Below are 57,671 nucleotides of genomic sequence, written 5' to 3'. Positions count from 1 at the left end.
GTCCTCGAGATCGGCGATGAGGTGATACCCGTCGGCCCGCTCCTCGAAGCATTCGACGAAGTAGTCCCCCGTGTCACCGAAGAACTCACGCACGTGGGCCAGCGACGTGAACGGCTGCGGCCACGATTCGAAATGCCCGCGCCAGGTTTCGACGGTGCGGCCGCGCAGGTCCGGCGCGTAGTCCTCGACCACGACGGCACGCACCAGCTCCGGCCGGGTCGCGGCAAGCGTGAGCGCGTGCAGCCCGCCCATCGAGTGCCCGATCACGACGGCGGGTCCCGCGTCGAGCCGTTCGACGAGTTCGGCCACGTCGGCGGCGAAGTCCTCGGTGGCGGCGGGCAGCGAATGTGGGCTGCGGCCGTGACCGCGCGCGTCGAGGCCGACGACGTCACCGTAGGACGTGAGCCACTGCGCGACCCGCCACCATGTCGTCGCCCTGCCCATCAGCCCGTGCAGCAGCACGATCGGCTGTCCCGCGCCGCCGAACCGCACGGCACCATCACCCAACCGCATCTACGCTCTCCCTATGGCCATTCGCCGGGCCGGATCCTGCGTGCTCGCTCTCGTGTGCACCCTAACGGCGTGCACCTCCGGCGGGGGCGAGCCGCGGCCCACCTCATCCGAGCGCCTGCCCACCGCGTCGACGGGACACAGCCCCGGTGCGCTGCAGCAACGACCCGCCGAGCCGGGCGCACCCGGGATCGGCGACCCGTACTACCCGGAGGCGGGCAACGGCGGGTACGACGCGCTGGACTACGACGTGTCCGTGCGCTACGACCCCGACTCCGGGGTGCTCCACGGCGACACCACGCTGACCGCCCGCGCGACGAAACCGCTCAGCCGGTTCAGCCTGGACCTGCGCGGGATGACCGTCGAATCGGTGCACGTCGACGGCGCACGCGCCCGGTTCGACCGCGAGGACGCGCACGAACTGGTGATCACGCCCGCGCGTGCGAAGGCGGGAAACCAACGGTTCCGCGTTCGGGTGCAGTACCACGGCACACCAGGACGAACGACCAGCGGACTCGGCAACAACGGCTGGCACCGCACCCCGTCCGGCGGCGCGTTCGCGATGGGTGAGCCGCCGTCGGCGTCGTTCTGGTACCCGTCGAACGACCATCCGCGCGACAAGGCGACGTTCCGGCTCACCGCACGCGCGCCGGAGGGCTGGACGGCCGTGTCGATCGGCCGCGAGGAGCGGTCGGCCACCCGTGACGGCTGGACGACGTCGCGGTGGGTCGAGTCCGAGCCGGTCGCCGGGTATCTGACGACCGTCGCGATCGACCGATTCGACGTCACCCGCCGCACCCTCGGCGACGGGACACCGGTGTTGAACGCCTTCGCACCGGGCTCGGAGGATCTGCGACAGGACGCGCGGCGCACCGGCGAGGTGGTGCGGTTCCTCGAATCGCGGTTCGGCGACTACCCCGCAACCACCACGGGCGGCATCTACCTCGGCGCCGACACCGGGTACGCACTGGAAACACAGGGCAGGCCCACCTACGACGCCGACGCCAGCCTCTCGACGATCGTCCACGAGCTGGCCCACCAGTGGTACGGCAACGAGGTGTCCGTGTCGTCGTGGGCCGACATCTGCCTCAACGAGTGTCTCGCCAGCTATGCGCAATGGTTGTGGTTGGAGGGCAAGGAAGACGTCGACCTGGACGCCAGGTACCGCGACACGATCACCGCGACGACGCCGGAATTCTGGGCGCCACCGCTCTACGACATGGGAGCCGGCAACGAGTTCAGAGGCGTGTACGACAAGGGAATCCTGGCGATGCACGCGCTCCGCAGGCAGCTCGGCGAGAAGGCGTTCTGGACGGTGCTGCGGTCGTGGCCCGGCGAGCACCCGGAGGGCAACGCGTCGTGGCCGGAGTTCGAGCGGTTCGTCGAACGCACCTCCGGACAGCACCTCGACGGGTTCTTCACCGCATGGTTCCACCGCAGCGGCCTGCCCGACGAGCAGTATCTGTACCCGGGGACACTGTCGAACTGAGCCATCCTAGCCCGTACATTGTGGACAGATGATATCGGCGATTGCGGCCGGGCGGCGGGGAAACGCCGGCCGGGCGGCATGGGGAACGCGCGCGTGAGGGGACGGCGTGGCGTGAGGGGACGGCGCAGCGTGCGGCGACGGTGGGGCATGCGGCGACGGCGCAGCATGCGGCGACGGTGCGCCGACGCGGGCGACGTCACCGCGGACGACAAGTTCCGCGGACGGCACCTCACCCCGAGACGACCCGCCGACCGACCCGAGGCGGCCTTCGGGGACGAGACAGAGCACGGCCGCCGCGGCGTGCCCGAAGCCGCGACAACCGGCCGAGCCGCGGCTGCTGCGGCGGCACCCCAGTCGCCAGTACCCTCGGCACCATGGCTGTTGTGAAGATCAACGCGATCGAGGTCCCCGAAGGCGCAGGCGCCGAGCTGGAGAAGCGGTTCGCCGCACGGAAGGGTTCGGTCGACAACGCTCCCGGTTTCCTCGGTTTCGAGCTGCTGCGCCCCGTTTCGGGCGAGAACCGCTACTTCGTCTACACCAAGTGGGAGACGGAGGAGGACTACCAGGCCTGGGCCCAGGGCGGCGCGAAGGAAGCCCATGCTGGCGAGCAGCAGAAGCCCGTGGCCAGCGGCGCCAACCTGCTGGAGTTCGAGGTCGTGCTCGGATCGTCACCCGACTCCTCGGACGAGTGAGCGACGCGCTCGACCACGAAGACGAACTCGAACGCGCGGCGGAGCTGATCGGCTACGCCGACGCGTTGCTCATCTGTGCCGGCGCGGGCATGGGCGTGGATTCCGGCCTGCCCGATTTCCGCGGTGACGAGGGTTTCTGGCGCGCCTATCCGCCGTACGCACGACTGGGACTGAGTTTCGTCGAGGTCGCCGACCCGGTGCACTTCGCCGCTGATCCCGAACTCGCCTGGGGCTTCTACGGCCATCGGCTCGAGCTGTACCGGCGCACCACGCCCCATCCCGGGTTCGACATCCTCCGCCGCTGGGCCGCCGGGAAACCGGACGGCGCACGTGTCTTCACATCCAATGTGGATGGCCAATTCCAGAAGGCCGGCTTCGCCGGTGTCGCGGAGGTACACGGCTCGATCCATCATCTGCAGTGTCTGACCGGCTGTTCCGCCGGCATCTGGCCTGCCGACGACATGACCGTCACCGTCGACGAAGCGACCATGCGCGCCGAGGAACCGCTGCCGTCGTGTCCTGGCTGCGGTGCCCTCGCCCGGCCGAACATCCTCATGTTCGGCGACGCCGACTGGCTCGGGGAGCGTTCCCAACAACAGCTCGACGAGCTCCAGGCCTGGCGGCGCCGCACCGACAAGCTCGCCGTGGTCGAACTCGGCGCAGGGCTGGCCGTGCCGACCGTGCGCAGGCAGGCCGAGCTCGCCAGCGCGGCCGACGGCGGGTTGATCCGCATCAACCCGCGCGAACCCGAAGTCCGCCACGACCGCGGCATATCCCTATCCGTCGGCGCATTGGACGCGCTGCGGGCCATCGATGCACGGTTGAACAGCTGAGACGTCCCGTCCGCGCCGACCAAGGGAGACCGCGCCATGACCATCCTGGTCACCGGAGCCACCGGCAACATCGGCCGCAAGACCGTCGACCACCTGCTGAAACGCGGCGCCACGGACGTCAGGGCGCTCACCAACAACCCGACGAAGGCCGACCTGCCCGACCACGTCGAGGTGGCCGACGGCTACCTGCGCAGGCTCGAGACCCTCCCCGAAGCCTTCGAGGACGTCACCCGCATGTATCTGGCACCGACCCCCGAAACCGTCGAAGGGGTGCTGGAACTGGCCCGCGAGGCGGGCGTCGAGTACATCGTGGATCTGTCCGGCGAGCACGAATCCTGGTGGGGCACGGTCACCCGCGCGGTCGAGGACTCCGGTATCCCGTGGACGCACCTGTGGCCGGGCGATTTCATGGAGAACTCGCTGCTGTGGGTCGACCAGATCCGCCGGACCGGCGCGGTACACGAGCCGTATCCCGACGCCACCAGCGCGCCGATCGCCATGGACGACATTGCCGCCGTCGCCGCCACCGCGCTACTCGATCCGACGCCGGGCACGTCGCATCCACTCACCGGGCCCGAGGCGCTCACCCGCACCGAGCAGGTCGCCCACCTCGCCGCAGCGACGGGCAGCGACCTCCGGTTCGTCACGTCGTCACGCGAGGACACCCTCGCTCACCTGCAACCTTCGATGGGCGAGAACGCCGAGTTCTACGTCGACAACGTCCTCCCGCTGCTCGACGCCGAACCGACCCCGGCCAACGCCACGGTCGAAGCCGTCACCGGCACGCCGGCCACGACGTTCGCCGACTGGGCACGCGCCAACGCCGACGCCTTCCGCTGACCGTCCCGGCGCGGCGCCCCACAGAACGCGGCGGCGCGTCGGCGTGTCCCCGCGAGGAGTGACGGCCTGGGCGCTTGGTGGGCGCAACACCGCCCCTGGAAAGCCCCACACGGTCCCCAGCGGCCGCAACACGGGCCCCCGAGAACGCAACGCCTCCGGGAGTTACGACACGGGCTTCCGGAGGACGCGACACGACCCCCGGAAAGCGCAACGCGGTTCCCGAGAACGCAGTCGCGCAGCTACGCGGCCATGAGGTGTGTCGGCCGGGTGCGAAAGGCGGGAGCAACACGCGGGACTGAGTGCAGGACGCGTCTGGGTGCAGAACACGCGCGTCTGAGTGCAGAACACCCGCGTCTGAGTGCAGAACACGCGGATACGAAAACGGCGGGCACCGCCTACGCGGTGCCCGCCGTTTCTGCCTACTCGGCCGATTCGGTCTGCCTACTCGGCCAGTCCGGTCTGCCTACTCGGTGGTCGTCACTCCGACTCGGTCTCGCCGGAGCCCGAACCCGAGCCTTCCTCACCCGCGGCCATGCTGACCGGCGGCGCGTCCGGAACGTCGATCGGCTTCTGCTCGCCGCGGAAGGTGAACGTCGCCTGATCGTCCTTCTCGTCGCCGACTTCCCAGCCCTCGACGTCCACGATGATGATCTGGCCCGGCTCGACCTCGCCGAACAGGATCTTCTCGGACAGCTGGTCCTCGACCTCGCGCTGGATGGTCCTGCGGAGCGGACGGGCACCGAGCACCGGGTCGAAGCCGCGCTTGGCGAGCAGCGCCTTCGCACGGTCCGTGAGCTCGATGGCCATGTCCTTGCCCTTCAGGGCCTCCTCGACACGCGTGACCATGAAGTCGACCATCTCGATGATCTGGTCCCGCGTGAGCTGGTGGAAGACGATGATGTCGTCGATCCGGTTGAGGAACTCGGGCCGGAAGTGCTTCTTCATCTCCTCGTTGACGCGCTGCTTCATCTTCTCGTAGCGCGTCACCTCGTCGTTGCCCGACGAGAAGCCGAGGCTGACGGACTTCGAGATGTCCGACGTGCCCAGGTTGGAGGTGAAGATCAGCACCGTGTTCTTGAAGTCGACCGTGCGGCCCTGACCGTCGGTCAGGCGGCCGTCCTCCAGGACCTGCAACAGGGTGTTGTAGATCTCCTGGTGGGCCTTCTCGATCTCGTCGAACAGGACCACCGAGAACGGCTTGCGGCGCACCTTCTCGGTGAGCTGGCCGCCCTCCTCGTAGCCGACGTAGCCCGGAGGGGCACCGAACAGCCGCGAGGCGGTGTAGCGGTCGTGGAACTCGCCCATGTCGATCTGGATGAGCGCGTCGTCCTCACCGAACAGGAAGTTCGCCAGCGCCTTGGACAGCTCGGTCTTACCGACACCGGACGGGCCGGCGAAGATGAACGAACCGGACGGGCGCTTCGGGTCCTTCAGGCCGGCGCGGGTACGGCGGATCGCCTGCGACACGGCCTTGACCGCGTCCTCCTGGCCGATGATCCGCTTGTGCAGCTCGTCCTCCATGCGGAGCAGACGCGTCGTCTCCTCCTCGGTGAGCTTGAACACCGGGATGCCGGTCCAGTGGGCGAGGACCTCGGCGATCTGCTCGTCGTCGACCTCGGCGACGACGTCCAGGTCACCGTCCTTCCACTGCTTCTCGCGCTCGGACTTCTGCGACAGGAGCGTCTTCTCCTCGTCGCGCAGGGATGCGGCCCGCTCGAAGTCCTGGCCGTCGATGGCCGACTCCTTGTCCCGGCGCACGTCGGCGATCTTCTCGTCGAACTCGCGCAGGTCCGGCGGAGCGGTCATCCGGCGGATGCGCATCCGGGCGCCCGCCTCGTCGATCAGGTCGATCGCCTTGTCCGGCAGGTACCGGTCGTTGATGTAGCGGTCGGCCAGCGTGGCGGCGGCGACCAGCGCGGAGTCGGTGATCGACACGCGGTGGTGCGCCTCGTAGCGGTCGCGCAGGCCCTTGAGGATCTCGATCGTGTGCTCGAGCACCGGCTCGCCGACCTGGATCGGCTGGAAGCGGCGCTCCAGTGCGGCGTCCTTCTCGATGTACTTGCGGTACTCCTCGAGCGTCGTCGCACCGATGGTCTGCAGCTCGCCGCGGGCCAGCATCGGCTTGAGGATGCTCGCGGCGTCGATCGCGCCCTCGGCTGCACCCGCGCCGACGAGCGTGTGCAGCTCGTCGATGAACAGGATGATGTCGCCGCGGGTCTTGATCTCCTTGAGGACCTTCTTCAGGCGCTCTTCGAAGTCACCGCGGTACCGCGAGCCCGCGACCAGCGAGCCGAGGTCCAGCGTGTAGAGCTGCTTCTCCTTCAGCGTCTCGGGCACCTCGCCCTTGACGATGTTCTGCGCCAGGCCCTCGACGACGGCCGTCTTGCCGACACCGGGCTCGCCGATCAGCACCGGGTTGTTCTTGGTGCGGCGCGACAGCACCTGCATGACGCGCTCGATCTCGGAGTTCCGGCCGATCACCGGGTCGAGACCGCCGTCGCGCGCAGCCTGCGTCAGGTTGCGGCCGAACTGGTCGAGCACCAGCGACGAGGACGGGGTGCCCTCACCGCGGCCGCCGCCGGCCTCCTGCGGCTCCTTGCCCTGGTAGCCGGACAGGAGCTGCAGCACCTGCTGGCGCACGCGGTTGAGGTCCGCGCCGAGCTTGACCAGGACCTGGGCCGCGACGCCCTCACCCTCGCGGATGAGGCCGAGCAGGATGTGCTCCGTACCGATGTAGTTGTGGCCGAGCTGCAGCGCCTCGCGCAGCGACAGCTCCAGCACCTTCTTGGCACGCGGCGTGAAGGGGATGTGTCCGCTCGGGGCCTGCTGCCCCTGGCCGATGATCTCCTCGACCTGCTGACGGACGCCCTCCAGCGCGATACCCAACGACTCGAGCGCCTTGGCGGCGACACCTTCACCCTCGTGGATCAGACCCAGGAGGATGTGCTCGGTGCCGATGTAGTTGTGGTTGAGCATCCGGGCCTCTTCTTGGGCCAGGACGACCACCCGCCTCGCGCGGTCGGTGAACCTCTCGAACATTCCCACTCCCTCGACTGCTGCGCCGGCGGCCCGACCCATCGGTTCCTCGTGATGGGTTCGGCACCGTAAGACCACTCTAGTAGCCATGCGTGTCCGGTGGCCTACCACTCACATGAATCCGGCGGGTCCCGCGGCGGGCTCGCCGGATCCTGCCATTTCCGGGTTGTCGCTGGCTATGGCGCTGTTTCCGCTGGGTGCAACGAGTACGCGGCGGCCGCGATTCCCCTACCCCGGGCGTGTCCGCTTCCGGCGAACACGCCCGTGAGCCCGCGTCACGCGCCGTGTGCAGCCGGTTCGCGTTCCCACTGTTCCACCATCGTGTCACCCGCCTGGCGCAGTCCACCCTTGCGGTTAAGGTTAGGCTCCCCTTAAGTACTCCGGCGTCGGGGGGGGGCACCCGTCGTCGCGTCGTCACACCGTTGGAGCAAGCCGTGACCGTCGACCGATCCGTGCGTGACGCTGCACACAGCGTCGACGGCGAAGCGGCCGTCCGGGGCGGCACGGATGCCCACGCCGACACGGCCGTCCCGTCCCGTCCCGACAGGGCCGGCACGAGCAGGTCCGATACCGACGGGGCCGGCACCGCCCGCAGCACCCGGCCCGGTACGCCCGGGCTCGGCACCACTCGGATCGGCGACCGCGCCACCGACACCGCCCGCAGCACCGCCCTCGGCGCGTCGCTCGCCCGGATCGACGCGGCCCAGGACCGGTTCACGCTCACCGCCTCGGCCTCCGGCCCCGACTGGATCCGCTGCTCCGACCTACTCGACGACCCGCAGCACCTCACCGCCTGGTGGGCACGCACCACCCAGTGGCTGCAGGACACCTACGGCGAGGCGCCGGGCCGTACCGCACTGGCCTACGTCATGTCCTGGTACCTGCGCATCCCCGCGTACGCGGGGGCGGCCCTGCTGTTCCACGAACGCCGCGTGCCCTCACTGCGCCCCGACGACCTCGCCGTGCGCCTCGCCACCGACGGACGGCCGAGCCCCGAGGCGATCGCCGTACTCGGCAAGGGCTTCGCGTGCCTGCCGTTCGACCCGGCATGTGCCGACCCGCAGACGTCGGTCGCCGCCGACGAACGCGAACTCGCCGCCATACTGCGGGGCCGCTACACGGGCCACGCCGCCCGGTTCGTCCGCACCTACCGCCGCGCCGGCCGGATCGGCACACACACCCTGTGGTCGGCCGCCACGGACGCGCTCGACGACTGCCTCTGGTGGGCCGGGCGCGACTGCGGCGACGAGGGCGCCGGGGTCGCCGACGCCACGCTGGTGCTCGACGCCCCGTTCGCACCGCTGACGTCGCCGTCGACGCTCGGCACCGACGACGACAGCTGGGCGAGGCGGCGGCAGAGCTGCTGTTTCACCCACCTGCTCCCCGGCCGCGACGAGTGTGCCGGCTGCCCCCGGCTCCGCCGCCGCACCCCGGAACGGCAGCTCTGGGGCCGGAACCACGAGGCCCCGAACTGCGAGGACCGGCACCGCGGGGACTAGCGCACGGCCCACTCGCGCGGCCGTACCGGCGAGCGGCCCGGCTTCCCGTGCCGGTGCGCCACGCGGTTCGCCGGCAGGACCGCCAGGCCGAATCCTTCCCCGCCATTCCCAGTGCACCGTCCGTCACGGGCTCCGGCGCGGGGACCTTCACGTCCGAACCGAACGCCCCATCCGCCTGCCGCCCCATCCGCCCGCCAAATTCGGCACACGGCGCCGGGCGGGGACCCGCATCAGATTCCGACGAGGACCGCAGGCGAGTTCTCTCGCGGCCACAGGAACCGGAGGGGCGATCGCGTTGTCGTCCGTGCTCGGCCCATCGAACCGCGGCGGACGCGAAGCCGCCCACCGATACGCGATATCGCCTCCGCACCGGCAGATCCGTTCGCGGCGTAAGCGGGATCACAAACACGAAGGGCCTCCCGGCGACTACCGGGAGGCCCTTCGAAGGCTCGTTCGAACGCGGGCGGCGACGTGCGCGCCCGCGGAATGCCCACTCAGTTCTTGCGGTGGTAGGCGTCGACAACCTCGGACGGGATACGGCCGCGGTCGGAAACGTCGTAACCGTTCTTGCGCGCCCAGGCACGAATCGCCTGGTTCTGTTCACGGTCGACCGCAGCACTACGGCCTGCCTGCGGCTTCGACGCGGTGGCGCGGGTCGTGCGCTTGCGACCGCCCGCCCGGCGGGCGTGCTCGACGTACTGCGCGAGCGCGTCACGCAATTCCTCGGCGTTCTCCGCCGAGAGATCGATCTCGTACGTCACACCGTCCAGACCGAACTCGACGGTCTCTTCCGCCTCCGACCCGTCAAGGTCGTCGACGAGGGAGACGAGAACCTTCTGCGCCATCCTTGTTTTCCTCCTGTGAAACCTGCGATAGACCGATGAGACCGCCGATCCCCATCGGTGCCGGAAACCTCATGGAACCGTACAACCGAACCGGCTTGCCGATCCGGCCGGGCCAGCCGTCCCCATGAGGCAAAGTCGGGGAACTGCTGACAGTAATACCCCTGCGAACTCATAAAAGCAAATCAGGCGCCCGAGTTTTGTCGGGTTTCCCGATGGATGGGAGACGACTTCGCCTCGCCTCCCATCCAGACGGGTAGATCGAAACTATTCGGGCCGGACCAGCGGAAACAGGATGGTTTCCCGGATACCGAGGCCGGTGAGGGCCATGAGCAGCCGGTCCACTCCCATTCCGGCGCCGCCGGTAGGCGGCATTCCGTACTCGAGCGCCCGAAGGAAATCCTCGTCCAGCTGCATGGCCTCGGCGTCACCGCCTGCCGCCAGCTTGGACTGAGCCGTCAGCCGCTCCCTTTCGATGACCGGATCGACCAGTTCGGAGTAGCCGGTGGCCAGCTCGAATCCCCGCACATACAGGTCCCACTTTTCCGCGATCCCCGGCTTGGTCCGGTGCGCACGCGTGAGCGGCGAGGTTTCCTCGGGGAAGTCCCGCACGAATGTCGGCGCGTACAGATGGTCGCCGACGAGCTCTTCCCACAGTTCTTCAACCAGCTTGCCGTGGGTGAGCTTCGGATCGACCTCGATGCCACGCGCCTCGGCGACGGCGTGCAGTTTCTCGGCCGTCGTTTCCGGGGTGACTTCCTCATCGAGTGCTTCGGAGAGCGACTCGTACATTGTGATCGACGCCCACTCGCCGGAGAGGTCGTACTCCGTTCCGTCGTGGAGCGTGACGATCTGTGAACCGAATGCGGCGACCGCGGCTTCCTGGACGAGCTGTTTCGTCAGGTCGGCGATTGTGTCGTACGTCGCATACGCCTCGTAGTATTCGAGCATCGCGAACTCGGGGGAATGCGACGAGTCGCTGCCCTCATTCCGGAAGTTGCGGTTGATCTCGAAGACCTTCTCGATACCACCGACGACGCACCGCTTGAGATACAGCTCCGGGGCGATACGAAGGTAGAGGTCCATGTCGAAGGCGTTGGAATGGGTCGTGAACGGCCTGGCGGAAGCCCCGCCGTGCAACGTCTGCAACATCGGCGTCTCGACCTCGGTGAATCCGCGGCCGTGGAAAGAATCGCGTAGTGCACGAAGCACGTTCGCGCGCGTGCGCACGACCTCGCGGGCCCGCGGCCGCACGATCAGATCGGCGTAGCGCTGCCGGACCCTGGATTCCTCCGACATCTCCTTGTGCGCGACCGGCAGCGGGCGCATCGCCTTCGACGTGAGCTGCCACGAATCGGCCATGACCGACAGCTCGCCGCGCTTGGAGGTGATCACCTCACCGTGGACGAACACGTGGTCGCCGAGGTCGACATCGGATTTCCACGCCGACAGCGACTCCTCGCCGACGTTGGCCAGGCTCAGCATGGCCTGCAGCTCGGTACCGTCGCCCTCCCGCAACGTGGCGAAGCACAGCTTGCCGGTGTTGCGCATGAACATGACGCGGCCGGTGACGCCCACGACGTCACCGGTCTGCGTGTCCGCTGCCAGGTCGGGGTGAGCGGCACGCACCTGCGCGAGCGTGTGCGTGCGCGGCACCTCGACCGGATACGGCTCGGCACCGCCGGTGAGCAGGCGGTCGCGCTTGTCCCGGCGCACCCGCATCTGCTCCGGCAGGTCGTCGTCGCTCTGGGAGTGTTCCGGGATATCGCTCATGCGCACCAGCGTACGAATGGCCGAGGCGAGCTCGTGAACCGGCTCCTGCCATCGACCGAGCCGTCGCGCGGGTGCTAATTCCGCCGGGCGGCGCGGCCGGTACCGCGCTCCGGATTCCGTTCGTGGACGAGCCGGAGACCCAGCAGCGTGAGATCGGGCCGGTGTTCGGTGATGGTTTCCGATTCGCCCAGCACCAGCGGTGCGAGCCCGCCGGTTGCGATCACCTCGACGGGGCCGTCGCCGAGTTCTTTCGCGATCCTGCGGACGAGCCCGTCGACCTGACCTGCGAAACCGAACAGAATGCCGGATTGGAGGCATTCCACGGTCGTCTTCCCGATCACCGAACGCGGCGGTGTCAACTCCACCTTGCGCAACGCCGCCGCCCGGGAGGCGAGCGCGTCGACGGAGATCTCGATGCCCGGTGCGAACGCGCCGCCGAGGAACTCACCCTTCGCCGAAATCGCGTCGACGTTCGTGGACGTGCCGAAGTCGACGACGACACAGGCGGTCCCGCACAGGTGGTACGCGGCGAGCGTGTTGACGAGGCGGTCGGCACCGACCTCCTTCGGGTTGTCGACATGCAGCGGTACGCCGGTGCGCACGCCGGGCTCGACGACGACGGTGGGCACGTCGGCGTAGTAGCGGCCGAGCATCACCCGCAACTCTCGCAGCACGGCGGGCACGGTCGACAGGGCGCTGATCGCGGTGATGCTGTCGGCGTGCTCGCCGAGCAGTCCTCGCATGGTCAGCGCCAGTTCGTCGGCGGTGATCTGCGAGTCGGTGCGCATGCGCCAGTCACGCACCAGTTCGACGCGGGAACCCTCCTCGGGATACAGGCCGAGGGAGATGTTGGTGTTCCCGACGTCGATGGTGAGCAGCACGCGCGCCTCAGCCCTCCGCGTACAACAGGGCGTCGAGGCGGGCGGCGTCGGCGGTCTCGGCCACCGGGTACGCGGGCAGCTCACCCTCGATGAAAGCGTGCCCGGTGTCGTCGATCGGCAGCGCCCCGGAGACCAGGCCGGAGCCCTCCGGGGCGTGGCCCGCGTCGGCTCCGCGGTCGGCGATGCGGTTGTCGGCGTCGACGAAGATGACCCGCGGCCGGAACTTCCTGGCTTCGGCGTCGTCCATCTGGCCGTAGGCGATGAGGATGACGATGTCGCCGGGATGCACCAGGTGGGCGGCCGCGCCGTTGATGCCGAGCACCCCGCTGTCACGCTCGCCCGGGATGACGTAGGTCTCGAGCCGCGCGCCGTTCGTGACGTCCACAATGGCCACCATCTCGCCCGGCAGCAGGTCGGCGGCCTCCATCAAGGTCTCGTCCACCGTCACCGAACCCACGTAGTGCAGGTCGGCCTGTGTGACCGTGGCTCTGTGGATCTTCGACTTGAGCATGGTGCGGTGCATCTTCGACTCCCTTAATACCCCTGCTGAGACGGAGTTGTTCCCACTGGGGCGGCGTTCCGGCCTTCGCCTGCCACGTCGTCGCCCGCCGCGTCATCGCCTGCCACGTCGTCGTGGTCCGCCGCGTCCTGGTCGTCGCCCAGTCCGGCGGCGGCGGCACCGAGCGGCACCGGCGTGTTGTCGATCAGCCTGGTGCGGCCGACCCTGGCCGCGATCAACAACCTGGCCTCACCATCGACGGGTGCGGGCCCCAGATCGGTTCCCCTCAACTCCAAATATTCGATCTTGATTTCCGGGTGCGCCGCCAGTTCCCTGCGTGCGGCTTCCAGCACCGCCTCCGCGCCGTCGGCCCCTGCGTTCACGCCCATCCCCAAGGCGGTCGACAGGACGGCGGCGCTGCGGCGATCCTCTTCGGACAGATACGCGTTCCGCGACGACAGGGCCAGCCCGTCGTCGGACCGCACCGTCGGCACGCCGACGATGCGCGTCTCCAGGTTCAGATCCTCGACCATGCGCTTGACCAGCACGAGCTGCTGATAGTCCTTCTCCCCGAAGAACGCGTAGTGCGGGCGCGTGATGTTCAGCAGCTTGGCCACGACGGTGAGCATGCCGCCGAAATGCCCCGGCCGCATCTCGCCCTCGAGTTCGCCGCCGAGCGGACCGGGGTCGAGCGTCACCGTGACGCCCGATTCGCCGTACAGGTCCTCGACCTCGGGGACGAACGCGAGCTCGACGCCGAGTTCCCGCAGCGTCTCGAGGTCGTGTTCGAGCTCGCGCGGGTAGGCGTCGAAATCCTCGCCCTCGCCGAACTGCAGCGGGTTCACGAAGATCGACACCGCGACGATCGTGTTCGGCAGCCGCTTGGCCCTGCGGATCAGTTCGCGGTGCCCGGCGTGCAGCGCACCCATCGTGGGCACGAGCGCGACGTTGCGGCCGACCCCGCGGAGCGCAGCCGTCACCTGCGACGCCTCCGTGGGACGGCGGTAGACGTTGAGCTCGCCTCGCGTGAACTTGGGCGTGTGCTTCGGGAAGGTCATGGGAGGTTCTCTGCCTGTCACGATCGGTTGTCGAGGAGGTTTTCCAGTTCGGCTGCCGCGTCGTCGCCGAGCAGCCCGGCGAGTCTCGCCCGCGCGACGGTGCGGCGCGCCAGCGCGGCGTAGGTCGGTTCGACGTCCGGCGCCCGCTCCGCCAGCACCCGCAGGTGTGCGGTCACGGTGCCGGTGTCACCGCGTGCGACCGGCCCGGTCAGGGCGCGGCCGTGGTGGCGGAGCGAGTTGTCGAGCGAAGCCGACAGCAGCGGCGCGACGACCCGGTCCGGGTGATCGACGCCGGCGTCGGCGAGCAGGTCGACACAGTCGGCCACGACCGTGGCCAGGTGATTGGCGCCGTGGGCCAGTGCCGCGTGGTAGATCGGACGGGCGGCCTCGGGCACGCGGACGGGCTCGGCGCCCATCTCGACGGTCAGCGCCTCCCCGACGTGCCAGGCCGCGTCGTCACCCGACGTCGCGGTGATGCCGACACTCGCCGTGGTCAGCCGGTCCAGGTCCTCGGCGCGACCGGTGAAGGTCATGACCGGGTGCAGCGCCAGCGGCAGCGCACCCGCGTCGGAGGCGGCACGCAACGCACCGACACCGTGGGCACCCGACGTGTGGACGACGATCTGGCCGGAGCGCAGCGCACCGGCACCCGCCAGGCCCGCGGTCATCGACTCGAGGACGTCGTCGGGCAGCGCCAGCAGCACCAGATCGGCGCGGCGGGCGACCTCGTCGGGCGGCAGGATCTCGGCGTCCGGCAGCAGGCGTTCGGCGCGCAGCACGGACGCGTCCGACACCGCGCTGACCGCGGTCACGACATGTCCGGCGCGGGTCAGTGCCGCACCGAGAACACTGCCGACGCGTCCCGCCGACACGACGCCCACCGCGAGGCGGGCAGGCCGCGTCATCGCGCGCCCCTTCGGAGGCTCATGGCCGCAAAACTCCCAAAACTCGTTCCAGTCCCGACCTCGTCGCGGGTACCAGACGACGCCGCGAGCGTAGCGCCGATCCGGACGTCGTCACGCGCTCGGGTGACCAGCTTCACCCGCTGCCCGCGAGGCTCACGGCGTCGGCCCGCGCCTGCCTGGCCTCGGCGAGCAGGCCGTCGTGACGGGCGCGGTCGCCGTCGGTCGTCACACCCCTGCGCCGCAGGAACGCCAGCTCGGTCACGGCGGCCTGGTAGTCCCCGACGGCCCGCGCAGCCTCGGCACCCGATTCGCGGCGTGCCTGCCTCCGCCACTGCCTGCGGGCGGCCAGGTCCGACAACAGCTCGATCTCCGAAGGGGCGATCCAGCCGCGACGGGCCATCGCAGGCAGCGCCCCGGCCACGATCCGCTGCTCGCGGCGACGCTGCCACACCACGATCAGGCCGACCCCGATGAACAACGGAGCCATGATCAGGAAGTACACGTTGAGGAACGTCCGCGCCCCGCCGAACGTCGCCGCGGCGTTCCACAGCGCGTGCAGGCACACGGCACCGACATAGGCCGCCACGGGCAACGTGAACCGGGCGGCGCCGTAGTAGCGCTTCTGCACCGTGAGCGCCACACCGATACCGATGACCACGGAGAACAGCGGATGCGCGAACGGCGACATCACCCCGCGCAGCGTGAACGCCGCGAGCACGCCCGAGGACATGCCGCCACCGAAACCGGCCTCGTTGAACGCGCTGGCGAAGTAGTAGACGTTCTCGGTGAACGCGAACCCGGCCGCGCTGAAACCCGCGTACACGATGCCGTCGACCACGCCGTTGAACTCGCTCCGCCGGTGCAGCAGCACCGCGACGAGCGGTACGGCCTTGATCGCCTCCTCCACCAGCGGAGCGGAGATGACGGTCGCGATCCTGCTGCCGCCCTCGAAGCCGAGGAGGTAGTCGCCGACGCTCTTGGCGGTGTCGTTGACCAGCAGCGCCAGCAGCGTTGCCACGCACGCTCCCCACAGGAACGTCAGCAGCAGGTACTTGGCGGGTTCGGGTTCCCAGCGGTCGACCCACAGCAGCGCGGCCGTGACGATCGAGACCGGCACCACGGCGGCGATCACGCCGACGATCACGGGCAGCGCCCCCGCCTGGACGGTGACGAGCCCGAAGACGATCAGGCCGCAGATCGCGACCGCGACCATGCCGGTCACCGGCACCAGCACGGTGACCAGACGTGTCATGTTCCGCCGGGCGTGCCGCACGACGGTCGCCGCTCCGTTCACGCCGCGCAGGGTAGTAGCCGGCCCCGATGCCCGGGTGAGTGATACGGACCGGCGAGCGTCGGCGTCACGGGATGACAGCGCCCTCCGCGGCACCCGGCCGCGGAGATCGCGACCACGGTGCCCCGGAGGGCGCGGCGTGACGAAGCGGGGAGGTTCAGTCCTCGGCGCGACGGCGACGGCGCGGCGTCGTGTCGCCCGTGCCGTAGGCGGCGAGGAGTTCGCTCACCGAACGGCCGGAGGAGTGTGAACCGGTGGGCTCGCCGTCCTCGGGATCCGGAGCGCGGCGACGACCGCCGCCGGCCTCGGAGGCCTCCTCGGCCTGCGACTCGTCGTCCTCCGGCTCGGCACGCCGGCGGCGACCACCCGGCTTGCGCGCGAGATCGCGCACCTCGGGCGGCAGCGTCGGGTTGACGACGGAATCCTCGCCGGAGGCCTCGGTCGAGTCGGCCGCGCCGGCGGGCTGCTCGGGGTAAGACATGGGTGGAAGGGGTCCCTTCGCGATCGGTTGTTCCGCCTGAGCCACCTCGGGTGCCGGCTCGACGGCCTTCGGAGCGCCGGCGCGTGTGTCACGCGCCCCTCCGGAGTCTCTCTCGGGGATCTGAGCGTAAGCGGTCTGTGATCCGGGCTTGTCCATACCCTGACCAGCCGACGCCCCAGGTTGCGAGGCAGAACGCGCACGCGCACCCGCTTCACTCTCCTGAGTGAGGCCAACGTCACGTCGATTTTGACCCTCATTGCGGGATTCGTTCGGCCGTGAGGGTGACCCCGTGGATCGGTCCTGCTCGGCCGCAGGCGCCACGGGCTGCTGCGCCGTGGCGGCTGCCGCGTTCCGCTCCCGCTGGTCGGAACCACCGCGGCTGCCCTCGCGCGGTTCCTGACCGGTCCGGCTCGGCTGCCCTGCCGGCTGCTGCGACGAACGCGACTCGGCGGCACGCGGCGGAACCGGACGGGCGGGCGCCGGCGGCTGGGGCGACTTCACCCCAGGCTCCGGCGACTGCGACCGGCCAGGTGTCTGCGACCGGCCCGGCGCCTGCGGAGCGCCCGCGCGCTGTGCCGGACGGAAACGTTCCTTCGCCGTCGCGGCTTCGCGGGCACGCACGCGGCGCGTCGGGTCCTCGTCGGGCGAACCGGCCGGCGCGCCGCCTGCCCGGTCACCGGCACCGGACCCGCCGTCCGCGCGGCCGTCGGGCGCGGCCTCGGTGCGGTCGTCGTCGAGGGCGCCGTCGTCGAATTCCCCGTCGTCGTCGAACCCCCCGTCGTCGAACCCACGGTCGTCGAAGGCCGTCGACATGCCGGGGCCGGCCTGAGTGCGAGCGGCGTGAGATTCCGAAGGACCCCGCTGCGGCCGCCCGCCACCCTGCTGCGGTCGAGCCTGCCGCGTCGCCGCAGGCTGAGACTGTGCCAGCTGCCGAGACTGTGCCGGCTGCGGGGACTGTGCCGGCTGCTGGGACTGTGCCGACTGCGGGGACGGTGCCGTCGGCCTGGACGGTGCCGGGTGCGCCTTCCGCGCGGGCGGCGCCTGTTTCGCACCGGGGCGTTGCTGCGGCGGCACCGGAGGCGAACCCGCCTGCTGGCGCCGCTGGGGACCACGGGCCTTACGAGGAGCGCCACGCGGATCCGCGGCCGGTGCCGGAGCCGGAGCGCGGTCGGTGTCCGACTCGTCATCTACGTCGGCGCCGTCGTCGGTGTCGTCGGCGTCGTCGGCACCGGAGTCGTCGGCGTTGTCGTCGGCGCGGGCCGCCGGTGGTGCGAACCAGGCCGTCGACTGCGATGCCGGGTCGGAACGACCGGGCTGCCGCCGGGGGATCGCACCGTTCGCCGCGCCGGTTCCGTTGACCGCACCGTTGGGCGCGGCACCGTTGGGTCCCCCGGCGTCGGGTCCCCCGCCGTTGGGTCCCGCGCCGTTGGGTCCCCCGCCGTTGGGTCCCGCGCCGTTGGGCGCGGCCGCACCGGCTCCGCCTCCGTTCCGTGCCGCACCGTTCGCCGCAGCACCGTTCGCCGCAGCACCGTTCGACGTGGCACCGTTCGACGTGGGCGACGAGCCGTTGCCGCCACGTCCCGCCGTGCCGATGGCCTTGGCGATGGCGCCGGCGTCGCCGCTGTCGGCCTCGACGACGCGGCCGATGAACTCGGTGGGATTCTCGCCGCGGCCCGCGGTCAACCGGGGCTTCTCCGAGCTCTCGCTCGCGGTGACGAGCGGCCGGTCGTCACCGAACGAGCGCATGCGGGTCGACTGGGCGGTGAGTGCGATCCGCTCCCACATCACCTCGCCGCCGAAAAGAGACTGCAGGCTCTCCCGCAGCGACGAGACCTCCGCGCGCAACGCCTCGAGTTCGGCCCGTGACTCGTCCTCGACCCGCTCCCTGGTCTCGGCCTCCACTTCGAGTTCGAACTCGTGACGGGCGGCTACCTCACGCTCCAGTTCCAGTTCGTAGATCTCCTGGGCCTTCGACGCGGCCACCTCGGTTTCCGCCGCCTTCTTGCGGTACCGAGTCGCGAGGAACGTGCCGATGAGCGCCGCCCAGAGGGCGGCCAGGATGCCGAGCCGCAGCAGCCGCATGTCCTCGGCCAGGATCAGAGCGACGGTGGCGCCGAGCGCGAACAGCACGCCCACGGCCGGCCACAGTCGGCCGCCCGATCTGCGGCCGGGCTCGTCCTCACCCTCGCCAGTCATGCCGGATACCGTACCTTCCAGTTGTCCGATCGTGACCTCGTCGGTACTTCGAGCGGCGGGTTCTGATCGCTGGCCGGTCGGTTGTGATCACTCGTTGCGGTCGCCGGTATCCGGTGCGCGACAGCAGTGTTCGAGCCACAACGCGGCACCGATCAACGCCGCTGCACAGCCCGCCCCGACGACCGCGGCCGGCAGATCGTCGGCGGCCGCCGTGATGTCGCTCGCCTGCGGCGCGAGGAACGCCACACCCGCGAGCCAGGCACCGAGCATGAGGGCCCCGAGTAGCGACGACGCCTTCGCGAGCGCGACCGCACGGGCGATACCGAGCCCCGTGATGACACGTCCCTCGCGGATGCGGGCGCGCACCACGAACGCCAGCACCGTCTCGATCGCGGCCAGCACGAGCAACGTCGTACCCGCGAAAGTCGGCAGGCTCGGCAGTTGGCCGTACGCGAACTCGAAGAGCAGATACACCGCGACGAGCCCGATCAGCCCGGCGACGACCAGCTCGCGAGGGCGCGTGAAGTGCATGTCCCAACCGTACTGGGCACCCGCGACTCCACGACCCCACGTGCGTGTCCTGCACCCAGACGCGCGTGTCCTGCCTTCGGGCACGCGTGTCCTGCGTTCGGACGGGCGAGTTCTGCGTCCGTGTGTCCGTCCGGTCCGGCCCGTCTCCGCAATTGTCGGGCGTCGGTCCGGGATTTGTTGTTGACTCTCCACCGACTGGAGCCTCGAAGCTCGGATTCATGGAGGCGGAGATGACCCCATCGGGCAAGTTCACGATCGGCGAACTGGCACGGCGCACCGGCCTGCCGGTGAAGACGATCCGGTTCTACTCCGACGAAGGTCTCGTGCCTCCCAGCGACCGCACCGCGGCCGGTTACCGGCTCTACGACGTCACTGCACTGGCGCGGCTCGAACTCGTGCGCACGCTGCGCGAGCTCGGTCTGGGCCTCGCCGACATCGAACGGGTGCTCGCCGGTGCGTCGACGGTCGCGGAGCTGGCGAAGGCGCACGTGGCTGCGCTCGACGACCGGCTGCGCGAACTGCGCCACCGCAGGGCCGTGCTGCGGGCGGTCGCGAACCGTGAATCCGAGTTGAAAGAGGTGGAACTGATGAACAAGCTGGCATCGATGTCGGACGAGGAGCGCAAGCGGCTCGTCGACGAATTCTGGGACGAGGTCACCGCAGGCCTGGACGTGGACACGGAGTTCTACGCATGGATGCGGTCCGCCAAGCCCGAGCTGCCGGACGACCCGTCCCCGGAGCAGCTGGAGGCGTGGATCGAGTTCGCAGAGCTCGTGTCCGACGCCGAGTTCCGGGCCCTGATCCGGGGTATGGGTGAACAGCAGGCGCAGCGGCGCGAGGCGGGCCACAACATCGACGCGTTCTCGTGGGCGCAGAAGGACCGTTGGGACGACTGGCACGCACGGGCGCAGGGCTTCTCCGACGCCGGGGTGTCCCCGGCCGCAGCCGAGGGCAAGGAACTGGCCGACGAGATCGTGCGAGCCTCGCTCGGGGAGGGCGACACGTCCGCGTGGTTCGTCGGTGACGGCGTTCCCGAGCCGGTCGACGGCCCCGAGTACCGCACGTGGCTGGCCGGCCAGATCGACACGGGCGGGGACGCCAGGGCCGAGCGCTACTGGCAGCTCCTGGCGATCGTCAACGGCTGGCCGCCCATCCCCAGCCGGATCGCGGCGACGGAGTGGATCGTCTCGGCGGTTCGCGCGTCGGCTTAACCGGCCGACGCGACAGGCGCCCGCATGCTCGACCGTGAGGGGACAGGGCTTTCGACCGCCACCCCTCGCGGGCATGCCGGCGCGTGGCCGCGTTCGATGCCTCGAAGGTGCCCTTGAGGGCACCGCGGGTGGCTCAGAGCGACAGGTCCGTGCGCTTGCGTACGCCGTCGCGGTCGGCCGGGGGCAGGGCGGTGAGCAGGGCGTCAGCCCGTCCGACACCCGGCACCTCGGCGTCCGGGTGGATCTCGAGCCACGGGATGAGCACGGTCGCGCGCTCGGCCGTCCCCGGGTGCGGCAGTCGCAGCTCCGGGTCGGCCGAGCGCACGTCGTCGACCGAAACCACGTCGACGTCGAGCGTCCTCGGGCCCCACCGCTGTTCACGCACGCGCTCGGCCTCACGTTCGAGGGCTTGCCCGGCGCGCAGCCACGCCCAGTGGTCGCGCGCCGGGTCGGCCACGATGCACACCGCGTTGAGGAAGTCGGGCTGATCGGTCACGCCCCAGGGCGCGGTCTCGTACACGCTCGACACCGCGACGAGGCAGTCCCGCAGGCCGTCGACGGCCAGCCGCAGATACGCAAGCCGGTCGCCGAGGTTCGACCCCAGCGACAACACCGCCGTGCTCATCGGACGCCTCCCCGATGCCTCAAAGGCGCCCTCGGCGACGTCCAACTCCGGGAGGTACAGAGCCCACGGAAGATCCGGGGCTCCCGCCCGCCGGCCCGGCCACCACCCCGCACCGGCACGACGACGCGTGGCAGTGCCTGAGTGCCCGAAGGTGCCTTTGGGGGGACGCCACCCGCTGTCCTGCCTGGCGCGGCCGGGGTCAACGCTGCCTCCCGACGGTCACCGCGACGTCGGCGAACGTCAGCGGGATCGGCGCCGTCGGCTTGTGCACCGTCACCTCGACCGCCGACAAACGTTCGTCGGCCATCACCTCGTCGGCGATCCGGCCGGCGACGGCCTCGATGAGGTCGTAGGGCTCGCCGCCCACGATGTCGGCCGCCAACTGCGCCAGCTCGCCGTAATGCAGCGTTTCGGTCAGCTCGTCCGACGCCGCGGCTCGCGTGAGGTCGAGCCACGCCGTGATGTCGACGACGAACTCCTGGCCGTCGCGCTTCTCGTGGTCGAAAACGCCGTGCCTGCCGAACACCCGCAGGCCGGTCAGTGTGATGCGGTCGCGCACCTGCGCCGGCGTGTCCGGCCCGCTCACCGGCCGCCCTCGGCCCAGGCTGCGGCGACCTTCACCGCGTCCAACGACGCGCCGACGTCGTGCACCCGTACGCCCCACGCCCCGGCGGCCGCGGACAGTGCGGAGATCGACGCCGTGGCCACTTCCCTGCCCGACGCGGGCCGTGGTTCACCGTCGGCGTCGGCCAGCAGCGCGCCGAGGAATCGTTTCCGCGAGGCGCCCACCAACACGGGAAAGCCCATGTCGATGAACTCGTCGAGCCGGTGCAGCAGCGCCCAGTCGTGCTCCGCGCGCTTGGCGAAACCCAAGCCCGGGTCGAGCACGATCGCGTCGTCGGCCACACCGGCTGCCAGCGCCTCGTCGATCCGCGCGCGCAGCTCGTCCCGCACCTCGGCCACCACGTCGGTGTACTCGGCGAGCGCGTTCATGTCTTTGCTGTGACCGCGCCAGTGCATGATCACAAATGGGGCGCCGGTCTGCGCGGCGACCTTCGTCATGTCCGGGTCGGCCAGTCCGCCGGAGACGTCGTTGATGATCCGCGCGCCCGCTTCGACCGCGGCCTCGGCGACCGCTGCGCGCGTGGTGTCGACCGACAGCCGGAGACTGTCGGCCGCGAGCTGTCGCACCACCGGCACGACCCGCGCCAGTTCGGTGTCTGCGTCCACCCGCTCGGAACCGGGCCGCGTCGACTCGCCGCCGACGTCGATGATGTCGGCGCCGCGCTGCCACATCGCGTGTGCGTGCGCGAGCGCGTCCTCGCGGCTCAGGTATCTGCCGCCGTCGGAGAACGAGTCCGGCGTGACGTTCAGGACGCCCATCACCGCACAGCGATCCACCGTCGGAATGCGCTCGTTCACCGGCTCCCCTTGATCAGCTGCAACGCTTCGGCACGCGAGGTCGCCGAACGTTCCATGATCCCGCGGACCGCCGACGTCGTGGTGCGTGCGCCCGGCTTGCGGATACCCCGCATCGCCATGCACAAATGCTCGGCTTCGATCACCACGATCACACCGCGCGGGTTCAGCCTGCGGTCCAGCGCGTCGGCGACCTGGGTCGTCAGCCGTTCCTGCACCTGCGGCCGCTTCGCGTACAGGTCGACGAGCCGGGCCAGCTTCGACAGGCCCGTCACCTTGCCCTGCGCGTTCGGGATGTAGCCGACGTGCGCCACCCCGTGGAACGGCACCAGGTGGTGCTCGCACTGGCTGTACAACGGGATGTCCGTCACCAGCACGAGCTCCTCGTGGCTCTCGTCGAACGTCCGGTCCAGCACGTGGTCCGGATCGTTGTACAGCCCGCCGAACATCTCGCGGTACGCCCGCGCCACCCGCGCGGGCGTTTCCCTCAGCCCGTCGCGGTCCGGGTCTTCCCCACAGGCGAGCAGCAGTTCGCGCACTGCGGCCTCCGCACGCGCCTGATCGAACGACCGGCCCGTGGCACGCGGTGCGTCGACGCTGTCCTCGTCGACCACCGCGTACCAGTTCTCGGAGATCTCGCTAGCGATGGTGACCGTCCTGCTCGTCGGAGCCGCCCTCGTCCTGTGGGCGCTGTTGCGGCTGGGGATTCGGGTTGGGCTGGGCCCACGGTCGCGTCGGCCGCGGGTTCGGCGACGTCGCGGGCGTCCACCCGGGAGGCGCGCCGTAGTTCGGCGGGCCCGCGGGCCGCGACCCCGGCTGCTGACCGTACGGCTGGCCCGGCTGGCCCTGACCGCCGCCCTGCTGCGGTCCCGGCCATTGCCGACCACCGTTCTGGCCACCGTTCTGCCCGTGCGTGCCGTTCGGACCCGACGGCGGCGCGTACGGGTTGTACGAACCGGGAGCCTGCTGGTCGTCCTGCGGTCCACCCTGCGGCGCTCCACCTTGCGGCGCCCCGCCCTGCGGCTGGCCCGGCTGCGGCAGCTCGCCGCTCTGCGGTTCCTCCCCGACCACCGGAGACTGCGGGGCTGGCGCCGCGACGGGCGCGGGCTCCGGCTGCCGCGGCGGTTCCGGTTCGGGCCACGGATCACCCCGCTCGGCGGCCAGCTCGCGCGGCGTCTTGATCGGCGGCTTGTCCGAAGGAAGCCGGTCGCCGAACTCGTTGAACACCGTGATCCGCGGGCGCTTCTCGACGGCCGAGAAGATCCGTTCGAGGTCGCGGCGCTGCAGCGTCTCCTTCTCGAGGACCTCGACCACCAGCTCGTCGAGCACGTCGCGGTAGGTGTTGAGCACCTCCCACGCCTCGGTGTGGGCGGTCTCGATCAGCTTGCGGACTTCCTCGTCGATCTCGTGCGCGACCTCGAGGGAGTAGTTCGCCTGCTGCCCAGCGGCACGGCCCACGAACGGGTCGCCCTGCTCCTGGCCGTACTTCACAGCACCCAGCCGCGGGCTCATGCCGTACTCGGTGACCATCGCGCGGGCGATCTTCGTGGCCTGCTCGATGTCGGAGGACGCACCGGTCGTCGGCTCGTGGAAGACCAGCTCCTCGGCCGTACGTCCGCCCATGGCGAACACCAGCCTGCCGATCATCTCCGAACGGGTCATCAAGTCCTTGTCGTCCTCGGGCACGATCAGCGCGTGCCCGCCGGTACGACCGCGCGGCAGGATCGTCAGCTTGTACACCGGCTCGATGTCCGGCATCGCCCACGCGGCCAGCGCGTGACCGCCCTCGTGATACGCGGTGATCTTGCGTTCCTGCTCGGAGATGATCCGGCTCTTCCTAGCCGGGCCGCCAACCACGCGGTCGACGGACTCCTCCAGGTACGCATCCGTGATCACCGTGCCGTGCTGGCGTGCGGTGAGCAGCGCCGCCTCGTTGATGACGTTCGCCAGGTCCGCACCTGACATGCCGACCGTGCGCTTGGCCAGGCCGTTCATGTCGACGTTCTCGGCCAGCGGCTTGCCCGCGGAGTGCACCTGCAGGATCGCCTCACGGCCCCGCAGGTCCGGCGCGGCGACCGGAATCTGCCGGTCGAACCGGCCCGGCCGCAGCAGCGCCGGGTCGAGGATGTCCGGACGGTTCGTCGCGGCGATGAGGATGATGCCCCCGCGCGAGTCGAACCCGTCCATCTCGACGAGCAGCTGGTTCAGCGTCTGTTCGCGCTCGTCGTGGCCGCCGCCCATGCCTGCACCGCGCTGCCGGCCCACCGCGTCGATCTCGTCGACGAAGATGATGCACGGCGCGTTCTGCTTGGCCTGCTCGAACAGGTCACGGACACGCGAGGCGCCGACACCGACGAACATCTCCACGAAGTCCGAACCGGAGATCGTGTAGAACGGCACGCCGGCCTCACCGGCCACGGCCCGCGCGAGCAACGTCTTACCGGTACCGGGCGGACCGTAGAGCAGCACGCCCTTCGGGATCTTCGCGCCGAGCTGCTGGTACCGACCGGGACTGCTCAGGAAGTCCTTGATCTCGTGCAGTTCCTCGACGGCCTCGTCGGCACCCGCCACGTCGTGGAACGTCGTGGTCGGCATGTCCTTGTTGAGCTGCTTGGCCTTGGACTTGCCGAAGTTGAGGACCTTGTTCCCGCCGCCCTGGGCGTTGTTCATCATCCACATCAGCAGCAGCAACAGGATCCCGAGCGGGATCATGTAGATGAGCATCTGGGTGAAGAACGAGTCCTGCGTGACCGTGGTGTCGAACTTGATGCTCTGACCGTTGTCACCGGAGCCCGTGCGGGCGTCGAGCAGCACGTTGTACAGCTGCCCGGAAGCGCCTCCAGGGAACTTCGTGATGATCTGCTTGGCGTTCTCGCCGTCGACGTTGATGCCCTCGGACAGGTGCAGCTTGAGCTGCTGCTCCTTGTCCTCGAGATTCGCCTCGGTGACGTTGCCGGATTCGATCTGCTGCACGGCCTGCGACGTCGGCACTGCCGTGTAGCCACGGTCGCCGTCGAAAAGCATGCTGAACGCGAAATAGAGCAGCAGAACCGCGACTATCCACAGCAGTGGGTTCTTGAGCAGGCGCTTGCGGTCCATTAGATCCGGCCGTTGAGGCCTCGACCCTCCCTGGTTAGGCGGTGGGTGGTGACTTCCGCCGTCACGGTCTTGTCAACTCCCGCTGGTGCACGGTTCGCACTCCCGCGGCGAATGCCGTTCTATCAGGGTACCGCCCGGTGAACGGGGCCATCGGGGCGTCCTCGACGAAATCCGCGCATCGGCTCCGGCCACCTCGGCAGCCGTCACCGATAAGTCAACGGACACCACCCGGCACATGTTCCCGCTGCGTGCGCGGCATCACCTGATCCACTCGCGACAGCCACGGCCGGACACCGGCCGACGGGCCGCGCCCGCTCAGCGAACGACCCCGGCCAGCAGCTCACCGAGCCTGCTGCGCAGCGTCTTCGCGTCCGCGGGAGCCACGGTCACCCACTCGCTGCCGTCGCTGCCGCTGGCCGACGTGCTCAGGTAACGGCCCGTCGCCGTGTCGAACCACGCCAGCACCGCCGAGCGCTGCTTGTAGCCCAGCTCGTCCCTGCTGTTCGCTGCCAGCTGACCGCCCCGCAGCCTCGGCTGGGCGATCAACTGCGAGTACGCCTCCCGCGGGTCCCTGGCACGGTCGGCGAACCCACCGCGCTTACGACCGTCACCGTCGCCGCCGGTCCTGCCCGCAAGGGCACCGGTACGGTCCGGCCGCGCCTGCAGCGCCTCGCCCAGCGGCAGCGTGATCGACGCTTCGGTGCCGCGCTGCGCCTGCGGAAGCAGGTCGACCACGCCCGAGGCCAGGCCGTCGGGGTAGGCCGCGCGCAGCCGCACCCCCTCACTGTCCTGGATGGCGAGCACCGCCTGCTTGCCGTCCGAGGCGGCGATCGCCCCCACCGGCGGATGCTGGAACTCCGGGATGAACAGTGCATCGACCGTCATCGACGCCCTGCCCAGCAGGTCCAACCAGCCCTCGACCGGGGAGCCCTCGATGCCACGGGCCTCGATCTCCTGCTCGGCGCGGTCCCGCAGCATGCGCCGCTGGTTCTCGGTCTCACCGTGCGAGGCGACCTTGAGCGGGTACGGCAACTCGCCCGCACCCATCCGCTCCCACAGGAAGTCGAACGTGACAGGGCTGAAGAACTCCTGGGTGGTCACGATCCTCCCGACCATTTCGGAACTGGCGATGGTGCTCGTCTGATGCGTGAACATGAACCGACCTCGTCAGCGCTTCTCCCTGCCCGCCGTCACAGCGACGCCGTCGCCGCAGCGCCTGCCGCACCGGCGAGCATTTCGGAAAGGCGGTGCCGCAACGTCGGAGCGTCCGCGGGGGCGATGGTGATCCAGTCCCGGCCGTCCCGGCCGCGACTGGCCTGCGTGAAGTAGCGGCCCGACTCGGTGTCGAACCAGCTGAGTACCGGCATCCGCGTCCGGCCACCGGACGGGTTACGGGCGTTGGCGCCGATCTGCCCGCCCCGCAGTCGCGGCTGCGCGTTGAGCCGGGCGAGGGCCTTGCGGTCGTCGTCCGGCCCCGCCTTGCCGTCGGGACCGGCAGGGCCGCGCCGCTGCAGGAAGTCCACTCCCGACCCGGACAACAGCTGCTCCAGCGGGACGGTGATCGACTTCTCCTCGCCGCGACGTTCGGCGGGCAGCAGCCCCACCACGGCGCTGGCCAGGCCGTCGGCCGGTACCCGGTCGATCGAGTATCCGCCGGAGTCCGAGATCACCAGCACGCCCTGGGGTCCGAGCGCAGCCGCAATCGCCAGATGCGGTTCGTCGTCCGGTGCGTCGACCTGCACGGAGTCCAGGCTCACCTGTGCCGTCGCGAGGCACCCGAACCAGTCCTCGATCAACGGCGCGGGCCTGCCGGACTCGTCGACGAGCCCCCGCGCAGCCAGCTGGGCCAGAGTCTGTGCCCGCAGTGTCGCTCGCTGCTCCAGCGTCTCCCCGTGCGATCGAACCTCGAGCGGATAGGGCAGCTCACCGGCGCCGAACGACTCCCACAGGAAATCGAACTCCAGTGGCGTGAGCCGCTCCGCCAAAGGTCATCACTCCTCGTCGTCCGGGCCCCAGGCGCCGAGCACGGGCGGTGCCGTCGCCTGGTTCGCTCCGAACACGTCGTCCGGGTCGGCCTCGATGAGGAACGACGCGTGCGTGTGTTCCTCTTCTCCCTGGGCATTACCCGCGGCGGCGCCCGCGGCACCCATACCGCCGGCGCCCATGCCACCGCCACCCATCGGAGTGGCGGCAGGGGCCATCGCGGCGGCCTCGCGGCCACCGATGACGCCGCCCGCGCCCGGCATACCCGAGTTCTGCGGCTGCTGCACCGACGCCGCGGGCTGGGCCGCCTGCTGCGACTGCGCCGACGTCGCACCCTCGTCGTGCTGCTCCTTGTCGGACGCGCTGGTCTTGCTGCCCTTCGCCAGCGCACGGCCCGCGAGCGCGGCGCCGCCACCGGCGAGCGCGGCACCACCTGCGACCGCGCCGAGACCGCCTGCCGACGGGCTCGACGGCGCCGCCTGCCCGGCCGCGGAGACACCCGGAGCGGGCGCCTGTGCGGCCGGCTGCTGCGGGGCCTGCGGTGCGGGCTGCTGCGGCGCCTGCGAAGCCGCCTGGTGAGCGGGGCCGCCGTGGGCCGCGAGGCCCTCGGCGCCGCGCACGCCACCCGTCGGGCCACCCGTGGCGACCGAACCGACGGAACCGACCGCGCCGGGACCCCCGACCGACGACACGTGCGTACCGCCCGAGTTCGTCGACTGCTTCAGCCCCAGCGACTCGGGCCCGAAGCTCGGCGTGGAGTTGTCGACCTCGGACATCGCGGCGGTGTAGGTGTTCAGGTACTGCACCTGCTGGGCCTTGACCGCGCGGGCCTGGTCGAACTTCTCCTTCATGTCCTTGGCCATCGCCGCGGGACCCATGGCCAGCATGTTCGCGGTCTCCGAAGCCGGGTCGAACTCCTCCGGCTGCGGCATCTTCTTCAGCTCGGCGGCGGCGGAGGCCTGCTGCGACAGCCGCTGGCTCATCGCCCTGGCCGCCTCGGCGGCCTGCGAGCTGGAGTTGGCGATGCCCACGAGCGCGCCCTGCGCGGCACCGGCGGCCTGGCCGATCCACGCCGTGCCGAGTTCGCTGATCGTGGCGTAGAGGTCTTCGGAGACCTGCTGCAGCGTCGTGCCGTGCCGTCCCCACGAGCTGCCGATCTCCTCGGCACTGCCCGGCACGTTGTTGACCGTCGCGAAGGCGTAGAGCTGCTTGCTCTCGTGGGCCTCCCAGTTGGGACGGTCGGCGATAGCCCGCTCGCTGTCGTAGGCGAAGCCGTCCTGCCGGTTGCGCGCACGGCCGACGATGTCGGAGACCTCGCCCGCCTCGCCGAGCCGCACGCCCCCGCCGACGCCCGCCAGCGGCGCGGGGCCGCCCTGCAGTCCGGCGTCCACCGGAGCGGGGCCTGCCTCGAGGCCGGACTCGATCGGGGCGGGACCCGCCTCCAGCGGGGCGTCCCCGGCCGCACCGTCACCGGCGAGGTCGGAACCGATCAGACCGGAATCGTTGTCGATGTTCACTGCTCACTTCCCCCTGCGTCAGAGCTGCCCGGTGAACGGCTGGGCGTTTTCCTCGTCGATGTCGCGGTAGCGGCGCATCGCCGTGGTGATCGCCTGCTCGGCCTCGTCGTACTGGGTGTAGAGGTTCCGGAGTGCGTCGGCGTACGACTCGCGGCCGCCCGCGCGCTCGGAGAACTTGGTGGCCATCGCGTTGCCGACCGGGTTCGCACCGATCTGCGGCGGGGTCGACAGCTCCTCGGCCTTCTGGATCAGCGCCTCGACCGCGTCCTTGCCGGTGCGGAGCTTGTTCAGCACCGTCTCGGCGTGGTCGGGGTCGATCCCGACCTGGCCGTTGACCGCCGCCTGGCGGAACGCCGCCGCGTCCGCGTGACTGCTGTTCCCCATCTTCCAGACTCTCCCTACGTCCCCTCAGAGCCGACGGCAGGCCTTTCGGCAGCCGACCTGCGATCTTCGCTTAGGTTAACGCATCAACGCGTTCGGTATGACGCGATCGAAGGAACCGCGGTTCCGCCTTCACCCGCGTGGCCCGAACCAGCTGCGATGTGCTCACCTCAGGTAGCGGATCGCCCTACGTTGAATACACCTTCGGGTCGAGCGTGCCGATGTAGGGCAGGTCACGATAACGCTCCGCGTAGTCCAGACCATAGCCGACGACGAACTCGTTCGGAATATCGAAGCCGATGTACTTCACCGGCACGTCGACCTGCACCGCCTCGTGTTTACGCAGCAGTGACACGACGTTCAGCGAACGGGGGTGGCGCGCCGTCAGGTTCTTCATCAACCATGACAGCGTCAGGCCCGAATCGACGATGTCCTCGACGATCAGCACGTCCCTGCCCGCGATGTCGCGGTCCAGGTCCTTGAGAATCCGCACCACCCCGGACGAGCTCGTCGACGAGCCGTACGAGGAGACGGCCATGAACTCCAACTGCGCGGGCACCGGAAGCGCACGCGCGAAGTCGGTCATGAACATGACGGCGCCCTTGAGCACGCCGACCAGCACGAGGTCCGTGCCACTCGACTCGCCCTCGCCCGCCGGGTCACCGCCACCGGTGTAGTCCGCGGCGGCCTTCTCGGCCAGCTCGGCGATCTTGTCCTTGATCTCTTGCTCGGTGATGAGGACGGAGGCGATGTCGCCTTCGTACACGGCAGCTGTCCCCTCTAGCGGTGGTGTGACGTCGTGATGATCCCGGCCGCCGCCGGTTCGACCCTGAGCTTTCCACGTGCCCGGCTCGCCTCAAAATCCCCCGGCAGCCATACGCCTCCCTGACCCCGCCAATCGGCGACGAGCGCGTCGACGGACCGCAGGTGCGCGTCCGTGAGCTCTCGCACTCCGGCGCCGAGCAGCCAGCTCCGCAGCGCACGCCGCCGGAGTGCACCGGGGGCGGACTCGAGGACAGGTACCGACAGTTCCGGCGCGGTGCGTCGGCCCACGTCCGCGCCGCCGTACGTGTCGCCACGCGCGGCGGCCAGCAGCTCCTCTCCCAGGTCATCGAGCACGTCGACGTCCTCGCGCAGTTGCGCGGCCGTCCGCGCCAGCGCACCCGCGACACCGCCGCCGAGCACGTCCTCGAGCATCGGCAGGGCCTCCTCGCGGATCCGCACGCGCCGGTAGCGGCTGTCGGAGTTGTGCGGGTCCTGCCACGGCACGATGCCGAGTTCGTCACACGCGGCCCTCGTCGTCGCCCGCGGCAGGCCGAGCAGTGGCCTTCCCCACGGCGGGTCGTAGGGGCGCATGCCCGCGATCGAACGAGGCCCCGAACCCCGGCCGAGCCCCAGCAGAACCGTTTCGGCCTGGTCGTCGCGAGTGTGGCCGAGCAACACGGGCGCACCCGCCGAGGCCTCCCGCAACGCGGCGTACCGGGCCCTGCGCGCGGCCGCCTCCGGACCGCCGCGCCCCGACACCGACACCGGCAGCACCCGGACCTCACCCACGCCGATTTCCCGCGCCGTGGCGGCCGCCTTCTCCGCGACCTCGTCGGAGCCGGTCTGCAGTCCGTGGTCGACGACGAGCGCCGTCACCGGCAGGCTCCGGCAGGTGTAGGCGGCCGCCTCGGCGAGCGCGAGCGAATCGGCACCGCCGGAGACCGCGACGCACAGCGATTCCGCAGCCGACTCCGGCAACGTTCGCATGAACTCCCTGACGGCCTTGCGGACCGCCGCGACGGCGTGGAACCCGCTCCGGCCGGACGCGGTCAGTGGACCCGCCGCACCCATGCCTGCGGGTCCTTGATCTCGGCGCGGGTCGGCAGGGTCTCCGGCGAGGTCCACACGGCGTTGAAACCGGCCATGCCCACGGCACCGACGACGTGCTTGGTGAACGCGGCGCCCTGTTCGTACTGCCGCACCTTGGCGTCGACGCCGAGCAGCGCCCGCAGCAGCCGGTCGAGCAGGCCGCCGCCCTTGCGCCGCTCGGTGAACCGCTTGCGGATCGTCGCCACGCTCGGCACCACGTCCGGGCCGACGGCGTCCATGACGTAGTCGGCGTGCCCCTCGAGGAGTGTCGACAGCGCGATGAGCCGGTCGAAGACCTCGCGCTGGCCGGGTGACTGCATCAGCTCGGCGAGCCCCAGCACGTCGCGGGACTCGGATTCGCGCAGCGAACGGAGGTTCTCCGGCAGCCGCTGCAGCGTGGCGGCGATCGTCTCGTCCGAGCCCGCGAAACCGCTGACGAGCTTGCCGACCTCGGCCGCGAAGTAGTCGCGCAACCAGTCGACGGCGGTGAACTGCAACCGGTGCGTGCATTCGTGCAGGCACACCCACAGCCGGAAGTCCCTGCCGGGCACCTTCATCGCCTGTTGGGCGGTGACGACGTTCGGCGCGACAAGCACCAGCTCACCGTCGGTGTCCGGCCCGCCGAACGGGTCGTACTGGCCCAGCACCCGCGAGCCGAGGAACGCCAGCACGACCCCCGTCTGCACGCCCGCGCCGCCCGCGACCAGGGACGACAGCTTCGAGGCGCGTTCCGGTGGCACGGCACGACTCGTCAACTCCCCGAGTCCCGCTGCCGCCGACCGCACCCAGCCGGGCCGGTCGACCACGGTCCCCGGCGGCACCGGCAGCCCTGCGCCGAGACCCGTCAGCTCGCGGACGTAGCGCTCCGCGTCGACGGTCAGGTCGCGCAGGTCGGCGACCACACGGTCGGCCTCCTCGCGGGACACCAACGGTCCGCCGCGTGCCAACAACGCTCCCGTCGACGCCGCCACGGACCAGTCGACCAGCGGACTCGCGGGCGCTGCCTTCGTCTCGGCGTTCACGCCCGCGACGCTACCCGTTCGACCGGCGCCGTCCCACCGGCCGACACTCCCGGTGGGCGGTGCCGGGCACGACTGAACGGCGCACTAGCGGCAGCCGCACTCGCACCTAGCGGCAGCCGCACTCACGCAGCGTCGCGGTGACGGTGTCGAGAGCGTCGCGGGCGGCATCGGTGTTGCCCGCCTTGGAGGTGACCAGCGAGAACGCCAGGGTCCGCCCGTCGACGGTCACGACCTGGCCGGTCAGTGCGTTGGTGCCGGTCGACGGGATCGTGCCGGTCTTGGCGCGTACCCAGCCGCGGCCCTGCGCGGGCGTGCCCTCGGTGTAGCGCTCGGCGAGCGTCCCGGTGCCGCCGGCGACGGGCAGGCCGGCCAGCAGCGGGCGCAGCTTCGACGTGCGCTCGTCGGCGTGCGCACTGCCGCCGGGTGCCGCGGCGACGGCCATGACCTCGGACAGCAGCTTCGCCGTGACGCGGTTGTCGACCGAGAGGCCGCTGCCGTCGTGGAGCGTCGCGCCGCCGACGTCGAAGCCGTGTTCCCGCAGCACGTCGAGGGTCGCCTTCGCCCCGCCCTCGAACGAGGGCTCCCGCCCCTTCGAGATCGCGATGTGGTGCTGGATCGCCTCGGCGAGGGTGTTGTCCGACAGCTGCAGCATCTGCTCGACGAGCCGCTCCATCGGCGCCGACTGCACCTCAGCGATGGGCTCCGACTCCTCGAGCTGTGCCGCTCGGCTGCCTTTCGTCAGCTCGGGATCGACCTCCGCGGCGGCGAACTTGCCCGCCAGTTGGTCGACCATCCGCTGCGCCGGGTCACCGAACCGTTCGGACGTGTCGTCGAGCGGGTCCTGCCGCCCGCCGTCGAGCATGATCGGGGCGAGCGGCGCGGCGTACGTCGACGGGGCGTCCTCGTCCGCCCAACCCTGCCCGGTCTTGTCGGTTGTGAACACGCTCTGTTCGAGGGCGACCGCGCGAACGTTCCCGTTGGTGGCCTCGTCGATCTGCTTCGCGAGCTCGTCCAGGTGGGCCGCACCGTGGTAAAGCGATTCCTCACCTTCCGGCAGCGACGACAGCGTCACGTCGCCGCCGGCTCTCACGATGATGCCGCCCCGCCCGGGCACCGCCTCGTACGCCTTGGTCGACAGTCGCATGTCCGGGCCGAGTTCGAGCAGCGCCGCCGCGGCGGTGAGGATCTTCGTCGCCGACGCGGGCGTCACGGCCCGGTTCTCACCCTGCGACCACAGGGTGTCGCCGGTGGTCGCGTCGACGACCGTGCCGCTGAGCGTGCCCAGCGCACCCGAGCTCGCAGGCCCCTCGAGCGCCTGCCGCAGACCGTTCGCCGTCGGCCCGTCGCCCTGCCCTCCGATGGACTGCAACTGCCGGGTGACGGCGACGGGTTCGGGTTCGTCGCCCTTCGGCAGGTTCGGCGCCCACGGCAGCCCGAGGCGGTTCGACACGGCAGGCAGCGCCAGCGTGATGCCGAGGGCGACGACGAGCACGAGCGCCAACCCGCTGAACAGCAACGCGCGGCCACGTCGGCGCTTCGGTTCCGGTTCGGGGTCGGAATCGGCGGCCGCCGGCCCTTCCGGTCCGGTCGGCGGGCCGTCGGAACCGTGGTTCGCCGCGGAGGCGTTCTCGGCGGCACCCGTCCCGGCAGCGGCGGCCGCGGCATCCGACACGGTGGCGTCGCGGTGGGTGCCGTCGCGGTGGGTGCCGTCGCGGTGGGTGCCGTCGCGGTCGGCACCGCCATCACCGTCGGTGCCGCCGTCACTGTGGGTACTGCCGTCGGCACTGCCGCGATAGTCGCCGCCGGTGGCATTGCTGTGAGGGAAGCCGTGGTGGACGGCGCCACCACGATCGCCGGCGTCAGCGGCGGTACCGCGGGGGTCCGTGCCGTGCGGGTCCGTGCCGTGCGGGTCCGTGCCGTGGGAGCCCCTGCCGTGGTGAGCAGCGGTGCCGGGCGCGGCGGTCCTGCGCGTCGCGGAGCTGTGACCGGCAGGGTTGGGAGCGGCGGAGTTGGGACCGGTGGGGTTGGGACCGGTGGGGTTGGGAGCGGTCGCGTCGGGGTCGCCGGAGCCGGTGCGGGCGGTGCCGTCCGGCTGGGCGGGCCGAGCCGGCTCGATACGCATCGGATGGGCGGTCGTCCCGGCAGGCGGGACCGGAGTGGTGGAGATCGGTGGCTGCGCAGGGCGTCGCGGCGGCCCCGGCCGCTGGTGTTGCGGCGGCGGGGGCCCGTGTTGCGGATCCCGGGGCCCGTGTTGCGGATCGCGGGGCTCGTGTTGCGGATCCCGGGGCTCGTGTTGCATTCCCGGGGGCTGGTGCTGCGCCCCAGGGGGACCGTTCGGCACTTCCGGGGGCTGGTGGTGCGACTCCCGGGGCGGGGTTGGCCGTTGCGGCCGGGGCTGCGCCGCCGCGGGCGGAGCGGGCCACGCTTGCGGCGAGGGCGGGCCCGGAGCCGGAGACGGCGACCCCGTGGACGAAGGCGAGAACGGGGACGCTGCGGACTCCGGAGAGACGGCGGCCTCCCGAGCGGCGGCCTCCCGAGCGGCGGACTCCGGGGACGTGGCGGACCGCGGTGTCGAATCGACGTCGTCCGACGGCCACGCCGGTCCGCCGCCGTCGGCTGCCCCACCGCCCGCTGTGCCGCCGTCGGCTGCTCCGCCGGCGCCGTCCGCGCCGGTGTCGCGTTGTGACACGTACCCCTCCAGCAAGTCCCCACTACGTGCTAATGCGTTCCGCTACTCGAACGGGGCAGACATCACACTAGTGCCATCCTTAGTGCTACCTGACCGAGCGGTGGGTCACACTGGTCGGGTAAGGACATGACATTTTCAGCCGCGAGCGACGCGGCGCCGACGAGATCAAGCGAGGACGCCGTGGACTTCGACGTCACGATCGAGATCCCCCGCGGGGAGCGCAACAAGTACGAGGTGGACCACGAGACGGGTCGGATCAAGCTCGACCGGACGCTCTTCACGGCCACGCAGTACCCGGCCGACTACGGCTTCATCGACAACACGCTCGGCCAGGACGGCGACCCGCTCGACGTGCTCGTCCTCGTGCAGCAGCCGACTTTCCCCGGCTGCCTGGTCAAGTGCCGCGCCGTGGGCATGTTCCGGATGCGTGACGAGAAGGGCCCGGACGACAAGGTGCTGGCCGTTCCGACCGGCGACCCGCGTAACGACCACCTGCGGGACATCCACCACCTGAACGAGTTCCACAAGCTGGAGATCGAGCACTTCTTCCAGGTGTACAAGGACCTCGAGCCTGCCAAGAGCGTCGAAGGCTCGTCGTGGGTCGGCCGGATGGAGGCCGAGGCCGAGATCGAGCGTTCGCTGGAGCGTGAGCGTGAGCGCCTCGAGAAGGAGGCCGCGGACGCCGGCAAGCACTGAGCCGCAGCCGCAGTCGTTCAAGGGGATCCGACCACACCGGCCGGGTCCCCTTTTTCGTGCCCGACCTGTTGCCCCCAGGGGCACTTTGGTTGCACCGAACGCAACCAAAGTGCCCCTGGGGGCGCTTCCTCAGGAGCGGCGGCGGGTGATCAGGGCCGTGAGCACGCCTGCGAGCAGGCCCCAGAACGCCGAACCGATGCCCAGCAGGGTCATGCCGGAGGCGGTCGCCAGGAACGTCACGGCGGCGGGTTCGCGCCACCGCTGGTCGCCGAGCGCCGAGCTGAGCGAACCGGTGATGGTGGCGAGCAGGCCGAGCCCGCTGATGCCGATGATCAGGGCTTCGGGGAGCGCGCCGAGCAGGGAACCGACCGTGCCCGCGAAGACCCCGATGACCAGGTAGAACAGGCCCGCCCACACGGCGGCGAGATAGCGGCGGCCACGGTCCTCGAGCGCTTGCGGTCCGGTGCAGATCGCCGCGGTGATGGCGGCGAGGTTGAGGCCGAAGCAGCCGAACGGTGCGAGCAGCAGGTTCGCCACTCCGGTCGTGCCGATGACCGGTGACAGCGGCACGTCGGTATAGCCGTCGCCCCGCAGCACCGCCACGCCGGGCAGGTTCTGCGACGCCATGGTCACGATGTACAGCGGCAGTCCGACGCTGATGATCACCTGCCAGTCGAACTCCGGCATCGTGAACACGGGCGCCCCGAACGCGAGGTCGACGCGGTCGAGCTGCAACGTCCCGGTGACGGCCGTCGCCGCGACACCCGCGGCCAGTGCGACGAGCACGGCGTACCGGGGTGCCCACCGCCGCGCCAGCAGGTACGCCAGCAGCATCGGGAACACGACGGCGAAACTCGTCTCCAGTTCGCCGAACAGGTCGATGCCGAACTGCACGAGGACCCCGGCCAGCAGCCCGGAGGCGAGCGCGACCGGGATGCGGTTCATGACACGTTCGAACCAGCCGGTGACGCCGGTCAGCGTGATCAGCGCGGCCGACACGACGAACGCTCCGATCGCCTGCGCCATGGGCACGCCGTGCAGGCTCGCGGCCAGCAGCGCGGCGCCCGGGGTGGACCAGGCGGTCACGATCGGCGCGCGGTACCGCAGCGACAGGCCGATGGAGGTGACGCCCATGCCGACGCACACGGCGAGCATCCACGACGTGACCTCGGCCGGGGATGCGCCCGCGGCCCGCGCGGCGGAGAAGACGATCGCGGCCGTGCTGGTGACGGCGACGAGTACCGAGATCAGGCCCGCTGCCACGGCGGTCGGCGGGAACGCCCTGCGCACGAGGGTCTTCGGGGCCGTCATGCGGTGGTGGTCATGCTGTTGTCGCTCACTTCGCTCGTGCTACCGGCCTGCGGTCGACGGGTCCGCCCGTTCGGGTGATCCTACCCAGCGGCCCACGGCGGTCCGGGTGACGAGGTAGAGCACCGCGGCGTTGAGCAGATGCCACAGGAAGTGCGTGCCGGGCGGAAACGAACCGCACACGGTGTGGTCGACGGATCTGAACGTGAGTGAAAGGCCGAACAGTCCGCCCGCGGTGAGCAGCGCAGGCCACACGGCGTCCCGCGCGGTCAGTGCGGCGAGTACGAACGGCGCGACGAGCGGGGCGGCGTACTGGGCACCGGGCAGACCGAGCGCGTCGGCCCCGGCCACGACCGGTACCGCGAGGGCGAGGAACGCGGGGACGGCCAGCCAGGCCCATCGCCAGGGTGCGCGCAGGAACACGTGGGCGAACACCACGGCGTAGGCGAGTACGAACAGTGCGATCGCCGCGGAGTCGACGGTGCCCGCCCAGCGGGTGGCGAGCATGTGGAAGGCGGTGCTGGCGACGAAGATCAGCGCGAGCCCCGCGGCGAGGACGCGCGGTCCGGCCTCGCCGCGGGACTGCCGCCAGACGGCGACGGCGGCGAGCAGGAACCCGACGTTACTGATCGTGTTGAACGGCTCCCCGAGGAGTCCGGGGGCGAGGCGTTCGCAGTAGCCGTCGACGTAGGCGGCCCACTCCGCGGCGTGCTGGGTCACGGACCCGGTCTACCTGCCGAAGGTGAACACCGCGCGACGTGGGCGGGGCTTACTCGGGCCGGTCGGGTTCGGCGATCTCCTCGACGCCCTCGGCGTGGCGGCGAGCCAGTTCCCGGTAGATCGCGGCGTTGTGGTCGATCCAGCCGCGGGCGGAGTCGGTCAGCGGGACGAACTTCTTCGCGGGGCTGCCCATCGCGATGACCTCGGACGGCACCTCGGTGCCCGGCGTGACGGTGGAGCCGGCGGCCACGAGGGTGCGCGCGCCCACGGTGGACAGGTCGAGGACCGTGGCGCCGTTGCCGATCAGCGCCTGCTCGCCGACGGTGCAGTCGTGGACGATGCAGGAGTGGCCGACGGTGGCGTTCGCGCCGACCTCGCACACCCCGTCGCCCACGTGCAGTACGGAGTTGTCCTGCACGTTCGCACCCTCGCGGATCACGATGCGGCCGAAGTCCGCGCGGACGACGACGCCGTACCAGACCGACGCGCCCTTCTCGACGACGACGTCGCCCACCAGCGTGGCCGTCGGCGCGATCCACGCCTCGGGGTGGACGGAGGGGCGCTTACCTTCGAACGCGAACATCGGCATGGCCACAGCCTAGATGTGCCGTTCACCCCGGAGGACTAGACGTGTGCCACACGGACGGCCGGGTTCAGCCCGCCACGTCCAACGACGATCCGAGGCGAGTGGAGATCGTGGCGGCGGCCTCTCTGACCGCACTGATGATGCTGACGAGCTGACTGCCCCTGAAATCGCCGGCAGGTCCGCCGAGACTCACGGTGGCCTCCAGTTTCCCCGTGCGGTCGAACACCGGGGCGGCGACCGCACCGACACCGCTGAGGTAGTCCTCGTCGCTGATCGTGTACCCCTCGGCGCGGATCCTGTCGAGTTGGGATTCGAGGGCGTCGTGGTCCTGCAGCGTGTGCCGGGTGAATGCCGTCAGCGGTTCGGCCAGCCAGCGTTCCCGGAGCTCCGGGACGAACGCGAGCATGGTCATCGGCCCCGCGGCGGCGTGGTACGGCAGCACCGTCCCGATGCCGATGTGCTTCACCGACAGCGGGCTCGACCCTTCGTAGCGGTCGATGACCACCGCGCCGCTGTCGCCGGGGATCATCAGATACGCCGTGTCGCCGAACTGCTCGGCGAGCGACAACAGCGAGGGCCGGGCCTCGTCACGGAGACTGAAGTCGGCGAGCGCCACCGAGCCGAGGCTGAACAACTTCATACCGACCTTGTAATCGCCGTCCGGCGTCCTGGTCAGCCAGCCCATCCGCACGAGCGTGCTGAGCAGCCGGTGGGTGGTGGTCTTGTTCAGACCGGTTGCCGCGCACAGTTCCGTGAGCCCGAGGACCGGTTTTCCGCTGTCGAAGGCGTCCAGCAGCTGACCGGCTCGGACCACGGAGTTCACCATGTTCTTCGCGTCGTCGGTCTTCGAGTCGTCGTCGTGGCCGTCGTTGTCTTTCGGTGGCATCCGTTCACTTTCCTTCTGCCGTGGGAACTCCTCGGCGTGAGGGAACCGTCTGCGCAGACGCGGTGTCTGCCGGCACGATACGTCGGCGTGTTCAGGCGTACTCGCCACGGAGTCGCTTCTTGTCCAGCTTGCCGACACTAGTCTTGGGAACCTCCGCGACGAACTCGAACCGGTCCGGTACCTGCCAGCGCGGCACTCTCGCGGCGAGGAAATCGCGCAGCTGCGCCGCATCGACGTCACGTGCGACCACGACCGCGAGCGGGCGCTCCTCCCACTTCGGATCCGGCACGGCGATCACGGCGGCCTCCTGCACGGCCGGGTGCGCCAACAGGTGGTTCTCCAGCGCCACGGAGGAGATCCATTCGCCACCGGATTTCACCAGATCCTTCGTGCGATCGACGAGCCGCACGTAGCCGCGTTCGTCGACGGTCACGACGTCACCGGTACGGAGCCAGCGTTTTCCTCCGTGCTCCACGAATTTGTCGGCCACGGCCCCGGCTTCCGCGCCGTAGTAGTCGGCCACGACGTAGGGGCCGCTGATCTGCAACTCGCCGATCGACGCGCCGTCCCGCGGGGCAGGCACGCCGTCCTCGACGGCGCGCAGATCGAGGCCCGGCATCGGCCTGCCCTGGCTGGACTTGCTGGCTGCCGCCACCGCCGCCTCGGCATCCGCGGGCGGGTTCGCGATGAGCCCGACCGGCGAGCACTCGGTCATTCCCCATGCGTGCACCGGTTCGATCCCGAGTTCGGCCAATTCGGACAGCAACGTCTCCGATGCGGCCGAACCACCGATCACGAGGCGCTGCACGGAACTCAGCGCGTTCGGGTCGATCTCACCCGCACCGACCGCGGCGACGAGATTCGCCCACACCGTGGGGACTGCGGCCGAGAACGTGACGCCTCCGGCCGCGAAACATTCGGCAAGGCCGGCGGGATCGGTCCGTTGCGCTGGCAGCACGAGGCTCGCACCGGCCAGCAGACTCGCATACGGCAGGTTCCACGAGTTCGCGTGGAACATGGGAACCACCGGGCAGACCACGTCGTGTTCGGAGATCGCGAACGTGTCGGCGCCGCACAGCGTCAGGGCGTGCAGATACACCGACCGGTGGCTGTAGACGACGGCCTTCGGCCACCCCGTCGTGCCCGAGGTGTAACAGATTCCGCTGGCCTCGTTCTCGTCCGCGGGGCGATACCAGGGGCCCTCCCGCGGCGGGACGCCGGACGGGTCGGTGAAGCGGCTGACGACGGCGTTGCCGTGACGTTCGGGGAGTTCGGCGATGTCGCCGTACACGATGACGTGCTCGACGCACGCCGGGAGCGCGACGGCTGACCACTCCGGCCACAGTGCGGCGTCCACGAGCACCACCCGGTCGCCCGCGTGCTCGACCGTGTAGGCGATCTCCTCCCCGCTGAGCCTGATGTTGACGGTGTGGAGCACCAACCCGCTGCCGGGGACGGCGACGTACGCCAGCAGGTGCTCGCGAGTGTTCGGCGCGAAGGTCGCGACCCGGTCGCCGGCGCGCAGCCCGAGTTCGGTCAGCCTGCCGGCGAACGCGCGCGCCTGGGCGAACAGTTCGCCGTAGGTGGTCGTCGTCGGTCCCGCGGCGCCGCCGAGCACCACCGGGCGGTCGGCGAAGAGCGTTTCGCACCTGTCGAAGACCTGGTGGAGGCCCAGTGGTTCCGGCTGCATCACCGCTCTCATCCGAACTCCCTTCTCGCGTTTCACATAACGGTACATGTTCCGTTTTATCCGGCAAACAGTTGACACCCAGGCACAAGGCTTCTTAGTTTGCTTGAAACTAGTTCCGGATAACGGAAGGTGGACAATGTCGACCACCACATCGACCGCCACACTGCGCGAACTCGTCGACAACGACCTGGTGTTCGCCCCCGGCGTGTGGGACGGGCTCACCGCACGCCTCGCCGAACAGGCCGGGTTCACCGCGCTCTGCGCGTCCGGGTTCGCGGTCTCCGCGGCCCTCGGCTACCCCGACGCAGAGCTGTACACGATGACCGAGAACCTGGACGCGGTCCGCACCATCCGCGAAGCCAGCGCACTGCCCCTGGTCGCCGACATCGACACCGGATACGGCAACGCCCTCAACGCCGCACGCACCGCGCGAAAGTTCGCCGACGCGGGCGTGCAGGCCGCGTTCATGGAGGACCAGGAATCCCCCAAGCGCTGCCCCGTCTGCGTCGGAGACCCGGTTCCCCTGCTCGACGCCGAGACGGCGACGGGCAAGATCCGGGCAGCCGTGGACGCGGCCGACGGCCGGATGCTGATCATCGCCAGGACCGACGCCTCCGGTGACGAGGCGCTCCGCCGCGCCGAGGCCTATGTCGCCGCAGGCGCGGACATGATCATGCCGGTCACGAAGACGTTCTCGAGCGCCGAGCAGTGGGCGAAATGCCGTGAAGTCTCGGGTGTGCCGCTGGTCGCGACACTCACCGCGTCGACGTGGACGGAACGGGATTTCACCCCCGAGGTGCTGCGGCAGATCGGCGTGCGGCTCGCACTGTTGCCGACGCAACCGCTGATGGCCGCGGCAGGCGCGCTCCGCACCTGCCTCCAGCGCCTGGCCGGGGGCGAGCCTCCCGCTCAGGTGAGTGCGGATTCCCTACAGCACCACGAGTTCGTCGACATGATCGGTTTCGCGGACGTGGAAGCCGACCAGCAGCGCTACCTCCCCGCGGGCCGGTGATCGACATGCCGCAGACCATCACCGAGAAGATCCTCGCCCGCGCCGGCGGCGTCGACAGCGTCCGGCCGGGACAGAACCTGCCGTTCCGCCCCGACCACATGATCGCCTACGACTTCCCCGGCTACACCGACGCCATGTTCCGGCAGATGCACGAGGACTTCGGCATCACCGAACTCGCCGAACCCGAGCGGTACCTGGTCTTCATCGACCACATGCTCACCAAGGGCGACGACAAGGAACGCGACATCCACAAGGTGACCAGGGAGTGGTGCGACTTCTACGGCATCACCCTGCACGAGGCCGAAGGCATCGGCCACCAGGTCGCCGCGGAGCTCGGCTACGCACTGCCCGGCCGCTTCCTCATCCACTTCGACGGCCACGTCAGCGGCCTCGGCGCCTTCGGCGCACTCGGCTGGGGCGTACGCCGCGACCTCCTCGAGGCGTGGGTCAGCGGTCAGCTCTACCTGGACGTGCCCGCGTCCGTGCGCTTCGACCTGACCGGCGAGTTCCGGCCCGGCGTCGACAACCGGGACCTGATCCACGCGATCATCGGACAACTCGGCGCCGACGGCTGTGCCCATCAGGTGATGGAGTTCGGGGGGCCCGGTGCGGAGGCCATGAGCATCGACCGGCGCCAGGGGCTCTGCGGCATGGCCATGTTCACGGGCGCCGTGTCCGCGATCTTCAACCCCGACCGCGCGGCGCTCGAATACGCGGCCGGGGTCGCACGGGGCCCGTACGAACCCGTCGCCAGCGATCCCGACGCCGAGTACAGCTCCCGCCACACGTTCGACCTCTCGGCCATCGAACCCCAGGTGGTGCTTCCCGGATCGGCCAGGTCCGCGAACACCCGCGGAGTGTCCGAACTGGACCGCACGGCGGTGACGAAGGCGTTCATCGGTTCCTGCGCCAGCGGACGCATCGAGGACATCCGGGACGCCGCGCAGCTGCTGGACGGGCGGAAGGTGGCCGCCGGCGTCGAGCTCAACGTCGTCCCGACGTCCGCCGAGATCCACCGGCAGGCCGAACAGGAAGGACTGCTCGACGTCCTGCGCGGCGCCGGGGCCAACATCCACACCTCGAGCTGCGACTTCTGCTTCGGCTACCAGAAACCGTTGCAGCCGGGCGAGAAATGCATCTCCACCGGGGTGTTGAACATCTCGGGCCGCATGGGCAGTACGGCTTCAGAGATCTACATGGGTTCGGCCTCGACGGTGGCGGCCAGCGCGATCACCGGGTGGATCAGCGACCCGCGGGAGGTGACGGAGTCATGAGTGGTTACCCGCCACCGCCCGAGACGATCCGTGGCCGGGTGGCATGGATCTTCGGCGACGACTTCGACGTGGATCTCATCATCGGCGTGGAGAACATTAAGTACTACGACGCCGACGTCCTCCGCGGCGTCACCATGCAGGCCTACGACCCCGAGTTCGTCGACAAGGTCGAGCCCGGCGACGTCATCGTCGGCGGGCGGAACTTCGGCTACGGCCATCCGCACTATCCACCGCTCGTCGCTCTCCGCAATCTCGGCGTCTCCGCCGTCATCGCGGACTCGTTCTCACCGGGATTCTGGCGCGGCGAGACCTACAACGGGATGCCGCTGATCACCGCACCCGGCATCAGCGAGCACGTCAGCCGCTGGGACCCGGTGGAGGTCGACTGGCGAAGAGCCAGGGTCACTTTGCCCACGACGGGCACGACCCTGGAGGGCACCCCGCCCAGCGAACGCGTCACCAAGATCATCGAGGCAGGCGGGAGCCTTCGGCTGCTGCTCGCCGAACACCGCCGTTGACCAGTGCCCGGAGGAACCGTCATGACCCCGACAAACGGCGCCACCGCAGTCGCCGCCCCCAGCTTCTCGCCCCGGCTCACCCGGCGTGCCGCGCTCGCCGGTGGAGTCGGAACGCTCATCGAGTACTACGACTTCAGCGTGTACGGCTTCCTCGCCGTCACCATCGCACCGCTGTTCTTTCCCAACTCGGACAGCACGGCGTCGATGCTGGCCGCGTTGGCCGTGTTCGCATCAGGTTACGTCGTCCGACCACTCGGCGGGGTGTTCTTCGGCTGGCTCGGTGACCGGTACGGCCGCAGGGCACCGCTCGTCGCCACGATCGTCGGGATGGGGCTGTGTTCCGGACTGATCGGCATACTGCCCACCTACGAATCCATCGGAGTGATCGCCCCGGTCCTCCTCGTGGTGCTGCGACTCGTCAGCGGGTTCTGCGCGGGCGGTGAGATCGGCGGTGCCGCCACGTACATCGCCGAGTCCACCCCACCCGAGCGGCGCGGCTTCTTCGGCTCCTTCACCCCGTTCGGTTCCACCTTCGGCTTCGCGACGGCGGCCACGGTCGTCGCCGTGTTCACCAGCAGCGTCGGCACCGACGGAATGACCGCCTGGGGATGGCGCCTGCCGTTCCTGCTGTGCTTCCCGTTGGCACTGCTGTGCCTGTGGGCGCGAGCGCGACTCGAGGACACTCCCGAGTTCACCAAGACGAAGGAGGAAGGGCGGCAGGCGAAGTGGCCGCTGCTGCAGGTGCTGCGGACCAACCCGGTCGGTGTGCTCCGCGTGATCGGCGTGGCCGTCGCCACCAACGGCACCGGTTACATCGGCCTGACGTACATGAACATCTACCTCATCGACGACCTCGGCTATCCGGCCGGTCAGGTGTCGTGGTTGTCGGCCGGGGTGATCGCGCTGGCCTGTCTGACCATGCCGCTGGTCGGCCTCCTGTCGGACCGCTGGGGGCGCCGGAAGGTGATCGCCGCGGGCGTCGCCGGCTATCTCGTCATCAGCTATCCCGTGCTGGCGCTCATGGAGTCGGCGGACAGCCTGATGTTCGTCGGTGTGCTGTACCTGGCGTTCATGATCCTCAACGCGTTGCTGCAGGTTCCGGCGTTTCCGATGTTCACGGAGTTGTTCGGCGGCAGCACGCGGTACACGGGCGTCGCACTCGGTTTCAACCTGGGCACCATCCTCGCCGGCGGCACCGCGCCGTACATCGCGACGTTGCTCGTGCAGCAGACCGGCGACCGGCAGTCGCCCGCCTTCTGGGTGATGGGCGCAGCGCTGATCGGGCTGCTGAGTCTCGTCCGGCTCCGGGAGACCGCGAACACCGCGCTGCCGCGCTGACCTCCAGCCGCGCTGACCTCCAGCCGTGCGGCACGGCCGGACGCGACACCGGTCCGCGTCCTGCTCACTCGTGGCGGGGCGAGGGCCCGGACGCCGCGGCGACGAGTTCCACCCGCGAGCGCACACCGAGCCTGACAAAGATGTTGCGCAGGTGGTGCTCGACGGTGCGCCGGGAGATCGCGAGCCGTTCCGCGATCTCCCGGTTCGTCCGTCCATCCGCGACCAACCGGACGATGCGTTCCTGTTGTGGTGTCAGGTCTTCGCCCGTCGAGGGAGCGGCCTCCTCGGCACGGTCGCCTGCGGCGCGCAGCTCGTCGCGGATCTGCGCCGCCCAGTAGTCGGCTCCCGCGTCGTCGGCGAGGCGGAAGGCGTCCCGCAGCACCGACCGTGCCTCGCGATTGCGCCGCTGTCGCCGCAGTGCCCTGGCGTAGGCCAGCTCGGTGCGGGCGAGCTCGAGCGTCATGCCGCCGGAGCGCTGGAGTTCGACGGCGTCGCGGAACTGCGCCTCCGCCGTGGCCGGGTCGGCTGCGAGCAACGCCCGGCAGCGGTGGGCGAGCGCGAGCCACACGCCGGTCCCCGTCGACTCCGCCCACGCCTCGTACCGTTCGAGCGCCCGCCGCGCGCTATCGGACTCCCCGCACCGGATCGCGGATTCGACGAGCTGCGGGATCGCCGCGACCTGCACCGTCGACCGGCCCGTCCCGGGGACGAACAGGGTGTTCAACCGCCGGAACGCGTCGGCGGGTCGGTCGTCGAGCAGGTCGGCACACCCGCGCACCCAGTCGGCGAGCGCAGCCGCACGGCGGAGTCCGACACGGTCGATCCGGGCCTGCGCCGACGCCACCCGCGCCAGTGCCGCGTCGCGGTCGCCGAGCGAGACGTAGGCCAGGCCAGCGAGCACCTCGTGCTCGGCCGCCGTGTTGCGCTGCCCGCTCGCCGCGGCCAGGGCGACACCTTCTGCGCTCGCCTCCACCGCGGCGTGCGGGCGGTCGAGCAGCGCCGACGTGAGCGAGAACTGGTACAGCGCCGTGGGCAGAAGGGTCGGGTTGTCGCCGCCTCGGGCGCGGGCGACCGCCGCGGCGGCCCGGTCGTGCGCCAGCCCCGGACGGCCGAGGGTCATGGCCGCCTCCGCCGCGCACAGGGCCCCGCGGACGTCGTCGCCCGCCTCCTCGAGCACCCGCCGCAACGCCGCGGCACCGGCCGCGTGGTCACGCGTGAACATCGCGGCGATGCCCGCGAGATGCGTCGCCACCAGTGTTTCCGTCTCCGCGGCCCGTCTCGCCGTTTCGGCGTAGCCGCAGCCGTCGGCGGCGGTGCGGCGCGCTTCGGCCGCGAGCAGGAACGCATCGGCCGCCTCGTCGACGGGCAGGCTCTGCGCGGCGAGCATGAGCTGGTGCGCCGCGACCTCGGGAGCACCGTCCCTGAGTTCGATCTCCCCCGCGGCGACGAGGATCCGGCCCGCCAACGGGCCGGATGGTGCGTGCTCGCGGGCATGCCACAACAACCTGCGCGCCGGTCCGACTCGTCCCTCGGCCCAGTACCGGCACGCGGCACGTCGCAGCCGTTCCGCCTTCTCGGCTCCGGGAGGAGTGAGCCGTGCGGCCCGATGCCAGGCGAGCGCGGCCGTGTCGGGGTTGTCGTCGGCCGCCGCCGCGAGCCGGTCGGCCACGTCGGTGCGGCCGTCGGCGCAGGCCCGGTGCCATTCCCACGCCGCGCGGTGCCGCTGCGGGTCGAGGGACGCGGCGAGCGCCGCGTGCGCCTCCCTCCGCTCGGCGTCGGACACCGCGGCGTGCACGGTGGCGCCGACGGCCGGGCTGACCGCGCGGACGCCGTCGGTCGTCGTCCGCACCAGCCCGCAGCGCTGCACCTCGGCGAGCACGGGGTCGTCGGCGGACACGGGGCCGTCGGAGGACATGCCGGTGGCGCCGAACGGCTCGGACGGCTCGGCGCACGCGGCCCGCAGCACGAGCGCCCGCGCCGCCTCGGACAGGCCCCGAAAGGTACGCACCACCGCATCCCGGCCACGGCCTCCCGCGGGCAGCTCGCGCGGTGGCGGCTGCCTGCCCGCGGCCTGCCCCGCGGTGAGGGATTCGGCGAGTTCCAGCAGGTCGGACGGGTTTCCGCCGGCGGTCTCGACCAACTCGGCGGCAACGGGTGCGGCGATCCGCCCCGGCACGAGGCGCAGCGCCTCGTCGTCGGTCAGCGGCGGCAGCCTTTCGACGTCGAGGCCGGCCAGCCGGTCGGCCTCCGGTGCCTCCGGCGGCACCGTGAACACCACCGCGACCGGGCCTCGCGCGCATCTGCGTGCCATGAACGCCAGGACGTCGAGGGATTCGACGTCGAGCAGGTGGGCGTCGTCGACGAGGCACAGCACGGATCCGCCCGCCGCCAGTCGCTCGTACAGCGTCGTGGCGTGCCCTGCGACGTCGCCGACCGCTCCGGGCGCGATGCCCGCGGCAGCGCACAGCCGCTGCAGGCCGGCCCACGGCAGCTCGGACTCGGCAGCGAAGCCGGTGACCGTCGCGGTCCGCACCGGCCCGTCCGTCGGCACGGTCTCCACCAGCGTGGTCCTGCCCATGCCGCGGACGCCGGCGAGCACGAGCGCGCCACCGCGTCCCGCGCCCACGTCGTCGTGGAGTGCCGCGAGGCGTGCTCGGACGTCGTCCCTGCCCACGATCACTGCGGCCATAGCCCTCCGCCCTGGAAAGGCAGTCGATTCGACGTCCGGAAGATCCGCTGTCGGTGACTTTCTCACACACCCCCGGTGATTACACCGATGCGCAGCGGTGCGGTGCGAGGTGAGAGTGATCGGGCCAGAAGCCGGATCAACCGGAATTCGAGGAGGAACAGTGCGACGAACGAGAGTGACGACACTCCTGTCGGCGGCCGCGCTTGCGCTCGCGACCGCCTTCGTCGGCCCTGCCGGGCAGGCGGCCCACGCTGCGGGGACGTATCAGCACGGCCCGGATCCGACGGAGGGCAGCATCGAGGCTCCGCGGGGGCCGTTCGATGTCGCGGAGGACCGCGTTTCGAGCCTGGTGTCCGGGTTCGGCGGCGGGACGATCTACTACCCGACCGCGACCGACGAGGGCACGTTCGCGGCGATCGCGATCTCCCCCGGCTACACGGCGAGCCAGTCGAGCATCGCCTGGCTCGGGCCGCGACTGGCTTCGCAGGGTTTCGTCGTGTTCACGATCGACACGAACAGTCGTTACGACCAGCCCGGCAGTCGCGGCGACCAGCTGGTCGCCGCGCTGGACCACCTCACGCAGGACAGCGACGTGGCCGACCGCGTCGACCCGGAGCGGCTCGGCGTGGCCGGGCATTCGATGGGTGGCGGCGGCACGCTCGAGGCCGCCCTGGAGAACTCGGACATCGACGCGGCCGTGCCGTTCGCGCCGTGGCACACCAGGAAGGACTTCTCGGGACTGTCGACGCCGACGTTCATCATCGGCGGTGAGTCCGATTCGGTCGCACCGGTGCGGCGCCACTCGGAGCCGTTCTACGAGTCGATCCCCGACAGCACCGACAAGGCGTACATGGAGTTGGAGCGCGCCAACCACTTCTTCCCCAACTCGCCCGACACGACGACGGCGAAGTACACGCTGTCGTGGTTCAAGCTGTTCCTCGACGAGGACGAGCGCTACGCGCAGTTCCTGTGCCCGGCGCCCGATGACTCGGACATCGGCGAGTACCGCGACACCTGCCCGTACTGATCGTGGGTGACGGCGCGGGGCTTTCCGTTCGGCGGAAGGTCCCGCGTCTTCGGGTTCAGACCTCGCCGAACGTCCACCGTGTGTCGCCGGGAGTGGTACCGAGGTGCGGCGACCGGACCCCGCCTGCCGCACCCCATCCAGGCAACCACCCACGCACGCAACCGGCGATGCGAAGCGAGCGACCGCCGAGCAACCCACCCCCTGAAACCTGCACCCCCAACTTCGGGCAACCACCCACTCGCGGCAACCGGCGATGCGAAGCGAGCCCACCCGACGCAACCACCCCACGAACCCCCGCACAGCCCCCGGCATACGCACCCCGAGGTTCCCCGAACGACACCGAAGGTGCCGGAGGCTGCCCAACCAAGGCGACCACGACGATGGGGGTCCGGGGGACGCCCCGGGCGGGGTCTGGGGGCCACGCCCCCAGAAGACACTGCGATGCCCGAACACAGCGAAGGCGCCCCACGCGACGAGCATGGGGCGCCTTCGGGCGAGCCGCCTAGGGGAATCGAACCCCTGACCTACGCATTACGAGTGCGTCGCTCTGGCCGTCTGAGCTAAGGCGGCGTGGACGTGATGTCCTTGTGCGTAAGACTATACCGGACGCTCATGCGTCACCAACGCCCCCCTGGCTCGTTACAGGATCAAACAGGCATAGCCACCCCGACCGGCTTCACCTGCACTGGAGGACCCACCACTATGCGCCGACGACTGGCCCGCTCGGCAGCGCTGCCGCTGGCGGCCGCCATGGTCGTCCTGGCCGCCGGACCTGCGGCCGGACAGACGATCCCGACCACTCCTGTTCCCCCGCCCGCCGATCCGGATGCGCCGCCGGCGTCGGGGCCGACCAAGACGAAGGCCAAGGCCATCGGGGAGGCGGGCACGGCGCTCGGCATGGTGCGGTTGTTGCCGCAGGCGGTGCCGACGGACGCGATCCTGCCGGGTGCGGAGGAGGATCTGCCGAAGCAGTCCGCGTTGGAGGGCGGTTTCGGGTTGTCCAACGCGCAGGTCGATTCGGAGGCGTATCTGACGTACGAACGGTCGATCGCGTCGGCGGCGCCGGCGGGGGTGGCCATCGGTGGCAATTCGCCGATGCCGCCGGGGTCGGTGACTCAGACCGCGCTGCCGGACAACGAGAAGCCGGTGTCGACGGGCATCAACGCCCCGGACAATCCGTTGGTCAACCTGAGCGCGCTGAACGGTTCGGCGCATGCGCGGTGGAGCGAGGAGCTGGGGCCGTGTGTCGGCACGATGGCTGACGCGTCGACGTCGACGGCCAGTGCGTCGCTGGTGAACTCGATCCCGACCATGCCGGATCTGGGGCAGCTCAACGGCTCGGATTCGGGCGCCGAGGAGGCGCTGAGCAAGTTGGGGTCGTTCGCCGATCTCGGTGGCATGCTGTCGGGCCAGCGCACGAACGACGCCAAGCCGGCAGCGGACGGCAAGGGGTCGCTGGTCAGCGCGCCGAACACGCTGTCGACCCGGTCCACGGTGCGGCTGGTCGATATGCCGGGCACCGATCGCAAGGCCGTGGAGTCGACGTCGACCATGCAGGTGGCCGACATCAACATCCTGAAGGGCACGCCGCTCGGGCTGACGGTGAAGGTCGCGAGCCAGCCGACACTGCGGGTGTTGTCGACGGGCAAGGCGGAGACGTCGAAGGTCGAGTACAAGGCGCCGGTGCTGACGATCGAGCGGAACGGCGAGGAGCTGTTCACCCTGGACGCGGCGAACCCCACGGCCGACATCCCGGTCGGTGTGCCGACGGAGGGCATGAAGAAGCTGCCCGGGTACGAGCAGGTCAAGGACGCACCCGTGGTCGGCGATCTCGCCCAGACGATGAACGACGGGGTGAAGGCCCTGAACGACACCGCGGCCAAGAAGGTCCTGGACCTGGGTGTGCTGCGGCTGAGCATCGCCGAGCTGACGAAGCGTGGCAGTGAGCAGGCCGAGCCGTTCAAGGGGTATCAGCAGGGCGCGTCGGCGCGGCTGCTGGACCTGCAGATCCTGCCGACGCAGAAGTTGAAGAGCCTGCTTCCCGGCGATGCGGCGGAGAAGCTGCCGTCGTCGTTGGCGCAGGTGTCGCTGGGTGAGCAGATCGCGCGCGCGTTCGCTCCGACAGGCGGCGTCGACTGCAGCAAGCCCGAGCCGGCTGCCCCGCCGGAGGGTGGCGGCGCCGCCCCGCCCGCGGGTCCGGACAAGCTGGCGCAGACGAGCGGTGCGTACGCGTCGGTGCCGATCTTCTGGACGGGTACGGCGATGCTGCTGATCGGCGCGGTCCTGGTGGCCGTGTCCCCGGGCCGCCGGGGTGGATCGGCAGCGGCGGCGGCTCCGCCGAAGCCCTCCCCTCGCCCGAGGGAGTGAGCCCCTCGGAGTGGGAACGGTCGACGCCCCGTAGCGCCCCGAGGGCACCGTGGGGCGTCGTCGTTTCGACACAACCTCCGTGCGGGTGGTGGGCGTTGCCACCGCGGTTGTGGCCGAGGCCAGGGAGCATCCATCCGGTCGAGGTCGGGCTTGTCGACAGGAGTCCGTTACGCCGTGCTGGACAAGTTAGTTGGTACAAGGCTTGATCGGCTGATCCTGCAGCCGCCCACCTGCGACGCAAATGGGGACCTATGACCTGCCGAGCCCGGTCGACCGTGGGAAAGCTGGGTCGAGGCTTCGTGCGCTCTCCGACGCCAGATGCTTACCGTCGGCCACCGGGCTCGGACAGGTGACACCGTTGATGGTGATGGGTGACCCCGTTGGCCACCGCGTCCCAGCCGGTTCTTTCGCCTCGTGGGCCGCAGCGCCGCAAGCTGATGATGGTGCACGACGATAAGGCCTTACAACAGCCACGACCATCGCCGAAGGTTACGAGACATGAGTAATCCGGCCCCGGCTGGCGCGTAAGGATATCGAGCCCAAGGAGCGCCTCGACTGACACCTGTAAGGCATCGAACCTTCCATGGCTTGCTGACCGCCTACCACCGCCGCCGACGCTGGTCTACAAACGCCGAACCGACACCTTCACGGCCGTCATCGCCTGCTCCAAACGACTCAAATGAGACATACTTAGGGACATTTACAGAGCCCATTGCACTCTTTCACCCAGAGACTTCCGCACCCGCTCGTGGACGTAGTGCAGCCACCGCCGGTGCATTTCTGATTCGGACAGCCGCTACACCAATCATCGGCAGTATTACACGCACAATCCACAGCGAGAGGAAGTTGATGCAGGTTCGTGGACTCATTACCACCGAGCGTGCGTAGAATTTCTTGCGCCTCAATCTCTCCAAACGCAGCAACAACTCGACCTTCGAGGGTTTTAACCTTTTGCTTGGCTATACTGTTCCCCGCATCCTGAAATATAGACCCATCAGAAGCAACGTCTACAATTTCCCCCAAGACCTCAACTTGGTGACCGGAAAGGTTAACTCGAGTTGACCTAAGGTGTGAGATATATTCAACCCAGAGGCTGCTTTTCACTTCCGAAGGAAGGAAATTGAAGATTGCGCGGCGATAAGACATTGGATACTGTACAAAATCTCGCAGTGAACGCGGGAGTCTGTCACGGTTGGCTCTGACCCATTCATGCGTGCTCACACTGGCTGCCGCGCCAGCCGGTAGCGCACCGTTGGCCAAGATCCCCCCTGCAACTGCTACGCCCGCGGCAAACCGGAAGAACTTGGCTCGGCTCACCTCCTGACCGCCTCCAGGTGCCGCGGCTGCAGGAGTTGCGCGTCGCAATTGACCCAACGCGTTTAACACCCGACCGGAAGCACGTACGCCAAGCCGTTTCAGCAACGGAAGTGCAATCGCCCTTCCTGTCCAAGCCCGGACGCTCGAATCGCCTACACAAAGAAGCGTGGGAGCCCACTTCGCGTTTGGTCCCAAGCTATCCCGTCGCCACTTCTTGACCTCTTCACCAGCCAGAGGCAGGACTTCAATCCGCCCTTCAGCTGCTTCGCTCACTAATTTTGAAACCCTTTTACATTCGCCGCACGAGGCATCGAATGCCAGCACCCAACGCACGTCAGTTTCTTTCATTTTCCCCACGATTCCGATCTATACGCGCCATGGCGGCAACACGAATACCCCAGTAGAGTGCGAATACCCCCATGCATGACGCGACCATGCTAATGAATATTGAAGCCCACCCAATCCACCAAACGGGTATATTTGATCACACACTGTGACCAAATCCCCCGGAAACCGTTGAGTCTTACGAGGTTAGGAATTAAATTTCGGAAACTTTCGGTTTTCTGTGCTTCATCAAGCGGCCTTCAGAGACGCATCGCCCGGTGTCCGTGGGGAAGGTAGGCGCCGTGGGAGTCGCCGTTTCGGCCCTGCCTCCGTGTGGATCAGCCCTCGCGGAGGGTGGTGATCATGGCCTCGACTGCGATGCGCGGTTTGACGTTCCAGGTGATCGCTTCGCGGCATTCGAGGACCGCTTCGAGGCGGCGCAGTGTCGACGCCGGCGTCCACTCGCGTGCGGCCTCGCGGCTGTGTTCGGCGAAGTCGGGGTGGTTGAGAATGGCGCCCGCTCCGCTGGAGGTGACGAGCACGTCGCGGTAGAACCCGGCCAGGTCGATCAGCGCCAGGTCGAGCGTGTCCCGCTGGGTTCTGGTGGCCCGCGATTTCTGCCGTTTCTCCAGCTGTTTCACGGCGGCATCGGCGGAACGTTTCGCCGCCGCCACGCCCTTGCCGGTGCCGCCGGAGCCCATGGCGGTGCGCAGCTCCTCGGCTTCGGCCTCGTCGCGTGTCTTGCTCTCGTCGGCGGCGTCGGACTCGGCGGTCTTGATCAGTTCGTCGGCGCACGTGAAGACGTCGCCGGGCCTGCGAAGTCCGAGCGGGATGCGCAGCACCGAGTCGCGCCTGCCACGTGCCGCCTCGTCGGTGGCGAGCCTGCGTGCCCTGCCGACGTGCCCGCCGCACACCGAGGCGGCCCAGCGCGCGGTCGATTCGTCGACACCGTCGCGCTCGGCCAGCACCCGTGCGATGGCGTCCGGCGGCGGCGTGCGCAACGTGACGAGCCTGCACCGCGACCGGATCGTCACGGACACGTCCTCGGGGTGGTCCGACGGCGCGCACAGCAGGAACACCGTGCGGTCCGGCGGTTCCTCCACGGCCTTGAGCAGCGCGTTCGAGGCTCCCTCGGTCAAGCGGTCCGCGTCCTCGATGATCACGACCTGCCATTCACCGGTCGTGGGCCTGCGCGCGGCGGCCTGCACGAGCGCGCGCATCTCCGCAACCGAGATCGACAGCCCTTCGGGGACGACGAGTCGGACATCGGCGTGGGTGCCTGCGACGGCGGTGCGGCAACCGGTACAGCCGCCGCAGCCCGTACCCGTCGAGCACTGCAGCGCGGCGGCGAACGTCCGGGCGGCCACCGACCGGCCCGACCCGGGCGGACCGGTGAACAACCACGCGTGGGTCATCCCGCCGCTCGTGTCGGCCTCACCCGCGACCAGCGCAGCGGCCGCCGACGCGGCGGTCTGCAACGTCTCCACGGCCGGTTCCTGACCGACCACCTGTGACCACACCGAGGTCACGATGCGGTCCCCTGCGTCGCGCGTTCGTCAGCGCCGGTCTCGTCCGCGGCCTGCGCTTCGGCAGCCCCGTCGGTCCCGGCTGCCCCGTCTGTCCGGGCGCGGGGCGAGTCCTGGGACGCGGAGCCGTTCGCGTGGCCGGACTTCCGGCGCCGCGCGCTCAGCCCCGGCACCTTCCCTGCGAGAGCGCACTGGACCGCGGTGTGGATCCGGTCCGCGACGTCGTCGGGGCTGCCGTCCGCGTCCACGACGACGTAGTGCTGCGGGTCCGCCGACGCCATTTCGGTGAGCAGCTGCTGCACCCGCCAATGCTGCGGGCCGGCCGACGTGCCGTCCGCACCGCCCTCGGCGGTCCCCGCCCCCGGGTCGGTGTCGAGCAACACCGCCAGGTCGGGCCGCAGCCGTGCCGTCGCCCAGTCGGCAAGACCCTCCAGCTCGGAGGCGTCGAGCCCGGCCACCGCGGACAGGTGCGCGAGCGGCGAGTCGACGAACCGTTCCATGACGACGACGGCGCCGGAGTCGAGCGCAGGCCGGATGTCGCGTTCCACGATGTCGGCGCGCACCGCCGCGGCCGCAAGCGCTTGCGCACGTGCGCTGGACAGCGATGCTCCTGAGACGATGCCCCGCAGGCGTTCGTCGTCGAGCGCCGGATCGGTGGCGAGTACGACGTCCCGCTCCCCGGTGCGCAGAGCGTCGGCGAGGCGGGCCGCCTGCCTGCCCGTGTCGGTCTCGGTCGTGCCTTCGAGCGCGATGAGCAGGCCGTTCACACGCCGTGGCCGCCTGCGCATGACGTTGCGCAGGTCGGCGAGGATCGGTTCGGTGCGGCGCGAGTCCATCTGCCGGTACGCGACGACGCCGACGAGCGCGGCCAGCAGCCCGCCGCCCAGCAACACGGGCCGCGTGCCGTCGATGATCAGCTCGTTGCCCCACACCGTGATCTTGTGCGGCTGCACCAAGCCGATGAGCACCGGCACGGTCGCGGTCGAACCGAAGATGATGATCTTCAGTAGCGACTGGTAGATGGCGTTGATGCGGCCGCGCATCGAATCGTCGATCTGCGAGCCGATGATCGTCACGCCGGTGAGGAAGCCTGCACCCGCGCACCCACCGACGGCGGCCGCCGCGACGAGCGACACGGCCAGGTGCGGCGACAGCGCCACGACGATCAGCGCCAGGCCCGCCAGCACGATGCCCACGCCGAACAGCCGGTCGTGTGGCAGCCTGCGGGCCAGCTTCGGCACCACCGCCAGACCTGCCGCAGCGCCGACGAAGACCGCCACGAACAGCAGGCCGAACGACGCTTCGCCGCCGCCCAGGCTCAGCGAGTACGGCTTGGCCGCACCGATCACGGCGCCGCCCGCGGCGAACGCGCCCATCATCCCGATCAGCAGGCCGCGGACCAGCTTGGTACGCCGGATGTAGCTGAAGCTCTGCCGCACCATCGCGATGAAGCCGACGTCGGCGTCGTCGCCGCTCGACGCGGTGTCCTGCGCGGCGGTGCTCGCCGGCACGGGGTGAACGTTGCGGAGCGACAGTTCCGGGATGCGGGTCGCGATGAGCAGGGCACTGGCCAGGTACAGCAGCGCGTTGATGAACACGACGGCGTTGGCGACACCGAACTCGCCGAACGCGTCGGGCGAGATCCCGAGCGTCGTCTGCACACCGGTGAGCACCGAGTACAGCCCGGCGCCGCTGACGACCGCGAGCCCGTAGGTCATGAACAGGCCGAGCTGGTTGGCCGTTTCCACCTGATCCGGCCTGCGCAGCAGGTTCGGTACCGCAGCGTCCTTCGACGGGATCCACATCATCGCGGCGGACCCGGCCATGAAGTTGGCGACGAACAGCCAGATCGGTGACCCGACGATCGGGATCGAGAACAGCAGCGCGAACCGTGCGAGGTCGGCGCAGATCATCACCTTGCGGCGGTCGAACCGGTCGGCCAGCAGGCCGCCGAGCGGCGCGAACAGCAACCCTGGCAGCAACTGGGTGAGCACGACCCCGACGAACGCGAAGTTCTGCAGCAGATAGTCGTCGGTGTACTTCGTGACGAGGCCGGTGAGGCCGAGCATCGCGAGCCAGTCGGCCACGCTGCACAGGTACGTCACCGCCCACAGCCGCCGGAACGGCCGGATCCCCAGCACGCTGCGTGCCCGCCGGGTCGTCGACATCTCGTGGTGCGCCGGCGAACCCGCCGCCACGCGCGGCGCACCCTCGGTGTCACCGGGGGCGGTGCCCTGCGCCGTGGAGGCGTCCGCCGACGCGCGGTCACCGCGTGTGTCGGCGTTCTGTGTCCCCCGAGCTGCCTCGCTGATGTGCCCCACCCCACATGACCGGCGCTGCCTGTGCGGCCAGGGTATCGCTGGCCTGCCCGCCCTTGCGGGGTGGACCAGCGAAGACACCGCGCGTAGGCAGTACCCCACCGACGGTGATGCCACACCGGGCGATTCACCAAAATGGGACAGCAGGTCGGGCGCCGGTGGTCAGGCGTGGCCTCGGCGCGCCCCGGGTGGGCCGGTACGCGCCATGACCGGCGCCGAGCCGGTGAATCGGGAGCGGCCGCGACGCCGTCCCCGGCAACGCCCGGTCAGGAGAAGATGCTGCTGACGCTCTCGACGAAGCTGACGACGAACTGGATCGCCACGATCACGAACACGATCAACAGCACGCCGGCCACGATCATGCCGGTCGAGGCGTTCGACGGCTTGCGGACCGTGACGCGCTGGTTCAGCGGCTGCTTCACGGGCTTGGCTTCCGCGGGCCGCTGCGCCTGCTGGGACTGCTGCCCCCTGCGCAACATCGCAGGCAGCAATTGGCCCCGCATCCGCGGCCTCGGGAGTTTGCCGAGCCTGCCCCTGACGCCGTTCGTTCCGGTGCCGGTGGTCTCGGTGCCCGCGGTCTCCTCGTCCCCACCTTCCGAATCGCCGTCCTGCGCGTCGGCGTCCGAGGTGCCGCCGGCGTCCCCGGAACCGGCCTGTTGCGCCTGCTTCGCGTCCTCCTCGGCAAGCGCCGCCGCGGCCTTGTTCCGGATGACCTCCAGATCCGGCACGGTCGACTGTGCGGGAGGAATCATCGAACCGGACCCGTCCGTGGCGGTGTCCGCGTCGGCCAGTGAATCGCTGTAGCCGTGCGCTGACTCCGGAGCCTGGGTGCCGTCTCCGCTGCCCACGCGTCCTCCTCGTACCTGCTTCCGATGCGGGAAACCCGCCATGACATGCCGTCGGCTGTCAGGGTAGCGGT

General features: G+C 70.1%; 46 protein-coding genes, 1 tRNA gene and 1 pseudogene (1 of these 48 cut by a window edge). 13 read left to right on the top strand and 35 right to left on the bottom strand.

What is annotated here, in order from left to right; genetic code table 11:
- Window positions 1-513 carry the 5' portion of an alpha/beta fold hydrolase gene (locus LY40_RS13855; protein WP_258937083.1) on the bottom strand. It extends 249 nt beyond the left edge of the window, so the window shows 513 of its 762 coding nt (coding positions 1-513); the start codon lies at window positions 511-513; its stop codon lies beyond the left edge, outside the window.
- Window positions 514-526: 13 nt separating this feature from the next.
- On the opposite strand from LY40_RS13855, the gene LY40_RS13850 reads away from it, so the two are divergent.
- The 4 genes from LY40_RS13850 to LY40_RS13835 all read left to right on the top strand — a co-directional run bounded on the left by LY40_RS13850 (window position 527) and on the right by LY40_RS13835 (window position 4,364).
- Window positions 527-1,999 carry a M1 family metallopeptidase gene (locus tag LY40_RS13850; protein ID WP_258937082.1) on the top strand — a complete coding sequence of 491 codons (1,473 nt, stop codon included), beginning with the start codon at window positions 527-529 and terminating at the stop codon, window positions 1,997-1,999.
- A gap of 374 nt (window positions 2,000-2,373) precedes the next feature.
- A complete protein-coding gene (locus LY40_RS13845; protein ID WP_183782416.1) occupies window positions 2,374-2,691 on the top strand; it encodes an antibiotic biosynthesis monooxygenase family protein in 318 nt (105 codons plus the stop codon).
- Window positions 2,688-3,524, top strand: a complete 837-nt coding sequence (locus tag LY40_RS13840) for an SIR2 family NAD-dependent protein deacylase (RefSeq protein WP_258937081.1) — start codon at window positions 2,688-2,690, stop codon at window positions 3,522-3,524. The genes LY40_RS13845 and LY40_RS13840 overlap by 4 nt, the downstream gene beginning before the upstream one ends.
- A gap of 36 nt (window positions 3,525-3,560) precedes the next feature.
- Window positions 3,561-4,364, top strand: coding sequence for an SDR family oxidoreductase (locus tag LY40_RS13835; protein ID WP_183782413.1), 804 nt, complete (start codon window positions 3,561-3,563; stop codon window positions 4,362-4,364).
- Between the two features lie 477 nt (window positions 4,365-4,841).
- On the opposite strand, the gene LY40_RS13830 is transcribed toward LY40_RS13835, so the two are convergent.
- The gene (locus LY40_RS13830) at window positions 4,842-7,403 is read right to left on the bottom strand and encodes an ATP-dependent Clp protease ATP-binding subunit (RefSeq protein ID WP_183782410.1); all 2,562 of its coding nucleotides are present in this window, start codon (window positions 7,401-7,403) and stop codon (window positions 4,842-4,844) included.
- A 431-nt stretch (window positions 7,404-7,834) separates the two neighbouring features.
- Between LY40_RS13830 and LY40_RS13825 the strand changes: the two genes are divergently transcribed.
- On the top strand, window positions 7,835-8,899 hold the full coding sequence (locus LY40_RS13825) for a (2Fe-2S)-binding protein (protein WP_258937080.1): 1,065 nt from the start codon (window positions 7,835-7,837) through the stop codon (window positions 8,897-8,899).
- A 494-nt stretch (window positions 8,900-9,393) separates the two neighbouring features.
- Here LY40_RS13825 and LY40_RS13820 read toward each other — a convergent pair whose 3' ends face one another.
- The 9 genes and pseudogenes from LY40_RS13820 to LY40_RS13780 all read right to left on the bottom strand — a co-directional run bounded on the left by LY40_RS13820 (window position 9,394) and on the right by LY40_RS13780 (window position 19,356).
- Window positions 9,394-9,744 carry a histone-like nucleoid-structuring protein Lsr2 gene (locus LY40_RS13820; RefSeq protein WP_183649029.1) on the bottom strand — a complete coding sequence of 117 codons (351 nt, stop codon included), beginning with the start codon at window positions 9,742-9,744 and terminating at the stop codon, window positions 9,394-9,396.
- Window positions 9,745-10,008: 264 nt separating this feature from the next.
- On the bottom strand, window positions 10,009-11,514 hold the full coding sequence (gene lysS, locus LY40_RS13815; protein WP_258937079.1) for a lysine--tRNA ligase: 1,506 nt from the start codon (window positions 11,512-11,514) through the stop codon (window positions 10,009-10,011).
- Window positions 11,515-11,588: 74 nt separating this feature from the next.
- Complete coding sequence (locus LY40_RS13810) at window positions 11,589-12,395, bottom strand: type III pantothenate kinase (RefSeq protein WP_183782404.1); 807 nt, start codon at window positions 12,393-12,395, stop codon at window positions 11,589-11,591.
- Window positions 12,396-12,402: 7 nt separating this feature from the next.
- Window positions 12,403-12,918: an aspartate 1-decarboxylase gene (panD, locus tag LY40_RS13805; RefSeq protein WP_258937078.1), complete on the bottom strand. Its 516-nt coding sequence runs from the start codon at window positions 12,916-12,918 to the stop codon at window positions 12,403-12,405.
- Window positions 12,919-12,929: 11 nt separating this feature from the next.
- Window positions 12,930-13,952, bottom strand: a complete 1,023-nt coding sequence (gene panC, locus LY40_RS13800) for a pantoate--beta-alanine ligase (RefSeq protein ID WP_183782397.1) — start codon at window positions 13,950-13,952, stop codon at window positions 12,930-12,932.
- A 17-nt stretch (window positions 13,953-13,969) separates the two neighbouring features.
- Window positions 13,970-14,866, bottom strand: a pseudogene (locus tag LY40_RS13795) (Rossmann-like and DUF2520 domain-containing protein); the annotation flags it as partial.
- Window positions 14,867-14,990: 124 nt separating this feature from the next.
- Entirely contained in the window at window positions 14,991-16,109 is a 1,119-nt protein-coding gene (locus tag LY40_RS13790) for a PrsW family intramembrane metalloprotease (protein ID WP_183785340.1), read from the bottom strand.
- A gap of 196 nt (window positions 16,110-16,305) precedes the next feature.
- Window positions 16,306-18,825 (bottom strand): DUF6779 domain-containing protein, encoded by a 2,520-nt coding sequence (locus LY40_RS13785; protein ID WP_258937077.1) that lies wholly within the window; start codon window positions 18,823-18,825, stop codon window positions 16,306-16,308.
- 87 nt (window positions 18,826-18,912) lie between these two features.
- Window positions 18,913-19,356: a DUF3180 domain-containing protein gene (locus LY40_RS13780; RefSeq protein WP_183782388.1), complete on the bottom strand. Its 444-nt coding sequence runs from the start codon at window positions 19,354-19,356 to the stop codon at window positions 18,913-18,915.
- A 230-nt stretch (window positions 19,357-19,586) separates the two neighbouring features.
- On the opposite strand from LY40_RS13780, the gene LY40_RS13775 reads away from it, so the two are divergent.
- Window positions 19,587-20,567: a MerR family transcriptional regulator gene (locus LY40_RS13775; RefSeq protein ID WP_183782385.1), complete on the top strand. Its 981-nt coding sequence runs from the start codon at window positions 19,587-19,589 to the stop codon at window positions 20,565-20,567.
- A 133-nt stretch (window positions 20,568-20,700) separates the two neighbouring features.
- Here LY40_RS13775 and folK read toward each other — a convergent pair whose 3' ends face one another.
- From folK to dacB, 13 genes are all read right to left on the bottom strand, one after another.
- Window positions 20,701-21,192, bottom strand: coding sequence for a 2-amino-4-hydroxy-6-hydroxymethyldihydropteridine diphosphokinase (gene folK, locus LY40_RS13770; RefSeq protein WP_183782382.1), 492 nt, complete (start codon window positions 21,190-21,192; stop codon window positions 20,701-20,703).
- A gap of 199 nt (window positions 21,193-21,391) precedes the next feature.
- Window positions 21,392-21,751, bottom strand: a complete 360-nt coding sequence (folB, locus tag LY40_RS13765) for a dihydroneopterin aldolase (protein WP_183785338.1) — start codon at window positions 21,749-21,751, stop codon at window positions 21,392-21,394.
- A 23-nt stretch (window positions 21,752-21,774) separates the two neighbouring features.
- Window positions 21,775-22,575, bottom strand: a complete 801-nt coding sequence (gene folP, locus LY40_RS13760; protein ID WP_183785336.1) for a dihydropteroate synthase — start codon at window positions 22,573-22,575, stop codon at window positions 21,775-21,777.
- Between the two features lie 35 nt (window positions 22,576-22,610).
- Window positions 22,611-23,225 carry a GTP cyclohydrolase I FolE gene (gene folE, locus LY40_RS13755; protein WP_258937076.1) on the bottom strand — a complete coding sequence of 205 codons (615 nt, stop codon included), beginning with the start codon at window positions 23,223-23,225 and terminating at the stop codon, window positions 22,611-22,613.
- 25 nt (window positions 23,226-23,250) lie between these two features.
- On the bottom strand, window positions 23,251-25,710 hold the full coding sequence (gene ftsH, locus LY40_RS13750; RefSeq protein ID WP_258937075.1) for an ATP-dependent zinc metalloprotease FtsH: 2,460 nt from the start codon (window positions 25,708-25,710) through the stop codon (window positions 23,251-23,253).
- A 315-nt stretch (window positions 25,711-26,025) separates the two neighbouring features.
- Window positions 26,026-26,811 carry an ESX secretion-associated protein EspG gene (locus tag LY40_RS13745; protein ID WP_183785332.1) on the bottom strand — a complete coding sequence of 262 codons (786 nt, stop codon included), beginning with the start codon at window positions 26,809-26,811 and terminating at the stop codon, window positions 26,026-26,028.
- 89 nt (window positions 26,812-26,900) lie between these two features.
- The gene (locus LY40_RS13740; RefSeq protein ID WP_183782377.1) at window positions 26,901-27,695 is read right to left on the bottom strand and encodes an ESX secretion-associated protein EspG; all 795 of its coding nucleotides are present in this window, start codon (window positions 27,693-27,695) and stop codon (window positions 26,901-26,903) included.
- Window positions 27,696-27,701: 6 nt separating this feature from the next.
- Entirely contained in the window at window positions 27,702-29,210 is a 1,509-nt protein-coding gene (locus LY40_RS13735) for a hypothetical protein (protein ID WP_258937074.1), read from the bottom strand.
- 18 nt (window positions 29,211-29,228) lie between these two features.
- Window positions 29,229-29,594, bottom strand: coding sequence for a hypothetical protein (locus LY40_RS13730; protein WP_183782374.1), 366 nt, complete (start codon window positions 29,592-29,594; stop codon window positions 29,229-29,231).
- Between the two features lie 184 nt (window positions 29,595-29,778).
- Window positions 29,779-30,357 (bottom strand): hypoxanthine phosphoribosyltransferase, encoded by a 579-nt coding sequence (gene hpt / locus LY40_RS13725; RefSeq protein ID WP_183782370.1) that lies wholly within the window; start codon window positions 30,355-30,357, stop codon window positions 29,779-29,781.
- Window positions 30,358-30,371: 14 nt separating this feature from the next.
- Window positions 30,372-31,427: a tRNA lysidine(34) synthetase TilS gene (gene tilS / locus LY40_RS13720; protein ID WP_258937073.1), complete on the bottom strand. Its 1,056-nt coding sequence runs from the start codon at window positions 31,425-31,427 to the stop codon at window positions 30,372-30,374.
- Complete coding sequence (locus LY40_RS13715) at window positions 31,406-32,467, bottom strand: Rv3626c family coenzyme F420 biosynthesis-associated protein (protein ID WP_258937072.1); 1,062 nt, start codon at window positions 32,465-32,467, stop codon at window positions 31,406-31,408. The genes tilS and LY40_RS13715 overlap by 22 nt, the downstream gene beginning before the upstream one ends.
- Window positions 32,468-32,573: 106 nt before the next feature.
- Window positions 32,574-34,589: a D-alanyl-D-alanine carboxypeptidase/D-alanyl-D-alanine endopeptidase gene (gene dacB / locus LY40_RS13710; RefSeq protein WP_258937071.1), complete on the bottom strand. Its 2,016-nt coding sequence runs from the start codon at window positions 34,587-34,589 to the stop codon at window positions 32,574-32,576.
- A 747-nt stretch (window positions 34,590-35,336) separates the two neighbouring features.
- Between dacB and LY40_RS13705 the strand changes: the two genes are divergently transcribed.
- Window positions 35,337-35,852 (top strand): inorganic diphosphatase, encoded by a 516-nt coding sequence (locus tag LY40_RS13705; RefSeq protein ID WP_183650962.1) that lies wholly within the window; start codon window positions 35,337-35,339, stop codon window positions 35,850-35,852.
- A 129-nt stretch (window positions 35,853-35,981) separates the two neighbouring features.
- On the opposite strand, the gene LY40_RS13700 is transcribed toward LY40_RS13705, so the two are convergent.
- The 5 genes from LY40_RS13700 to LY40_RS13680 form a co-directional block, all read right to left on the bottom strand.
- Window positions 35,982-37,163, bottom strand: a complete 1,182-nt coding sequence (locus LY40_RS13700; RefSeq protein WP_183782355.1) for a benzoate/H(+) symporter BenE family transporter — start codon at window positions 37,161-37,163, stop codon at window positions 35,982-35,984.
- A 39-nt stretch (window positions 37,164-37,202) separates the two neighbouring features.
- Window positions 37,203-37,880 carry a hypothetical protein gene (locus LY40_RS13695; RefSeq protein WP_258937070.1) on the bottom strand — a complete coding sequence of 226 codons (678 nt, stop codon included), beginning with the start codon at window positions 37,878-37,880 and terminating at the stop codon, window positions 37,203-37,205.
- A gap of 49 nt (window positions 37,881-37,929) precedes the next feature.
- Entirely contained in the window at window positions 37,930-38,469 is a 540-nt protein-coding gene (locus LY40_RS13690) for a gamma carbonic anhydrase family protein (RefSeq protein WP_183782349.1), read from the bottom strand.
- A gap of 64 nt (window positions 38,470-38,533) precedes the next feature.
- Entirely contained in the window at window positions 38,534-39,352 is an 819-nt protein-coding gene (locus LY40_RS13685; RefSeq protein WP_258937069.1) for an IclR family transcriptional regulator, read from the bottom strand.
- A 91-nt stretch (window positions 39,353-39,443) separates the two neighbouring features.
- Window positions 39,444-41,054: a long-chain-fatty-acid--CoA ligase gene (locus tag LY40_RS13680; protein WP_258937068.1), complete on the bottom strand. Its 1,611-nt coding sequence runs from the start codon at window positions 41,052-41,054 to the stop codon at window positions 39,444-39,446.
- 124 nt (window positions 41,055-41,178) lie between these two features.
- On the opposite strand from LY40_RS13680, the gene LY40_RS13675 reads away from it, so the two are divergent.
- Genes LY40_RS13675 through LY40_RS13660 form a run of 4 tightly spaced genes read left to right on the top strand, consistent with a single transcriptional unit; the run spans window position 41,179 to window position 45,184 of the window.
- On the top strand, window positions 41,179-42,054 hold the full coding sequence (locus LY40_RS13675) for an isocitrate lyase/PEP mutase family protein (protein ID WP_183782340.1): 876 nt from the start codon (window positions 41,179-41,181) through the stop codon (window positions 42,052-42,054).
- A gap of 5 nt (window positions 42,055-42,059) precedes the next feature.
- Window positions 42,060-43,328 (top strand): 3-isopropylmalate dehydratase large subunit, encoded by a 1,269-nt coding sequence (locus tag LY40_RS13670; protein ID WP_258937067.1) that lies wholly within the window; start codon window positions 42,060-42,062, stop codon window positions 43,326-43,328.
- The gene (locus tag LY40_RS13665; protein ID WP_258937066.1) at window positions 43,325-43,846 is read left to right on the top strand and encodes a 3-isopropylmalate dehydratase small subunit; all 522 of its coding nucleotides are present in this window, start codon (window positions 43,325-43,327) and stop codon (window positions 43,844-43,846) included. Before LY40_RS13670 ends, LY40_RS13665 begins: the two co-directional genes overlap by 4 nt.
- Before the next feature lie 21 nt (window positions 43,847-43,867).
- Window positions 43,868-45,184, top strand: a complete 1,317-nt coding sequence (locus LY40_RS13660; protein ID WP_183782330.1) for an MFS transporter — start codon at window positions 43,868-43,870, stop codon at window positions 45,182-45,184.
- A gap of 64 nt (window positions 45,185-45,248) precedes the next feature.
- On the opposite strand, the gene LY40_RS13655 is transcribed toward LY40_RS13660, so the two are convergent.
- On the bottom strand, window positions 45,249-47,873 hold the full coding sequence (locus LY40_RS13655; RefSeq protein WP_258937065.1) for a helix-turn-helix transcriptional regulator: 2,625 nt from the start codon (window positions 47,871-47,873) through the stop codon (window positions 45,249-45,251).
- Window positions 47,874-48,033: 160 nt separating this feature from the next.
- Between LY40_RS13655 and LY40_RS13650 the strand changes: the two genes are divergently transcribed.
- Window positions 48,034-48,900: an alpha/beta hydrolase family protein gene (locus LY40_RS13650; RefSeq protein WP_258937064.1), complete on the top strand. Its 867-nt coding sequence runs from the start codon at window positions 48,034-48,036 to the stop codon at window positions 48,898-48,900.
- 496 nt (window positions 48,901-49,396) lie between these two features.
- On the opposite strand, the gene LY40_RS13645 is transcribed toward LY40_RS13650, so the two are convergent.
- Window positions 49,397-49,470 (bottom strand) — tRNA-Thr (locus LY40_RS13645).
- Between the two features lie 132 nt (window positions 49,471-49,602).
- Here LY40_RS13645 and LY40_RS13640 point away from each other — a divergent pair.
- Entirely contained in the window at window positions 49,603-51,267 is a 1,665-nt protein-coding gene (locus LY40_RS13640; protein ID WP_258937063.1) for a hypothetical protein, read from the top strand.
- Window positions 51,268-51,957: 690 nt separating this feature from the next.
- Here LY40_RS13640 and LY40_RS26530 read toward each other — a convergent pair.
- The 4 genes from LY40_RS26530 to LY40_RS13625 all read right to left on the bottom strand — a co-directional run bounded on the left by LY40_RS26530 (window position 51,958) and on the right by LY40_RS13625 (window position 57,600).
- On the bottom strand, window positions 51,958-52,413 hold the full coding sequence (locus LY40_RS26530) for a bacteriocin fulvocin C-related protein (RefSeq protein WP_372508576.1): 456 nt from the start codon (window positions 52,411-52,413) through the stop codon (window positions 51,958-51,960).
- 833 nt (window positions 52,414-53,246) lie between these two features.
- On the bottom strand, window positions 53,247-54,440 hold the full coding sequence (locus tag LY40_RS13635; RefSeq protein WP_183785324.1) for a DNA polymerase III subunit delta': 1,194 nt from the start codon (window positions 54,438-54,440) through the stop codon (window positions 53,247-53,249).
- Window positions 54,434-56,602 (bottom strand): bifunctional MFS transporter/dTMP kinase, encoded by a 2,169-nt coding sequence (locus LY40_RS13630; protein WP_258937210.1) that lies wholly within the window; start codon window positions 56,600-56,602, stop codon window positions 54,434-54,436. The genes LY40_RS13635 and LY40_RS13630 overlap by 7 nt, the downstream gene beginning before the upstream one ends.
- A gap of 416 nt (window positions 56,603-57,018) precedes the next feature.
- Complete coding sequence (locus LY40_RS13625; RefSeq protein WP_258937062.1) at window positions 57,019-57,600, bottom strand: hypothetical protein; 582 nt, start codon at window positions 57,598-57,600, stop codon at window positions 57,019-57,021.
- Between the last annotated feature and the right edge of the window lie 71 nt (window positions 57,601-57,671).

The organism is Prauserella salsuginis (assembly GCF_024648885.1).
In the GTDB taxonomy this organism is placed as follows: domain Bacteria; phylum Actinomycetota; class Actinomycetes; order Mycobacteriales; family Pseudonocardiaceae; genus Prauserella; species Prauserella salsuginis.
The sequence above is the reverse complement of the archived record's forward strand: the minus strand, read 5'-3'. Positions and strand labels throughout refer to the sequence as shown.

Excerpts from the sequence above, each read along its gene's own strand:
- panC (WP_183782397.1), bottom strand. The coding sequence starts at position 13,952 with ATGACCTTCCCGAAGCACACGCCCAAGTTCACGCGAGGCGAGCTCAAC.
- LY40_RS13850 (WP_258937082.1), top strand. The coding sequence starts at position 527 with ATGGCCATTCGCCGGGCCGGATCCTGCGTGCTCGCTCTCGTGTGCACC.
- LY40_RS13675 (WP_183782340.1), top strand. The coding sequence starts at position 41,179 with ATGTCGACCACCACATCGACCGCCACACTGCGCGAACTCGTCGACAAC.
- LY40_RS13820 (WP_183649029.1), bottom strand. The coding sequence starts at position 9,744 with ATGGCGCAGAAGGTTCTCGTCTCCCTCGTCGACGACCTTGACGGGTCG.
- LY40_RS13670 (WP_258937067.1), top strand. The coding sequence starts at position 42,060 with ATGCCGCAGACCATCACCGAGAAGATCCTCGCCCGCGCCGGCGGCGTC.
- LY40_RS13775 (WP_183782385.1), top strand. The coding sequence starts at position 19,587 with ATGACCCCATCGGGCAAGTTCACGATCGGCGAACTGGCACGGCGCACC.
- LY40_RS13785 (WP_258937077.1), bottom strand. The coding sequence starts at position 18,825 with ATGACTGGCGAGGGTGAGGACGAGCCCGGCCGCAGATCGGGCGGCCGA.
- LY40_RS13680 (WP_258937068.1), bottom strand. The coding sequence starts at position 41,054 with ATGAGAGCGGTGATGCAGCCGGAACCACTGGGCCTCCACCAGGTCTTC.
- ftsH (WP_258937075.1), bottom strand. The coding sequence starts at position 25,710 with ATGGACCGCAAGCGCCTGCTCAAGAACCCACTGCTGTGGATAGTCGCG.
- LY40_RS13835 (WP_183782413.1), top strand. The coding sequence starts at position 3,561 with ATGACCATCCTGGTCACCGGAGCCACCGGCAACATCGGCCGCAAGACC.
- dacB (WP_258937071.1), bottom strand. The coding sequence starts at position 34,589 with ATGCGTATCGAGCCGGCTCGGCCCGCCCAGCCGGACGGCACCGCCCGC.
- LY40_RS13700 (WP_183782355.1), bottom strand. The coding sequence starts at position 37,163 with ATGACGGCCCCGAAGACCCTCGTGCGCAGGGCGTTCCCGCCGACCGCC.
- lysS (WP_258937079.1), bottom strand. The coding sequence starts at position 11,514 with ATGAGCGATATCCCGGAACACTCCCAGAGCGACGACGACCTGCCGGAG.
- LY40_RS13730 (WP_183782374.1), bottom strand. The coding sequence starts at position 29,594 with ATGGGGAACAGCAGTCACGCGGACGCGGCGGCGTTCCGCCAGGCGGCG.
- LY40_RS13845 (WP_183782416.1), top strand. The coding sequence starts at position 2,374 with ATGGCTGTTGTGAAGATCAACGCGATCGAGGTCCCCGAAGGCGCAGGC.
- folP (WP_183785336.1), bottom strand. The coding sequence starts at position 22,575 with ATGGGCGTCCTGAACGTCACGCCGGACTCGTTCTCCGACGGCGGCAGA.
- LY40_RS13665 (WP_258937066.1), top strand. The coding sequence starts at position 43,325 with ATGAGTGGTTACCCGCCACCGCCCGAGACGATCCGTGGCCGGGTGGCA.
- tilS (WP_258937073.1), bottom strand. The coding sequence starts at position 31,427 with ATGGGTGCGGCGGGTCCACTGACCGCGTCCGGCCGGAGCGGGTTCCAC.
- LY40_RS13640 (WP_258937063.1), top strand. The coding sequence starts at position 49,603 with ATGCGCCGACGACTGGCCCGCTCGGCAGCGCTGCCGCTGGCGGCCGCC.
- LY40_RS13685 (WP_258937069.1), bottom strand. The coding sequence starts at position 39,352 with ATGCCACCGAAAGACAACGACGGCCACGACGACGACTCGAAGACCGAC.
- LY40_RS13660 (WP_183782330.1), top strand. The coding sequence starts at position 43,868 with ATGACCCCGACAAACGGCGCCACCGCAGTCGCCGCCCCCAGCTTCTCG.
- LY40_RS13690 (WP_183782349.1), bottom strand. The coding sequence starts at position 38,469 with ATGCCGATGTTCGCGTTCGAAGGTAAGCGCCCCTCCGTCCACCCCGAG.
- LY40_RS13830 (WP_183782410.1), bottom strand. The coding sequence starts at position 7,403 with ATGTTCGAGAGGTTCACCGACCGCGCGAGGCGGGTGGTCGTCCTGGCC.
- LY40_RS26530 (WP_372508576.1), bottom strand. The coding sequence starts at position 52,413 with ATGTCTTATCGCCGCGCAATCTTCAATTTCCTTCCTTCGGAAGTGAAA.
- LY40_RS13790 (WP_183785340.1), bottom strand. The coding sequence starts at position 16,109 with ATGACACGTCTGGTCACCGTGCTGGTGCCGGTGACCGGCATGGTCGCG.
- LY40_RS13780 (WP_183782388.1), bottom strand. The coding sequence starts at position 19,356 with ATGCACTTCACGCGCCCTCGCGAGCTGGTCGTCGCCGGGCTGATCGGG.
- panD (WP_258937078.1), bottom strand. The coding sequence starts at position 12,918 with ATGCACCGCACCATGCTCAAGTCGAAGATCCACAGAGCCACGGTCACA.
- LY40_RS13630 (WP_258937210.1), bottom strand. The coding sequence starts at position 56,602 with ATGTCGACGACCCGGCGGGCACGCAGCGTGCTGGGGATCCGGCCGTTC.
- LY40_RS13655 (WP_258937065.1), bottom strand. The coding sequence starts at position 47,873 with ATGGCCGCAGTGATCGTGGGCAGGGACGACGTCCGAGCACGCCTCGCG.
- folK (WP_183782382.1), bottom strand. The coding sequence starts at position 21,192 with ATGAGCACGGCGGTGTTGTCGCTGGGGTCGAACCTCGGCGACCGGCTT.